This window comes from Nioella nitratireducens (assembly GCF_001879715.1).
GTDB classification, from domain to species: Bacteria; Pseudomonadota; Alphaproteobacteria; order Rhodobacterales; family Rhodobacteraceae; genus Nioella; species Nioella nitratireducens.
On the sequence record NZ_MNBW01000008.1, the window covers coordinates 112854 to 169431 of the forward strand.

The following is a 56578-nucleotide window of genomic DNA, read 5'->3' on the forward strand; positions in this document are numbered from 1 at the left end:
TGACCGGGCCAATATGCCCGGATCGCAGCGCGAGGTGCAGAATGCCGAGGAAGAGGGCGTCGAATTCGTCTGGCTGACCGCGCCCCAGGGCTTTGCGGGCGAGCCTGTGACAGGCGTCATGGTGCAGAAAATGCGGCTGGGTCAGCCCGATGCCACGGGGCGCCAAAGCCCCGAGGTGATCGAGGGGGCGGACTACGTGGAAGAGGCTGATCTGGTGATCAAGGCGCTGGGCTTCGAGCCCGAGGAACTGCCTGCACTGTGGGACACGCCGGAACTGGAAGTGACCCGCTGGGGCACGGTCAAGGCCGACTTCCAGACCCATGAGACCAACCTGCCGGGTGTCTATGCCGTGGGCGACATTCAGCGCGGCGCGAGCCTGGTGGTCTGGGCGATCCGGGACGGGCGGGAAGCGGCGGACGACATCCTGTCGAAACTGGCCGCGCGCACCAGCGTCGCAGCGGAATAAGAGCGAAAAACAGGGGGTGCCCTGCGTGCACCCCCTGTACACCCCCCGTACACCCCCTGTGCAGACAAATTGCATATTTCCAGAACCGCCGGCCGGCGCCGTGTTTTAAATAGGGAAGGACAGTTGACATGTTTCGCTTGACCAATCGTTACCTCGCCGCAGGCGCGTTAACCGGTTTCGCCGCCGCTGCGAGCCTTTCCGCTGCCCCGGCTGCTGCTCAGCAATCCAACATCGTGACGCCGCCGCCGGGCTGCACCGCCTTTCTGACGGTGCAATCGCGCAGCTGCACGGTGTCGCATATGTGGACCTGCGAGGGCGACCCCGAGGGCACGCATTGGCGTATGACCATGGATCAGGACGGGCCGTTCTACCTGTCGTTCACCGATTCCGAGTTTCGCTGGCTGCTGTCCTATGAATTGCGCTCGGGCGCGCAGAACGTGCTGATCGAGCCCGAGGATGACCCGGCCTCGATCTCGGAACTGTTCGCGACCGGCACCGATTCGATGGTTTTTTCCACGATCCACGAAAGCGCCTCGGGCCAACGTACCCAGCGCGATTACACCGGGTTTGACCGGCTGACCGGGGAAACCGTGGTGGTTGATGGCCATACGTTGAACCGGACGGAATTCTCTTACGAATACGATCTGGGCGACGGGCCGCGGCGGGTGCAGGGCCACCAATATGTGACCGAGGAGTGGAACGTCTTTTTCGGCGGCCAAGAGGTGACGACCCTGCCCAACGGGGAGTCGGAGGAAGACGACTATTCCCCGATGGATTTCGCGGAACCGGGCGAGCCGGGCTTTCTGAGTGCGACGCCGCTTTATGATTGCGGAGAGATGATGTCGTGATCCGTGCCGGTCTGGCATATGTCGCGCGGGGGCTGTCCCATGGCGCGTGATCTGGTGATCACCCCGGTGCTGGACGCGCCGGACCTGCGCCTGTGGGAGCATCGCGCCGAGTCGCGGGATGCGGTCATGGTGCTGTCGGGTGTGGGGACCGAGGCCGATGTGCCGCCGGGCCACGAATTCGCGCGCTCGGCCAGCGGCAACGGCACGCGCAACGTTTTGTTCGTGTCCGATCCGAACCGGACGTGGCTGAACGGCCCCGGCCTGATCGAGACCATCGTGGAGCGCTTCGAAGAGTTCGTGGCGCGCTGCGGCTCGCCCCGCACCATCGCGCTGGGCCATTCGATGGGCGGATTCGCGGCGCTGGTTCTGTCGGGGTTCACCCGGCTGGATTGCGCGCTGGCACTGGCACCGCAGTATTCGATCGACCCGCAGGTGGTGCCGGATGAGCATCGCTGGATGGAGCACCGCGAGAAGATCACCGAGGTTCGTATCCGCACGGCGGCGGAGCACATGAACGAGACGACGGATTATGTTATCGTGCACGGACGCCACCCGCGCGAAGCGGTGCAGCGCGACAAGTTTCCGCTGGGCGACAATATCCGCCACTTCATCCTGCCGCGCACGCATCACGACGTGCCGCAAAAGCTGAAGATGGCGGGGGTGCTTGCACCCTTCATGAAGGCGGTGATCGACGGGCGCGTGCGCCGCGCGCGTCTGATCCTGCAAGAGAATTTCGGGGCGGAATTGCGCCGTCCGCAAGAGACAGGTGGGGGGGCCAGCGCATGACCTTGCCCACCACCCCCCGTCATCCCGGCTGGGCCAAGACGCCCGCCCGGTCCGTAGAAGGAGAGCCTCAATGACCAACTATGATGCAAACTGGGTCGCCGCCGAAGAGGCCAAGCGCAGTTGGATGGCCGAGAACGGCATGTATATCGAGGAGGAAGAGCATTCCTCTTGCGGTGTGGGCCTGGTGGTGTCGCTGGACGGCAAGCCGAGCCGACAGGTTGTCGAGGCGGGGATCGACGCGCTGAAGGCGATCTGGCACCGGGGCGCGGTGGATGCCGATGGCAAGACCGGCGATGGTGCGGGCATTCACGTGCAGATCCCGGTGCCGTTCTTCTATGACCAGATCCGCCGCACCGGGCACGAGCCGGACATCGACAACCTGATCGCCGTGGGGCAGGTGTTCCTGCCGCGCAGCGATTTCGGGGCGCAGGAAACCTGTCGGACCATCGTGGAATCGGAAGTTCTGCGGATGGGCTACTACATCTATGGCTGGCGCCATGTGCCGGTGGATATCAGTTGCCTGGGCGAAAAGGCCAATGCGACGCGGCCCGAGATCGAACAGATCCTGATTTCCAACTCCAAGGGGGTGGACGAGGAAACGTTCGAACGCGAGCTTTACGTGATCCGCCGCCGGATCGAAAAGGCCGCCGCCGCCGCTGGCGTCAAGGAATTGTACCTTGCCAGCCTGTCCTGCCGGTCGATCATCTACAAGGGCATGATGCTGGCCGAACAGGTGAGCGAGTTTTACCCGGACCTTCAGGACGAGCGTTTTGAAAGCGCCTTTGCGATCTATCACCAGCGCTATTCCACCAACACCTTCCCGCAGTGGTGGCTGGCGCAGCCGTTCCGCATGTTGGCCCATAACGGCGAGATCAACACGCTGAAGGGCAACCTGAACTGGATGAAGAGCCACGAGATCCGCATGGCGTCGACCTATTTCGGCGATCTGGGCGAAGACATCAAACCGATCGTGCCGGGGGGGTCGTCGGACTCGGCGGCGCTGGATGCGGTGTTCGAGGTTCTGGTGCGCGCGGGGCGCAATGCGCCGATGGCCAAGACGATGCTGGTGCCCGAGGCGTGGTCGAAATCCTCGACCGAACTGCCGCAGGCGTGGCAGGACATGTATTCCTATTGCAACAGCGTGATGGAGCCGTGGGACGGCCCCGCCGCGCTGGCGATGACCGATGGCCGCTGGGTCTGCGCCGGTCTTGATCGGAACGGCCTGCGCCCGATGCGGTATGTCGTGACGGGGGACGGGCTGCTGATCGCGGGGTCCGAAGCGGGCATGGTGCCGGTCAACGAGGCCAGCATCATCGAGAAAGGCGCGCTTGGCCCCGGCCAGATGATTGCCGTCGATATGGCCGAGGCCAAGCTCTACCACGATACCGAGATCAAGGATGCGCTGGCCGCCGCCCGTCCGTTCGGTGATTGGGTCGGCAAGATAACCGATCTGGGCGAAGAGACCGAGGGCCTGACCGAAGCGCCGCAATTTCAGGGCGCCGAGCTGCGCAAGCGGCAGATCGCGGCGGGCTACAGCATGGAAGAGCTGGAGCAGATCCTTGCGCCGATGGCCGAGGACGGAAAAGAGGCGCTGGCCTCGATGGGTGACGACACGCCGTCTGCGGTGCTGTCGAAAACCTATCGTCCGCTCAGCCACTTCTTCCGCCAGAACTTCAGCCAAGTGACCAACCCGCCGATCGACAGCTTGCGGGAATACCGGGTGATGAGCCTGAAAACGCGGTTCGGCAACCTCAAGAACGTGTTGGACGAGGACAGCAGCCAGACCGAGATTCTGGTGCTGGAAAGCCCCTTTGTCACCAATGCGCAATTTGACGCCATGCAGGAGCATTTCGGCGAGGCCGTGGTGACCATCGACTGCACCTTTGATGCGGGCGGAGAGCGCGGCACCTTGCGCGAGTCGCTGAATCGTATCCGCACCGAGGCCGAAGATGCCGTGCGGTCGGGCGCAAGCCATATCGTGCTGACCGACCGGGATCAGGGTGAAGAGCGTGTGCAAATGCCGATGATCCTTGCCACCAGTGCGGTGCATAGCTGGCTGACGCGGCAGGGTTTGCGCACCTTCTGTTCGATCAACGTGCGCTCGGCCGAATGCATCGACCCGCATTACTTCGCGGTTCTGATCGGCGCGGGGGCGACCACCGTGAACGCCTATCTGGCGCAAGACAGCCTTGCCGACCGGATCGAGCGTGGGCTGCTGGATTGCAGCCTGACCGAGGCCATGGAGCGCTATCGCAAGGCCATTGACCAAGGTCTGCTCAAGATCATGGCCAAGATGGGGATTTCGGTCATTTCGTCCTATCGGGGCGGTCTGAACTTTGAAGCCGTGGGCCTGTCGCGCGCAATGGTGGCGGAATTCTTCCCGGGCATGATTTCCCGAATTTCCGGCATCGGCGTCAGCGGGCTGCAAAAGAAGGTCGAAGAGGTGCACGCCCAAGGCTGGCTGAGTCAGACCGACATTCTGCCCATCGGCGGCTTTTACAAGGCGCGCCGGTCGGGTGAAAAGCACGCGTGGGAAGCGCAGACCATGCACATGTTGCAGATGGCCTGTAACACCGCGTCTTACGAGATGTGGAAGCAGTATTCGGCCAAGATGCGGTCGAACCCGCCGATCCACCTGCGTGACCTTCTGGACATCAAGCCGCTTGGCAAGCCGGTGCCGATTGAAGAGGTCGAGTCGATCACTTCGATCCGCAAGCGGTTCGTGACGCCGGGCATGAGCCTTGGCGCGTTGTCGCCCGAGGCGCACCGGACGCTGTCGATTGCCATGAACCGGATCGGCGCCAAGTCGGATTCCGGCGAGGGTGGCGAAAGCCCGGACGATTTCACGCCGGAACCCAATGGCGACAACGCCAGCGCCAAGATCAAGCAGGTGGCGTCGGGCCGGTTCGGCGTGACGGCGGAATATCTGCTGGCCTGTGAAGAGCTGGAAATCAAGGTGGCCCAGGGCGCCAAGCCCGGCGAGGGTGGCCAGTTGCCCGGCATGAAGGTGACTGACCTGATTGCGAAGCTGCGCCACTCGACCAAGGGCGTGACGCTGATTTCGCCACCGCCGCACCACGATATCTATTCGATCGAGGATCTGGCGCAGCTGATCTACGATCTCAAGCAGATCAACCCGCGCTGCAAGGTAACGGTGAAACTGGTGGCGTCCTCGGGCGTTGGCACGATTGCCGCCGGCGTGGCCAAGGCCAAGGCGGATATCATCCTGATCTCGGGCCATAATGGCGGCACCGGGGCCAGCCCGGCGACCTCGATCAAGTTCGCTGGCCTGCCGTGGGAAATGGGTCTGACCGAGGCGCATCAGGTTCTGGCAATGAACAACCTGCGCAGCCGCGTGACCCTGCGCACCGACGGTGGGCTGCGCACCGGGCGCGATATCGTCATGGCCGCGATGATGGGGGCCGAGGAATACGGCATCGGCACGGCCGCGCTGATCGCCATGGGCTGCATCATGGTGCGCCAGTGCCAGTCCAACACCTGCCCGGTGGGCGTCTGCACGCAGGACGAAAGCCTGCGCGACAAGTTTACCGGCTCGGCGGACAAGGTTGTGAACCTGATCACCTTCTACGCGCAGGAAGTGCGGGAATTGCTGGCCAGCATCGGCGCGCGGTCGCTGGACGAGGTGACCGGGCGGGCCGACCTGCTGACTCAGGTCAGCCGGGGCGCGGCGAATCTCGATGACCTTGACCTGAACCCGCTGCTGATCACCGTGGATGGGGCGCAGGACATCGTCTATGACCGCTACAAGGCCCGCAACGCGGTGCCCGACACGCTGGATGCGCAGATCGTCAAGGATGCCCATCGGTTCCTTGAGGATGGCGAGAAAATGCAGCTTTCCTACGCGGTTCAGAACACGCTGCGCACCATCGGCACCCGGACGAGCAGCCATATCGTCAAGAATTTCGGGATGCGCAACGCGTTGCAGCCCGATCACCTGACGGTAAAGCTGGAAGGATCGGCCGGGCAGTCGCTGGGGGCCTTCGCGGCACCGGGGTTGAAGCTGGAAGTGTCGGGCGATGCCAATGACTATGTGGCCAAGGGCCTGTCGGGGGGCACTGTCGTGGTGCGGCCCGCGCAGGTCAGCCCGCTGAAGGCGGATGAGAACGTGATCATCGGCAACACGGTGCTCTATGGTGCGACCGACGGCTACCTCTTCGCCGCTGGCCGGGCCGGGGAGCGGTTTGGCGTTCGGAACTCTGGTGCCAAGGTGGTGATCGAGGGCTGCGGCTCCAACGGGTGTGAATACATGACCGGCGGTGTCGCGGTGATCCTTGGCGCGATCGGGGCGAATTTCGGGGCGGGGATGACGGGCGGCATGGCCTATCTGTATGACCCCGAGGGCGCGGCGCTGGAAAACATGAACCTGGAAACGCTGGTGACCTGCCCGGTCACGGTGGATCACTGGGAAGACCAGTTGCACGGGTTGATCGCACGCCACGCCGCCGAGACCGGATCGCGCAAGGCGGGGGAAATCCTGCAACATTGGGACGAGGAGAAGGGGAACTTCCTTCAGATTTGTCCGAAAGAGATGCTGAACAAGATTTCCCACCCGCTGGGGATCGAGGATCAGGCGGTTCCGGCGGAGTAAGCCAACGACAGGATCAAGGAAAGCGGGCCTTTCGGGGCCCGTTTTGCATTCTAGGGCGTTGGGGGGGTGAAACCCCACCCGACGCGGGGATCAGGCGTTGGTGAACTCTTCGTCGGCGTAGCCTTGCAGGTACAGCAGCGCGGTCAGGTCGCCGTGGTTCACCCGGATCTCGCATTCGGCCTGCACCGAGGGTTTCGCGTGCAGCGCCACGCCTGTGCCTGCGAGCCCCAGCATCCCCAAGTCGTTGGCCCCGTCGCCGACGGCGATCACGTCGGCATGGACGAGGCCAAGCCGCGCGGTGATGTCCTTCAGTGCCTGCACCTTGGCATCGCGGCCAAGGATGGGGCGCGCCACGTCGCCGGTCAGGGTGCCGTTTTCCGCCAGCAACGTGTTGGCGCGGTTTTCATCGAATCCCAGATCAGTGGCCACTTGCGCGGTGAAGGCGGTGAACCCGCCCGAGACCAGCGCGGCATAGGCGCCTTGCGCGTTCATCGTGGCCAGCAGGGTCTTGGCGCCGGGCATGTGGGTGATGCGGGTGGCCAGCACTTGCGCGATGACGGATTCGGGCAGTCCCTTGAGCAGACCGACGCGTTCGGTCAGCGCGCCCTCGAAATCGAGCTCGCCGTTCATGGCGCGGGCGGTGATGTCTTTCACCCGCTCGCCGACCCCGGCCTCGTCTGCCAGTTCGTCGATGCATTCCTGCTGGATCATGGTCGAGTCCATGTCGGCCAGAAGCATCTTCTTGCGGCGGCCCTTTGCGGGTTGGATCACCAGATCGACGCCCTCGGCTTGCAGGCTGTCCCACACGTCCCAGCGGTTCGAGGGGATTTGGGCGAGCGAAAATTCGGCAGCCACGTCGGGCGAAAGCCATTGGGCATCGCCGCCACCCCACGCGTTGCGCAGCGACTCGACCAGTGCGGGCGAAAGGCGCGGTGTGGCGGGGTTGGTGAGAAGCGTGGCGACGAACATGGGCAGGCCCCCGTGGTGAGCGTTTGCACGCGCATAAACCACGGAGGGCCGTCGATTGCCAGTGCCTCAGCCGGCGTCGGGCAGCGGCGGCAGGCTGCGCAGGTAGAGGATGATCGCGGCGAGGTCGTCATCGGTCATGTTGGCGAAGAAGCCGTAGGGCATCGGCGGCATCATCGGGCTGCCATCGGGGCGGGTGCCGGTGCGGATCATCTGGCCCAGCTCGGCGTCGGAATAGCCCGCCAGCCCATCCGCGCTGCTGGTCAGGTTTGGCGCGACGGACATGCCCCACGGACCGTGGAACTCGAACCCGCCGCGACCAAGGTCGGTGTCGATCATCGGGCCTTGCGGCCCCATTGGGGTGTGGCACTCCATGCAATGGGCGACGGGCCCGGCGAGGTATTCGCCATAGTCTACCGTCACCCCGTGGGGGATGTCGGCGACACTGTTCACCGGCGGCCCGTAGGCGGGTGGCAGAGGCATGGTGTAGGTCGATTCCCCCGGATCGTTTTCGACGGCGGGCACCGTGCGCAGATAGGCAACGATGGCCGCCACGTCGGTATCCGAGAGGTGGCGGTAAAAGGTGAACGGCATCGGCGGCCCGATCAGCGACCCGTCAGGTCGGATGCCCTCGCGGATGGCGCGGGCCAGTTCGGCGTCGGACCAGTCGGCGACTTCGCCGCCCGGGGTGATATTGCCCGAGATGGCGGTGAACATGTCGTTTTGCTCGACCAGGCGCCCGGCCAGCGCCTGCGAGTCGATAAAGCCTTCGGGGCCCATAGGTGTATGGCAGTTGCCGCAGCCCATCGGCCCGGTGACGAGGTATTCGCCACGGGCCAAGAGATCGGCGCTTTGGGCCGCGAGCGATGTGGTGGTGCAGAAAAGGGCGGCAAGCGCCGCGGTTGAGAGTCGTGTCATGGTCATTCCCCCCATGTTCTGTGGCCCATCGGCAGGTTCGCGTGGGTTCACCGGGCCAAGGATACCACGGATCAGCGATTCCATCGAGGACGTCGGATGACTGGGCGGGGGGCCGGGTTTCCGATGGTGGACAGGGGCGCCGCAGATTTTCGGGATTGCGACGGTTTGGTGTTATTTTCCGACTTGTGCGGCGTGGGGACTGGCCGTATCTCCATCCGTGGGACACCCCTCCCCAACGAGGGGCGCTTATCTGGAAGGATACCAGCGATGGTAACGAACACCCCGGCAACGCGGCCGGCCAACCCGCGTTTTTCCTCTGGCCCCTGTGCCAAACCCCCCACCTGGACTGTTGATGCATTGAAGGACGCGCCCCTGGGCCGCAGCCACCGTGCCGCGATCGGCAAGGACAAGCTGAAGGCCGCGATTGAAGGCACGCGAGAGATCCTCGGTATTCCCGCAGACTACAAGATCGGCATCGTGCCCGCGTCCGACACCGGCGCCGTGGAAATGGCGCTGTGGTCGCTGCTGGGTGAACGCAAGGCGACCATGGTGGCCTGGGAGAGCTTTGGCGCCGGTTGGGTCACGGATGTGGTCAAGCAACTTAAAATCGACGCCGAGGTAAAGACCGCCGACTATGGCCAGATCGTCGATATGGCGGCGCTGGATTATGACACCGACGTGGTGTTCACCTGGAACGGCACGACCTCTGGTGTGCGTGTGCCGACCGGCGACGTGATCCCGGCGGACCGCGATGGTCTGACGATCTGTGATGCGACCTCTGCTGCATTTGCGCAGGATCTGCCGTGGGACAAGCTGGATGTGACCACCTTCAGCTGGCAAAAGGTGATGGGCGGCGAAGCGGCGCATGGGATGCTGATCCTGTCCCCCCGCGCGGTTGAGCGACTGGAAAATTACACCCCCGCATGGCCGTTGCCCAAGATCTTCCGCCTGACCAAGGGCGGCAAGCTGATTGACGGGATTTTCACCGGTGCGACGATCAACACGCCGTCGATGCTGTGCGTGGAAGATTACCTGTTCGCGCTGGAGTGGGCGCGTCAGATCGGCGGGCTGGACGCGTTGAAAGCGCGGGCCGATGCCAATGCGCAGGCGATCTGGGATTTCTGCGACCAGCATGACTGGATCGCGAACCTTGCCGAAGATCCGGCGACGCGGTCGAACACCTCGGTGTGCGTGAAATTCACCGATGATCGCATCGCAGATGGCGCTGTCTTCGCCAAGGCCGTGGCCAAGCGGCTGGAGGCCGAAGGTATCGCGCTGGATATCGGGGCCTACCGGGATGCCCCCGCCGGGCTGCGCATCTGGTGCGGCGCGACGTTGGAAACCTCGGATATCGAGGCGCTGCTGCCGTGGCTGGAATGGGCCTTTGAGGCCGAGATCGCCGCACAGGCCGAAGCCGCCTGATCAAGATTGCCCCCCCCGCGCAAGCGGGGGCCTTCCCCAGATTTCTCCGGTCCATGAGATCCCCGTTTTCATGGGGATGACACCGGATCGGACCCTCAACCAAGGACCAAACACCATGGCCCCCAAAGTTCTCGTATCCGACAAACTGTCTGAAACCGCCGTCCAGATCTTCCGCGATCGCGGCATCGAGGTCGATTTCGAACCCGGCCTCGGCAAGGACAAGGACGCGCTGCTTGCCAAGATCGGTGAGTATGACGGTCTTGCCATCCGCTCGGCCACCAAGGTGACCGAAAAACTGCTCGAAGCGGCCACCAACCTCAAGGTGATCGGACGCGCCGGGATCGGCACCGACAATGTCGACAAGGCCGCCGCGTCCAAGAAAGGCGTGATCGTGATGAACACCCCCTTCGGGAACATGATCACCACGGCCGAGCACGCCATTGCGATGATGTTCGCCGTGGCGCGCCAAATCCCCGAGGCCAGCGCCTCGACCCATGCGGGCAAGTGGGAAAAATCCAGGTTCATGGGGGTCGAATTGACCGGCAAGACGCTGGGTGTGATCGGCGCGGGCAATATCGGCGGCATCGTTTGTGACCGGGCCCGTGGCCTGAAGATGAAGGTCGTCGCCTACGACCCCTTCCTGTCGGAAGAGAAGGCCGACAAGATGGGCGTGGAAAAGGTAGAGCTGGACGAGCTGCTTCGCCGGGCCGATTTCATCACCCTGCACGTGCCGCTGACCGACCAGACGCGGAACATCCTGTCCAAGGAGAACCTCGAAATGACCAAGAAGGGCGTGCGTATCATCAACTGCGCGCGCGGCGGTCTGGTGGATGAGGTTGCGCTGGCCGAACTGCTGAAATCCGGTCACGTGGCCGGTGCGGCGTTTGACGTATTCGCGGAAGAGCCCGCGACGCAAAACCCGCTGTTTGACCTGCCCAACGTGGTCTGCACCCCGCACCTGGGCGCGGCAACGACCGAGGCACAGGAAAACGTGGCGTTGCAGGTGGCCGAGCAGATGGCCGATTACCTGCTGACCGGTGCGGTGCAAAACGCGCTGAACATGCCGTCGGTGACGGCAGAAGAGGCCAAGGTCATGGGGCCGTGGCTGCAACTGGCCCAGCATCTTGGCAGCTTCGTGGGCCAGTTGACCACCGAGGCCATCGACGAAATCCGCATCACCTATAACGGGGTCGCCAAGGATCTGAACCTTGAGGCGCTGAACTGTGGCGTGATCGCGGGGATCATGAAGGCGGTGAACCCGGATGTGAACATGGTGTCGGCGCCGGTCATCGCGCGCGAGCGTGGGATCGAGATTTCCACCACCACGCAGGACAAGTCCGGGGCCTTCGAGGGCTATATCCGGCTGGAAGTGGTCACGCCGGAACGCACCCGTTCGATCGCGGGCACCGTGTTCTCGGACGGCAAGCCGCGCTTCATCCAGATCAAGGGCATCAATATCGACGCCGAGGTGGGGGCGCATATGCTCTACACCACGAATGACGATATTCCGGGCATTATCGGGACGCTTGGCCAGACCATGGGTGAAAACGGCGTGAACATCGCCAACTTTACCCTCGGGCGGTCGGGTGCCGGGCGCGAGGCCATCGCGCTGCTGTACCTGGATGCACAGCCCCCTGCGGATGTGCTGGAAAAGCTGCGCCAGACCGGCATGTTCCGCCAAGTTGCGCCGATGCAGTTCGACGCCGCCTGACTCCTTTGAAAGCCCCGGCTATCCGCGCCGGGGCTTTTGGCCAGTTCCCATCCCCGGCGCGCCCGTTGTTCGGACAGATTTCCTATCTGACCAGGCGCGAAGCCCGAAAATAGCGGTTCTGTCCTGGCGCATTGCGGCGCCGACAGAAGGGTGATGGGATCAAACACCGACCGTTTCGGGCTTGCAGGCCCATGCGGTTTCCGCTCAACCTATTGGGATGACGCGTGACGACCCGTTCATTCTGGAAACCTTCCTGCCCTACCAACTGGCCGTGGTGGCCGAGAAGGTGAGTCAGGATTACGCCCGCCATTACCGGGATATGTTTGACCTCAGCCGGGCCGAATGGCGGGTTGTGGCGCATCTCAGCCAGCAACCTTCGGTCTCGGTGCGCGAAATCGCGGCGCGGGCGCATCTGGACAAGTCGAAGGTCAGCCGCGCGGTGGCACGCTTGGGTGCGGAAGGGTATGTGACAAAGCAGTCCTCGGCCACCGACCGGCGGCTGGTGGTTCTGGCGCTGACCGACAAGGGGCGCGACATGCTGGCGGCGCTGACCCCCATTGCGCGGGCCTATGAGGCCGAGGTGATGGACCGGTTGGGCGAAAGTGCCGAGAGTTTCCGCCATGCCGTAACGGCGTTGATGGCAGAGCCGGACGAACGGGGTTAGGCTATCCTTCAAGGGGAATTTGCATGTCGGCCCGCCCCATGGGGGGGGCCGCAACCAAGGAGGATTGAAAATGACCGATATCGTGATCCTGTCCGGGGCTCGGACGGCGATTGGCACCTTTGGCGGCGCGCTCGCCGCAACGCCGCCGATCGAGCTGGGCACCGTTGCCGCCAAGGCCGCACTGGAGCGGGCGGGCGTCGATGGCAAGCAGGTCGGCCATGTGGCTTTTGGCCATGTGATCAATACCGAACCTCGGGATATGTACCTGTCCCGCGTCGCCGCGATGCAGGCGGGAATTCCCGACAGCACCCCCGCGATGAACGTGAACCGGCTGTGCGGCTCGGGTGCTCAGGCCGTGGTGTCGGTGGTTCAAAGCCTGATGCTTGGAGACGCCGAGTTCGGCCTGGCCGGCGGGGCCGAGACCATGAGCCGCTCGCCTTACATCCTGCCCGCTGCACGCTGGGGCCAGAAGATGGGCGATGCCAGTTCGCAAGACATGATGCTGGGGGCGCTGTCGTGCCCGTTCGGCACCGGTCATATGGGGGTGACGGCCGAAAACGTGGCGTCCGAGCATGACATCAGCCGCGAAGCGCAGGATGCCTTCGCCATGGAAAGCCAGGAGCGGGCCGCCAAGGCCATCGCCGAGGGCCGCTTTGCCGAGCAGATCGCGCCGGTGCAGGTCAAGGTAAAACGCGACATGGTGGATTTCGTCACGGACGAGCACCCCAAGCAGACCAGCCTTGAAAAGCTGGCCGGGCTGCGGCCGGTGTTTCAGAAGGATGGCAGCGTGACGGCGGGCAATGCCTCGGGCATCAATGACGGGGCCGGAGCGATTGTCATGGCGCGCGCCGAAGCGGCCGAGGCGGCGGGGTTGAAACCGCGTGCGCGGGTGCTGGGCTATGCCCATGCCGGTGTGCGCCCCGAGGTGATGGGCATCGGCCCGGTGCCTGCGGTGGAAGACCTGCTCAGGCGCACTGGCCTGTCGGTTACCGATTTCGACGTGATCGAGTCGAACGAAGCCTTTGCCGCGCAGGCGTTGGCGGTGAACAAGGGGTTGGGCCTCGACCCCGCCAAGGTGAACCCGAATGGCGGCGCGATTGCGCTGGGCCACCCCGTGGGGGCCACCGGCGCAATCCTCGTGGTCAAGGCGATGTACGAATTGGAGCGGATTGGCGGGTCCAAGGCGCTGATTACCATGTGCATCGGCGGCGGGCAGGGTATCGCGCTGGCCATTGAACGGCTCTAACCCGCCCGTTGGTGACTGAAAAACCCCCGGTGCCAGTGCGGCAACGGGGGTTTTTGGGTCCGGCGAGACAGGGGAGAGACACCGCCCCGCCGGACGGGATCGCGCAAATCCGTTAGTCGTTTTCAGCCGACTCTGCCGCGATGCGGGCAAAGATCTGCTGTGCTACGGGGTTTTCGCCACGACCTTGGGACGAGATCACCTCGGTGCCCGAATTTTGCAGGAAGGCGACCATCTGCGGGTCTTGGTCTTCCACGGCCTGACGCAGGCGGGCGTTGTAGGCGACCGAGGGGTCGGTGGGGTTGCCGCCGCCGTTCATGATGAAGGCGATGGTCTGGTGGTCGTTGCGCTGAATGGCGTCTTCCAGGCGGATCAGTTCGGCGGTGGTGTATTGGCCGGGCTGAACGCCAACCGACTGGGCCAGTTGCTCGGAGGCAAAGGCGGGGGCTGCGAGGGATGCGACGACTGCGGTTGCAAGAACGATGGATTTCATGGGTCTTTCCTTTCGGTGCGATTGTGGTGGCGGGCGTTTCGTCCGCCGATGACAATCAACCTAAGCGCTGAGTTTCCGTGTTTCACCCAACGAAAGCGGGAAAATAGCGTGATAATGGTGCGAAAATGCACAGTTGAGGCTGCGAGCGGGACAAGAGCGTCACGCCTGATTACGGCTGCGTGATTTCAAGAAACACCGAGGCCGCCCGACCCGTTGAATCAATGACGGTGAGGTCTACGAACCCGGCAGAGGGCGTGCCAAGGTCAACATCGCGAGTCTGTGCGGCCACCTCGACAGGTCGTCCGTTCCACAGCCATGTATAGGGCGGTGTCCCCCGCTCCACCCGCGCCATCAGGGGCAGGTCGGGCTGCTGCGCCAGAACCGCGCCATCGGGGGGAAAGGCGATCTCGGGGGCGTCCGGATCGGTGCCCACGGAATCGCGCGCCGCGAAATGCTGGAGCGGCAGAGGCAGGGCATCATGGCTGACCGTCAGAGCTGCTTCGGGCGGTGGCGGCAGCGGCGTCAGACGTGGAGCGACGCGGGAAAACGCCTCGAACAGCAGTGGCGCGGCGACATCGGCCCCGAAGGCGCCGGGAACCGAGGCGCCATCGGCCCGCCCCAGCCAGACCCCCACCACGTAGCGCCCATCATAGCCCAAGGCCCAAGCGTCGCGGTGGCCATAGCTGGTGCCGGTCTTGTAGGCCAAGCCGTTGCGCGGCGCATTGGGCGGCGGAACCATGTCGGACAGGATATCACCCACATACCATGCCGCGACGGGCGAGAGCACTTGCAGCGGGTCGGCGGCACCCCGGCCGGGGCGGTAGTGCAGTGGCACCAGCTCGCCGCCCGATGCCAGCGCCCCGTAAAGCCGCATCAGGTCTTCCATCGTTACGCCGACCCCGCCAAGGGCCACGGCAAGGCCGGGTTGGCCCGCTGGCAGTTCCGGCGACATACCCGCGCGGCGCATCCGGGTCATCAGCTCGGCGGGGCTGACCTCTTGCAACAGCGCCACGGCGGGGATGTTCAGCGATGCCTGAAGCGCGCGGCGCACCGACAATTCGCCATGAAACATCCGGTCGAAATTTTGCGGGGCGTAGGTGCCAAACCGGGTCGGGCGATCTTCGATCAGGCTTTCGGGGTGGATCAGGCCGGCCTCGAAGCCCAGCCCGTAGATCAGGGGTTTGAGCGTCGATCCCGGTGAGCGCAGGGCGCGGGTCATATCGACGAAGCCCTCGATCGCGGTGTTGTCGTAGCTGGCCGACCCGACAGAGGCCAGGACATCGCCGGTCTGGTGATCCATCACCATGACCGCCGCGTTCAACCGCGCGCCCTGACCGCGTACCGCCTCTTGTGCCAGCGCCTGCATCTGGCGTTGCAACAAGGCGTCGATGGTCAGAACGTGCCGGTCCGAGGGTGACTCCTCTACCATCCGGTCGGCCAGATGCGGAGCGAGCAGGGGGAAGTCATGCCGCTGGTCGGGCAGGGGCTCTTGCAGGGCCCAAGCCACCTCGTCTTGGGTCAGGACGCCGAAGGACAGCGCCCGGTCCAACACCCGGTCGCGTGCGACATGAGCGTTGTCTGGGTTGCGGTCGGGCCTGCGGGAAGTGGGGGCCTGCGGAATGGCGACCAGCAGGGCGGCCTCGGCGGTGGTCAATTGCGCCGGTTCCTGCCCGAACCACGTCAGGGTCGCGGCGCGCACACCCTCGATATTGCCGCCATAGGGCGCGAGATGCAGGTAGAGAGTCAGGATCTCTTCTTTGGACAGGTGCCGTTCCAGCGCCAAGGCCAACCGGACCTGGCGCAATTTGCCGCTCCATGTGCCGGTGCCGCTGTCTTCCAGCAAGCGCGCCACCTGCATGGTGATCGTAGAAGCGCCCGAGACGATGCGGCCATGGCTCAGCGCTTGCCACCCGGCACGCGCCATCGCCCGCCAATCGACGCCGGGATGGGTCCAGAAGCGGCGGTCCTCGAAATTCAGCAGCAAGGTAATGAATTCCGGGTCCACATCGGCAAGGCTGACCGGCATCCGCCAGCGCCCGTCCTCGACCGTGTAGGCGCGCAGAAGGGTGCCGTTGCGGTCCAGAACCTCGACCGAGGTGGCCGGGATAAGCGGTGGCAGCACCGTAGCGTCGATCCAGGCATCGACCCGGTCGCGCCCCAGCCCCACAAGGAACAAGAGCGCGGCAGCCCAGAGAAAACCCCTCGCTCGTGTCACTCGGTGACAACCACGTGGCCAGAGGCCGTCTGAGCCCGGAAGGCCGGGCGATACATATCCTCGACCGAGGCGGCGGGGTGGTGATAGCTGCCGGGTGTGACCGCGCGCACGATATAGCCAAGCCGCAGGGTCTGGTCGCCATAAAGGTTCACGGCGGCAAGGAAGCGATCCTGCCGGAACTCTGTATGTTCGGCCACATCGTTGAGGGCGAGGTCATTCAATGCTCCGATATCGCCGCCCCGCAACAGGTTGGGGTTGTCGATCTCGAACCCCGCCGGCAGTGGGTCAGACACCATCAGCCGAGCGTCGCGGTCGCTGAAGGGGGTGACGGTCAGAAGTGCCACCAGACGGGTGCCAACCGATACCTGTGATGGATCGGCGGGCAGGCCGTCGAGTGTCAGGTAGCGGCGGGTGATGCGATAGCCGTTGCCATCGGCCAGCGTTTCCCCCTCGGCCTGACCGTAGCGGGTGAGGGTCAGGGGCTCTGCGCGGTCGCCGGTATTGGTGAGGGTGCGGGTGGTCTGGTCGCCATCTTCCAGAACCTCCAGCAGCGGGCCATCCACAGGGGTGCCGTTCACGGTTAGCCCGGTCAACCCGCCCCGGTCGATCAGGGCATCGGCGGCAAGCAGGCTCCAGACCGCTTCCTGCGTCGAGACCTGCGTGTCGGGCGCGGGCAGGGACAGGGCAAGGTCGTCGAGCGGGATAGCTTCGGACCCGGCCATTGCCGCAAGTGTCAACAGCCCGGCTGCGTCGCGCCGCCGCGTGCCATAATCGCTGCGCCAGCCGGTGGATTCAGCGGTGATGCTGCGCGTCTGCATCAACCGATAGCCTTGGCGGAACATCGCGTCGGCGCGCGGCTGGTCGCCATACATCGCCAACGCCGCGCCCAGTTGGCCTAGTGCCAGCGGGGTGGCAAAGGCATCGGCCTTCACATCGGCATAGTAGCGCAGGTCGCCGATGGCGGCCGCGCCCTCTCGGGCCAGAACCATGAGCGCATAGGCGATGGATTCGCCCCCGTCTTCAAAGTCGGGCGCGGTGGCGACATGGTTTCGCAGATTGTCGATGGCCGAGCGGAAGGCGCGGTCGGGAACCGTGTATCCTTCGGCCCGCGCCCGCGACAGGAAGTCGGCCACATAGGCATCCAGCCAAGCGTCGCCGCCATAGGCCCCCCAGAGTCCAAAGCCCCCGTTTGCCGCCTGATTGACCAAGATCGCGTCGACGGCGGTTTGGATGCGGGCCGACAAGTCGCCGGCATGGTCGAGATCCAGCGCCTCGGCCACATCGGCCATGTAGAGCAGCGGCATCGCCTGACTGGTCAGTTGTTCGGTGCAGCCATAGGGGTAGCGGTCGAGCATGTGCAGCAGTCCGGGCGCGTCGAACCGGGCCAGAGGCCCGGCAGACAGAACGGCGCGGGCGGTGCCGTCGCGCAGCCCCTGCAACACGGTGGCGTCGAAGGCAAAGCCCTGACCCGCTGCCAGCGTGATGCGCGAGGTCGTGGCCACCACAGGGTCGTTCGATTGCACCACCAGCCGCAGGGTGCGCGACAGGCGCTGCCCATCCGGGGTGGTCAGCGTGACATTGACCTGCTGTTCGCCCAGTTGATCGCCCGCCACAAGGGACAGCCGCAACCGTTGAGTTTCCCTGTCCGCAAGCATGACAGAGGTCTGCGTGGCGTCGAGGGAGAGGCCACCCGAACTGGTGATCTCGATCGGCATCTGCCCGGTCGGTCCTTGGGCATGGGTCACCTCCAACAGCAGGCGGGCGGAATCACCGGGTGCCATAAAGCGCGGCATCGACGCGGTCACCACGACCGGGTCGCGCACCAGAACGTCGGTCTGGGCCTGACCGACCCCGGACTCGTTCCAAGCCACGGCCATGACGCGGACAGTGCCGTTAAAGCCGGGGATGTCGAAACTCACCCGCGCCAGCCCGTCCGCACCCACAATCACGGGGCCGGAGTGGAAGGCCACCAGTGCCTCGGTCGGAGGCGGGGCCTGCATCCGCACCCCGGCGGTGGCGTCCCCGCCCTGCCGGATCGTGCCGGGGTCACCGCCGCTGGCGATGAACCGTCCGTAGAGGTCGCGGATGCCGACGCCAAGGCGCCGCTGGCCGAAATAGTGCCCCATCGGATCGGGTGACTGAAAGCCGGTAAGGTTCAGGATGCCCACGTCCACCGCCGCGATGCTGGCATAGACGGTCTCGCCCGGTGCGGCGTTTTCCACGCGCAGGGCAACCTCCAGCGGACTACGGGGGGCAGAGGTTTCCGGAGCCTCCAACGCAACGTCAAGCGCATGAGAGGCCGGGTTGACGCTGGCATGGGCCAGCCCGAGGGAACGGGCGGGAGTCTGGGGCGGCAGGCCGTCAAGTGGCCGCAGCAGCGTCGCGGTCACATAGGCCCCAGTGCCCCAGTCCGCAGTGACCGCAAGCGGGAAGGTGTCGGGCGTGTCGCCGATGGTGACGAATTCCTGATGGATCAGCCGGTTCGACATGACCCGGATCAGGACCAGCCCGCCAGAGCGCGGCACGATGCGCAGCCGCGCCTCGTCGCCGACATCATAGCTGTCGGCATCGAGCGACAGGTCCAGCATATCCGGCGTGCCGGTGCTGTCGCCGGTTGCGTACCATCCGGCACTGAAGCCGACCGAACTGGCTGTGTAGTCACCCTCGGTGCTTTCCACCCGCAATTCGTACCGGCCCCAGTCGGCTGGGGCGGCGATGGTGGTGGGCGCTGTGCGAATCGTCGCGTCTCCGGTGGCGATGCGAGTCCGGGTGGTGACCGGTTCCCACGACCAACGGCCATTTTGCGAATACCATTGGTATCGGCGTTCGACGCGGTTGAGCGTCCAGCGGACCGGCAGGGCATCGGCCCCCACGGCGATCAGGTTGAACTGGGCCTCTGTCGCTTCGGGCAATGTTCCGTCAAACAGCGGGCGGATACCGATCAATGCCCCGGTCGGCGCGATGGCGCGGGTGATCTGGCGTTCCACCGGGCGGCCCGATCCTTCGGAAACGCGGGCGGTCACGGTCACCTCGCGCGGCAGCGGTGGGCCTGCGGGCTCGGGAAGGGCAAGGGTCAGCGTGGCGGCACCGGTGTCGTCCGTCCGCACCCCGGCGGGCAGGCTGTCATAGACCGGCTCTGGCCGGTCGTCATGGCGGCCAAAGCTGTAGCCGGGATAGGCCGCAAGGGTCGAGACCGGACGCAGTTGAAAAGAGCCTTCGATGGGCAGGTCGCCCGCGGGCGCGCCAAACAGGTAATCGGACTGCACGCCAAGCCGAAGCGGACGCGCCACCGACAAGGGGCCTTCGGGCAGGGTCAGGTCCACGTCGATGCGCTCGGGCAGGAAGTCTTCGACCAGCAGGGTCTGGCTGGCCAGCGGCGGTGCGTCGGTGTCGGTGTAGACCGCCAGACGCCACGTTCCGCGCGGCACGTTGCCCCCAAGCGGCATCTGCCAGACAAAGCCCCCGGCGCCGACCTCGTCCAGCACCATGCGGCTGTATTCCACACCGTCCGCGCGCGTCAGCACGGCGGTAAGCGGCAGGCCAGACAGGGCGACCGCCTCACCGTCGCGGGCGAGGGCCGTGGCGTGGATGGTTTCACCGGCGCGATAAGCGCCGCGTTCGGTGGTCAGGAACAGGTCGATCGGCGGCGCGGCGGGGCGGCCTTCGACCCCGCGATCGGACAGGTCGAACTCGGCCTCGCGCAGGCTGAGGAAGGCGAAATCATCGCCCTGCTCGACCGAGATCATCGCAGGCGCGGACCCGTTGCGCCCTGCCGCCAGATCGCCTGAGAAATCCACCCGCCCCTGCCGGTCGCTTTCCGCTTCGGCCAGAACACGGTTGGATTCCGAGACCAGACGCACCGTGGCGCCCTCGATCCCCGAGGTATCGGACAAGGCCCGCAGCACCACATGCACGCCATCGGCCCCGCTGAGGGCCGAAATCCCGATATCAGAGACGAAAAACCACTGCGTCGCAGGGGGAGCATCGCGGTTTGCGGGGCCGGGGACACGGGCCTCCAACGCGTAAAGACCGGGGTCGAGACTGGCCAGAACCTCGCCCATCGGCAGGCTGGTCGTAACGTCTCTGTTCAGCGAGTTAGAGACTGTTCCAGTGCCGTCCCAGACTGTTTCCGCCAATTCCGTTGAGAAGCGGTCGATTTCCCACTCGGCCAGCGGACGCCCGAAGTAATCCTCTTGCAGGCTGCGCAGGATATTGCGGTCGGATACGGCAAACAGCGTCAGGTCGACCGCGTCGGTATTCACCGTCACGATGGGCAACCCGCCCCCGGACACGCGCGGCAGCACATAGGCCCGGCCGGGGAAGCGCACGGCAGGCGTCCGGTCACGCACATAAAGACGCAGGGTCGCCGGGTGGCGCAGAACCTCGCCCGACGCGGCGGGCAGGCCCGCGCGCAGGGTGATCTCGTAGCGTTGGCCATGTTGCACGCCCGACACGCAGAACTGTTGCCCTTCGGCATCAACCGACAGGCCCGAGGTGCTGGTTTGCAGATAGTCGGAATAGGTCACACCCGGGGCCAGATCCTCGGACAGGATCGCGCAAAGACGCGGTTCGGCCGTGTCGCTTTCCACTCGGTTGCCGGTGACGCGGAAGCCATAAAGGCCAATGGCCCGGTCCAGTGCCTGCTGCAAGGCGGCGCTGTCGCCATTGGCAATCGCCAGCCGCAGCGCCGCAATCGTGTCGCGGCCTCGATCGTTTTCTTCGAGGGCGCGGGCCAGCAGGCTGGCGGCGCGCGACAACTCATCCCCCGGGGTGGCCCGCAGCGTGGCGTTGATCGCCGCGCGCAAGGCGGTGCGGTTCAGGTTGCGCTCTTCCGACCGGCTCTCGGGGTCGATGTCGAGGGCGAGGCGCCCATAGTCCATCCAATGGGCGGGATCGTCGGTGATCGTCGTGGCCGACCCATAAAGCCGCATGGCGCGCTGCAACGCGCCTTCGTCCAGGCGGGCCCGCGCCGCGTCAAGAATACGCTCTGCCGTCCATGTGCCGGCATAGTGCTGCTGAGCCAGCCCCTCGGCCTGCAAGCGCGCGTCGGTCAGGTCAGTGGCGCTCAGGAACGTCAGGTCGGCCAGCCGCGCCTCCAGCCGGGCCAGCACGGCGGGGTCGGTGTCATGCACGGTGGCCGACATCGCACCGTCATAGGATTCCATCGCCAGAACCTCGGATTTCGGAAAGCACGAGGCGTTGCGGCTGTTGAAGGTGAACGCATGACAGTCGGGGTCGGCCATGCAGGCGCGGCTACAGGCCGCGAATGTCGTGTCGTAGATCGGGCGCAGGTCCGCCCCCGGAAAATCGGTGTCCTGAGTGATGGAAAAGAATCGCTCGGCAACCGGCCCCTCTTGGGCCAGTGCGCCGAAGGGCAAAAGACAAAGGGCAACGACCACGGCCAAGACGCGCATCGGACACTCCTGATGTAAAAGATCTTCAATGAATAATTGACGCGATGGTGCCACGACTCTGGTCCACGAGTCCATGATCGCCCGCAACGGGGGCCATTAATCCAAAATCAACCAATCTACGTCCATTCTGGCCAGGACACCCGACCCAGACGGAGTAGGCAGGGCATGGACGGCGCCGGTTTCGATGATCGCTTGGCACAGGAACGGCGTGCGCGCCTGGCCGCGGAACGCCTGCTGGTTCAAAAACAAGAGGAGCTGTTTGCCGCCAACAAGAAGCTGGCATCGCAAGCGGAATCGCTCTCGGATCAGGTCATCGAACAGCGAGAGGAGAACGCCGAACTGGTCGGCGAAACCTCACGCGCGCGGGCCGATCTGGAAGTGGCGACGGAAAAGGCCGCGCGCGCCGAACGGCGGCTGTGGGATTCGCTCGATATCATCGAGGATGGCTTTGCCATTTATGACCGCGAGGGGCGGCTGGTGGCCGCAAACACGGCGTTTCTGGCAGTGTTCGAAGGCATGGTCGAGGTCAGCCCCGGTGCCAGCTATGAATCGATCCTGCGCCTTGCCGTCGATGAGGGGCTGTTGAACATCGAGGGGGCAAATCCCGACGACTGGGTCGCCGATATGGTTGCCCGATGGGGGGAAAGCCCGGTGCCCGCGCGCATCGTCAAGCTTTGGAACGGTGGTTACATCAAGCTGGTCGACAAGCGGGCGCCCGATGGCGACGTGGTCAGCCTGATGTTGAACATCACCGAAACCATCCGCCGCGAACGCGATCTTCTGGAGGCCCGCGATCAGGCCGAGGCTGCAAATCGCGCCAAGTCTGCCTTCCTTGCCAATATGAGCCACGAGATTCGCACGCCGATGAACGGGGTTGTCGCCATGGCCGACCTGTTGCGCGAAACCGGGCTGGACGAGGATCAGGCCCTGTTCGCCGATACGATCAAGAACTCGGGCGAGGCGCTGCTGGAAATCATCAATGACGTGCTCGACTATTCCAAGATCGAGGCCGAAAAGCTGGTGCTGCATGCAGAAAGCTTTGATCTGGAGGATCTGATCCGGGAAATCTTCCGCCTGCTGCGCCCCTCGGTGCAGGGGCGAAATGTTCAGTTGTTGCTGGACTACGATATTTTCCTGCCCGAAAATCTGGTGGGCGATCGGGGCCGGGTGCGGCAGGTGCTGACCAACCTGATCGGCAATGCGGTCAAGTTCACCGAGGCCGGTCATGTTCTGGTGTGGGTTCTGGGCGAGGATCAAAGCGACGGGTCGGTCACGCTGGTGGTGGCCGTGGAAGATACCGGCATCGGGATCGCCGCCGACAAGCAGGCGCATATCTTTGGTGAGTTCAATCAGGTCGAGGATCAGGCCAATCGGAAATACGAGGGCACAGGGCTGGGGCTTGCAATCTCGCAGCGCCTGATCGGGATGATGGGCGGAGAGATGTGGCTCGACTCGGAACTGGGGCAGGGTGCGACCTTTGCCTTTCGCCTGACCCTGCCAATGGCCGAGGGCGATCGCTCGCGCCCGGTGCCGCCATTGCCCAAGGCGCTGTCCCATGTCGGTCTGCTGGGGTCCGACACGATCAATCGCCGCATGGTGGAACGTCAACTCTACAAACTGAAGGCCGAGGTGCAGGTGGCGCCCTCGGTCGCGGGGCTGACCCGGCCAACCGACCTGATGATCGTGGTGGGCGTGGAAACCGATGCGCCACGGGCGGTGCCGGGCTGTCCGGTGATCCTGTGCGACGGCGCGTCGGTCAGGGCCGGGGGCCTGCCGCGCGTGTCGCTGGACTCTACCTTGCGCGGTTTCCGGCAGGATATTCTCGATGCGGTCGAGGGCTCCGTGCCCGCCACCCCGCCCGAACGTCCCGCGTCGGCGACGGTTCCGCGCAGGCTGCGGCTGCTGGCAGCTGAGGATAACAAGACCAACCAGATGATCTTTCGCAAGATGCTCAAGGCACTCGATATCGACCTGACGCTTGTTGGCGATGGGGCCGCGGCCCTTGCCGCCTATCGCGCTCTGCGGCCAGACCTGCTGTTTACCGATATTTCGATGCCCGGCATGGACGGACTGGACCTGACCCGCCAGATTCGCCGCCTGGAGGTATCACAGGGCGGCCCCCGCCTGCCGATCGTGGCCATGACGGCCCATGCGATGGACGATCACGAGGCCGAGATTTACGAGGCCGGGGTTGATTACTACCTGACCAAACCGCTCCGAAAGGCCGAGATCCTGGCCCGGATCGAGGCGCTGGCGCCAGAGGGTCTGGTGCCAGCCATGCCGCCTCAGAGTGTCCAGGAGGTCAGCGTTTCAGCGGGCTTGTAGGCCCCGACTTCGATCCCACGCCGGTTGGTGATTGGACCATGGGTATATTTAAGTGCCACCGGGTCGTCAGCTGCCAGAACGCCCATGCCGACCAGGATCTGGGTGATCGTGGCCTCGGACGCGCGGGTAGCGCCGTCTTCGATCTTTACCGCCACACCCATGCGTTTTTCCGGCACGATGGCGATGAACACCGCCTCGGCCCCGGTTTTCACGGTGACGCGGCCGTTCATGGCCCGCATCAGGTTTGTGCAGGCCCGGCCCTCGCCCGCGACCAGCACAGGGTGGGCGGCCATGGCGCGGGTCAACCGATGCATGGCCTGTTCGCGTTTGTCGCCGCCTTCGCCCGCCCCGGCGAACCGCGCCATGGCGCGCGCAAGGCCGGACAGGGAGCAGGCGAAATTCGGGGCCGAACAGCCGTCGATCCCGTAACCGGGGCTGGTTTCGCCGGTGGCGTCCTCAAAGGCATCGCGCACGGCCCTTTGCACCGGGTGGCCGATCTCGACATAATCCGGCCCCGCCCCGAGATGCTTGGTGAGCGTGAGAAAGCCGGAATGCTTGCCCGAGCAATTGTTGTGGATCTGGCAGGGCGAGCTGTCGGTCTTGATCAGCCCTTCGCGGGCCGGACGGTCGTCGGGCATCTGCGGCCCGCACCGCAGCGCGGCCTCGGGGTCCAGCCCAAGGCTGCCGATCCAGTCGGTCACCATGTCGGTATGCACCGCCGCCCCGTTGTGCGAGGCGCAGGACAGCGCCAGTTGAGCCTCGGTCAAGCCATGGGCATCGGCTGCGCCGCTTTCGATCAGGGGCAGGGCTTGCAGCATTTTGCACGAGGATCGCGGCAGGATCACCTTGTCGGGATCGCCCCAAGCGGCGACCGTCTCGCCATCGGCATCCCACACCACTGCGTGGCCGCGATGCTGGCTTTCGGCCAATGGTCCGCGCCAGACCTCCAGCAAGATTTCGGCTTCTCTCATCGTTTGTCCTCCCGGCTTTCAGGCCCCCGGCAATTTTCCGCCACCGGGGCTTTTCCCTTCAAGGATTTTCAGGTTAATCTCTGCGCGCAGTAACACGGGGTCGGGACCCGAACGCAAGACCTGACAATCAGGCAGGGGACCGGGATCTGAGGCAGAGACGGCTGGAGGCTGGATCAGAATGAAAAACTTGGTTGCAAGTACGGTGATTGCGCTGGCACTGGCCTCTCCGCTGTTCGCGCAGGACACCGAGGAATCCGGGAACCGTGTCAACGCCGAGACGGACTGGAGCGTGTTCGTCGAGGACGAGCCGACGCAATGCTGGGTCGTCTCCGCGCCACGCGAGACCGTGAACACCCGCGATGGCCGCGTCGTCGCCGTGCGCCGGTCAGAGATTTTGCTGTTTGTCAGCTATTGGCCTTCGGAAAACAGGATGGGCGAAGTTTCGTTCACCGGCGGCTATCCCTTTGCCGATGGCTCGACCGTTTCGCTGGAAATCGGCGATGCCACGTTCGAGCTGTTCACCGATGGCGAAATGGCATGGGCCGCGTCGGAACAGGATGATCAGCGCATCGTCACCGCGATGAAGCGGGGCACCGATGCCGTGCTGACCGCGCGGTCGAGCCGTGGCACCCAGACGGTGGATACGTTCTCGCTCTATGGCTTTACCGCTGCGGTCGAGGACGCGGAAACCCGCTGCGGCGGCTGAATTTCGTCCAGACATGGTTTGCCTTGAGGGGCGGATGCTTATATGTGTCCGCATCCCCATCGGAGTCGATTCATGTCCGCCAGCGCCCCCATCACGCAGGATGTCCTGACCATTCCGCGCAAATTGCCCCAAGGCCCCGCGAATATCGTCGGGCTGACGCGGGATGAATTGCGCGACGCCCTGATCGCTGCCGGAACGCCGGAAAAGCAGGCCAAGATGCGCGTGAACCAGATCTGGCAGTGGGTCTATCACTGGGGCGTGCGCGATTTCGACGCGATGACCAACCTGTCCAAGGGCTACCGCGCCGACCTGGCCGAGCATTTCGTGATCGAGGTGCCCGAGGTGGTCAGCCGCAATGTGTCCGCGGACGGAACGCGCAAATACCTGGTGCGGATCGCCGGCGGGCACGAGGTCGAGGTGGTCTATATCCCCGAAACCGACCGGGGGACGCTGTGCGTCTCCAGCCAGGTGGGCTGCACGCTGACCTGCTCCTTTTGCCACACCGGCACGCAGAAACTGGTGCGCAACCTGACCGCGGGCGAGATCGTGGGCCAGATCATGGTGGCCCGTGACGATCTGGACGAATGGCCCGAGCCGGGCGAAGGCACTGGCGAAAACGGGCCGCGCCTGCTGTCGAACGTCGTGCTGATGGGTATGGGCGAGCCGCTTTATAATTTTGACAACGTCCGCAATGCGATGAAGATCGCGATGGATGGCGAGGGCATTTCCCTCAGCCGTCGGCGGATCACGCTGTCGACCTCGGGCGTCGTGCCGGAAATCGCCAAGACCGCCGAGGAAATCGGCTGCATGTTGGCGGTGTCTTTCCACGCGACGACCGACGAGATTCGAAACAAACTGGTTCCGATCAACAAGCGCTGGCCGATCGCCGAGTTGCTGGATGCGCTGCGCGCCTATCCGAAACTCTCGAACTCTGAACGAATCACGTTCGAATACGTGATGCTGAAGGATGTGAACGACAGTGACGAGGACGCGCGGCGGCTGGTGAAGCTGATCAAGGGCATTCCTGCCAAGATCAACTTGATTCCATTCAACGAATGGCCCGGCGCCCCTTATGAGCGGTCTGACTGGGCGCGGATCGAGGCGTTTGCCGACATCATCTACAAGGCTGGTTATGCCAGCCCGATCCGCACCCCGCGCGGCGAAGATATCATGGCCGCCTGCGGGCAGTTGAAGTCGGCCACCGAACGGGCGCGCAAGTCGCGCGCCGACATCGCGGCCGAGGCCGGTTTGTCCAAGTAAACTTGGGAAATTATGCTGTCAGAATATGAAAAAGGCGGCCCCGAAGGACCGCCTTTTCCTAACTTGATCGTGCGAACCTTAGTTCGACGAAACAGCAGCGGCGATCAGGATGATTGCCAGAAGGGGAACCAGGACGCCACCGGCGGAGGACGAAGTGTCTTCCACGATTACGACGGGTTCCAGAACGGGCTCAACGTAGCCGCCAGCAAATGCGGAGGTGGCGGCAACGGACAGAACGGCTGCGAGTGCGAGTTTTTTCATTGTATCCTCCAAGATACGCCCCATAGTTCGCGCGGTATTACGCATGTCGGGGCACCCAAGACTGTACCTCGTAAGAAGGTTTAAACAGCAATGCCTTGCGATTGCAATGGCGGGAAATGGCTGCCCACCCCAACATCGCCGATTTGTGGTCAAATTAGCAACACTTGCGTGCCGACAGAGGCTAATTCGAACAGTTGCGCGATATGTTCATTGTAAAGCCCGATGCAGCCGTTCGAACTGCGCCGCCCGATCTTGCGCGTGTCGTGAGTGCCGTGAATCCGGTAATATTGCCAACTCAGATACAACGCATGGGTGCCAAGCGGGTTTTCCGGCCCCGGCGGCACGTAGTCGGGCCATTCGGGGTTGCGTTCCTGCATGGCGGGGGTCGGGCGCCAATCGGGGCCCTCGACCTTGCGCACCACGCTGGTGCGGCCCCGCCGCGTCAGGTCTTCGGTTGCCGGAACCGAGGTGGGATAGAGCCGATAGATCGTCTCTTCCTCGTTCCAGAAATGCAGCGCCCGCGAGGTGATATCGACCAAGATCGCACCGTTGTGCAGGTTGTCGAAATAGGGCTGCCATTCCAGCGTGCGAAAGCTGGAGATGTTGTGGCGCACGGACTGGCTGACGTCGCGTTCGATCTCGGTCGTGCCTTCGTTTACCGATGCATCCTGCGCGCGGGCAACGACCGGCGCGGCCAGGGTGGCCGCCGCGGCACCAATAAACAGGCGCCGGTTGAAGGGGGTGTCTTTCAGGTCGCTCATGTCCGACCTCCAAATGGGGGAAGTGTCCTTGGCGGACAAAATACCGGGAATCCACGTCAGCGTCCACTTGCGCGGCGGTCACAATGGGCGGATTTGCGCCAGTTGTGTTTGATTGGCCGGATGCGGGACGCTAAGGGTAAGCGCGATATTCAGGATTTCAGGCCAGACCTATTCCCATGCTGCGACGCTCCTTCCTGCTGACGACGGCCCTCGGCACCCTTGCCGCCTGCGCCGGGACGACCACGCCCCGCATCGGGCCGGATGGGCGGCCCTTGCCCACGGTCTATCGAATAAACCCCGGCGACACGGCGGAAATCCAGTTTCGCGTGCTCGACAGCGTAAACGCGCTGCGGCAGGGGGCGGGTGTGCCGCAACTGCAACTGAACGCTGAATTGACCGCCGCCGCAGAAACCCATTCGCGCGACATGTCGCTGCAAAACCGGCCTTGGCATTTCGGATCGGATGGTTCGTCGCCGATCGACCGGGCGCAGCGGGCCGGGTATCGGGGCCGGGTTCTGGGCGAAAATATCTCGGAAACCTACGAATCCGAGTTGGAAACCGTGGCCGCGTGGATGCAGCAGCCCGACACGCGCGACGTGATTACCGATGCCGATGCCCGCGATCTGGGCTTTGCCTTCTTCCAGGAACCGACTGGCAAGATCTGGTGGACCATGGTCACTGGCGATGGCGGCACGACGGGGCAGGGCCTGCCGGCCAACCGCACCGGCTGAGCCGAAAGCCCGGCCCGGTCAGGGCAGGATGTCGATCTGGGTGCCGTCGCGGACCATCGAATAGACGTCACGCATATCGCGGTTGGAAATCGCGATGCAGCCCGCTGTCCAGTCCTCCTGCCGCCGCCATTCGCGCGGGGTGCCGTGGATGAAGATATCGCCGCCGGGGCTTTGCCCCAGGTCCGCGGCAGCGGCCCGGTCCTCGGTGTTGGGATATGAAATTCCGATCGACAGGTAATACGCACTGTTGGGATTGCGCCGGTCGATGATGTAGCTGCCCTCGGGGGTGCGCCCGTCACCTTCGACCTGCTTGTGCCCCTCGGGGGCGAAGCCAAGCTCGATGTCGTAGCGTTCCAGAACCTCGGTGCCGTGCAGCAGGTAAAGCTGCCGGTCGGCCTTGCTAACCACGACGCGGGTCACTTCCGGTCCCGTATAGGTGGGTATCTCCGTGCTACAGCCCGCCGCCATCAGCAGCGCCAGCGCAACAATCGCAAGAAGGGGTCGCATGTCCTGTTCCGTGCCCGATGTGTTTTGACGGCCAGTCTAGCGCAAGCGGGCGCTGCCCGGTATCACCCTTTCGCGCGCTCGGCGGCAAAAAGCGCATCCAGCCCCGCCCGGTAGGTCGGGTAGCGCAGGCGCAGGCCAAGCTCGTCCTTCATGTGCCGATTATCCACCCGTTTCGATTCGGCGTAGAAGCTGCGGGCCATCGGCGTCATCTCGGCATCCTCGAACCGCACCGCCGGGGGCAGATCGACCCCCAACAACTCGGCGGCATAGGTCAGCACGTCTTGCGGCGGGGCGGGGTCGTCGTCGCAGATATTGTAGATCGCACCGGGGTTGGGCCGATTCATCGAGGCCAGCAGCGCTTGTGCGATATCCTCGACATGGATGCGGCTAAAGACCTGACCATCCTTTATAATTCGCCGCGCTGTGCCGTTCCGGACCTTTTCGAACGGCCCACGTCCGGGCCCGTAAATACCCGGAAGGCGCAGGATATGCAGCGGCAAGCCGTGGTCGCGCGCAAGGGCCTGCCATTCGCCTTCGGTCGTCACCCGCGCCCGCCCCCGGCGCGTCGCCGGGGTCAGCGGTGCACATTCGTCGACCCATTCGCCGTCATGGTCGCCATAAACACCGGTGGTGGACAGGTAGCCCACCCAGTCGAATCGCGAGGCAAGTTCTTCAAAATCGGATCGCAGGTGTTTCAGCACCGGGTCGGCCCCATCCTCGGGGCCAGCCGTGATCAGCACATGGGTCGCGCCTTCCAGATCGGCCCGCAAGTCGCTGCCGGGGAAAATGCGGGGTGTCACGCCCATTCGGGACAGTGCCTCGGCCTTGGCTTCGGACCGGGTGGTGCCCACAATGCTGCCCGGTGCCACCGGCTGCATCTCTTGCACCAACGCCTGCGCGGAATAGCCCGTGCCGAAGATCACCAGTTTCATCGCAATCTCTCCACCGCCCACCGGGCCGCATCGGCCACCGTGGCATCCTCATCTTCCACCAACGTCTGCGCGGCCCCGCTCAGCGCCGCATCGCCACTGTTGCCAATCGCGTAGAGCACGTTGCGCACGAAGCGCCCGCGCCCGATCCGCTTGATCGGCGACCCGCTGAACATGGCGCGAAACCCCGCATCATCAAGCCCCGCCAGTTCTGCGAGCTTCGGGCTCTGCAACTCTGGCCGCCCGGTATAGCGCATCTCGGTTGCGGCAACGGCAAACTTGTTCCACGGGCAAATGGCAAGGCAATCGTCGCAGCCATAGATACGGTTGCCCATCAGCGGGCGCAAATCCGGGTCCACCGGGCCATGATGTTCGATGGTCAGGTAGGAAATGCAGCGCCGCGCATCCAGTTGAAACGGTGCGGGAAACGCCTTGGTCGGGCAAATATCCAGACAGGCGGTGCAGTTGCCGCAATGATCGTGCTCGGGCGCGTCCGGTGCCAATTCGACCGTGGTGAAGATCGAGCCAAGGAAAAACCAGTTCCCCAGATCGCGCGCCAACAGGTTGGTGTGCTTGCCCTGCCAGCCAAGGCCCGACGCCTGCCCAAGTGGCTTTTCCATCACCGGCGCGGTGTCGACGAAGACCTTGATCTGTTCGCCCGGAGCCTGATCCAACAACCAACGGCCCACCCGCTTGAGCCGCTTTTTCACAAGGTCGTGGTAGTCGCGATTCTGCGCATAGACGCTGATCGTTGCGCAATCTCGTTGCTCCAGTGCCGCCAACGGATCGACTTCGGGCGTGTAGGGTTCGGCCAGCATGATGACCGACCGCGCCTCAGGCCAGAGCGCGGACGGGTCACCGCGCCACGCCATGCGCTCTGCCATCCAGCCCATCTGGCCATGCCGCCCCTGATCGACAAACTCCGCCAGCCGCCCGGCGGCCTCGGGGATCGCGTCGGGGCGACAGATCCGCATCTTGGCAAAGCCTTCATCGCGGGCCTTGGCGTCGAGGGCTGCTTTCAGATCGGTCAAAAGTCCAGGTTCGCGTAATGCGGCGGCTGGATGAATCCGGGGATCTGGTCGGCGAGGATCGAGCGGAACGCGGGCCGTGACTTGATCTTGGCATACCAGTCCTTGACCTGCGCGGATCGATTCCAGTCGACGTCCGAGATATAGTCGAGACAGGACAGATGCGCGGCGGCGGTGAAATCGGCCAGTGTCAGGCGATCCCCCGCCAACCAGCGACGATGGTCCAGCAGCCAGTTCATGTAATCGAGGTGAAACTTGATCTTCTGCGCGCCGGTCTTCACGGCCTTGCCGTCGGGGTAGCCGCCGCGCATCACCTTCTTGTTCACCCGCTCATAGACAAGGTTCGCCGTCACCTCGTGGTGAAACTTGTCGTCGAACCAGAAACACAGCCGCCGCACCTCGGCCCGGCCCTTGGGGTCGGTGGGCATCAGCGACGGTTCGGGATGGGTTTCTTCGATGTATTCGCAGATCGCCTGACTCTCGGTCAGGTGCAACCCGTCCATGCGCAGCACCGGCACCTTGGCCGCCGGGTTGCGGTGCAGGAATTCATTGGATGGTTCCCAATAGCGTTCATCCACCAACTCCACGTCGATCTTCTTCTCGGCCAGGACCAGCCGGACCTTGCGGCAAAAAGGGGACAGGGCGAAATGGTAGAGTCGCGTCATGGTCTGCTCTTGTTATGGGGTCGCGTATCTCTCTTTGCATCGCAGTCGGGACGATTTCAACGCGCAAAGCAAGTGTCACGTCCATCCGCGCGGATCGTGGCCGCTCCGTCGGCGATGCTCTCGGCCCGGTCCCGCAGCGCGGCAGTGGGTGACGAGGCCGAACGTTCGCGCGGATTGGGTAGCACCGCCGCCAGCCGCGCGGCCTGCGTCATATTCAGGTCGGCGGCGGACACGCCGAAATAATGCTGTGCTGCGGCCTCGGCCCCAAAGATGCCCTCGTCGAACTCAACGATGTTCAGGTAAACCTCCAACACCCGGCGCTTTGTCCAGATCACCTCCATTACCGGGGTCATCAGCCCTTCCAGCGCCTTTCGCGGCCAGGATCGGCCCTGCCAGAGAAAGGCGTTTTTCACCACCTGCTGGCTGATCGTCGATCCACCCCGGCGCATCCCCTCGGCAATCGCGGCGCGGATTGCGTCCATGTCAAACCCCGAATGCAGGCAGAAATTCGCATCTTCGGCGGCCACCACGGCCCGCGCGAGGTTGGGCGAAATCTCTTCCATCGGGCGCCAGACCTGCGTGATTGCCCCCAAGCGGCTGCGCTCGGCGATCATGTAGGGCGTGGTCGGCGGCGCCACGACGCCATAGAGCGCGATCCACCCCACGGCCAGAACCACAACGATCAGGACCCCCCGCAGCACCAGCCGCAGCGCGCGCCGCCAAAGCGTCCGTTTCTTCGCCTTGCGTTTGGTTTTCCGGGCCAATCGGCTCTCCTGCCTTCTTCTTGGGTCAAATACTCCCGCCGGAGGCGTCCCGCCCTCGCCGCCTGGTGCAGCAGGCCGGATCAGGTCAGCCCTTGTCCAGCACCTCGGCCACCAATTCCGGCGGGCGGCAGATCTTCGCGCGGTTGCCCGTTTCCACGATGGGCCGTTCCACCAGCACCGGGTGCGCCACCATCGCTTCAAGGATCGTGGCCTCGTCCGCGTCCTGCAATCCCAGCTCTGGCGCCGGGGCCTGCTTGACCCGCAGCGCCGCGCGCGCGGGAATGCCTGCCTTGGCGAACAGCGCCAGCAAGCCGTCGCGGGTCCACCCCGTCTTGAGGTAGTCCACCACCACGGGTTCCACCCCTGCATCGCGGATCAACGCCAGCGCCTGCCGCGATTTGCTGCATCTGGGGTTGTGGTAAATCTTGACGCTCATCGACCGGCCTCTTGCGTGGTTCGCCTTAGCCTAGGCCCAGACCAACCGATTGAAAACCTGTCATCAAAATGTGGCTTGAAGCCGAAAATTTCCGGTGTCACCCTGCAGCATGGAAAAACAAGATAAATTCACAACATGGCAAGAAAGTGCTGCACGGCTCGTGGCCGTTGCAGCGGGGCGCGACCCGGCGGATCTGGTTCTGCGCAATTTGAAACTCGTGAACGTCCAAAGCCGCGAGGTGCTGGACGGCTGGCAGGTGGCCGTTGCGGATGGCCGCTTCGCCTATGTCGGCCCCAATGCCACCCATTGCATCGGCGAGGGCACCGAGGTTGTCGATGGCGCCGGGCGCTACCTGATCCCGGGCCTCTGCGACGGGCATATGCACATCGAATCGGGGATGCTGACGCCCGCGGAATTCGCCCGCGCGGTCATTCCCCACGGCACCACCACCATGTTCACAGATCCGCATGAGATCGCCAACGTGATGGGGCTGGAAGGCGTGCGCCTGATGCATGACGAGGCGCTGTTGCAGCCGGTCAATATCTACACCCAGATGCCCTCCTGCGCGCCGTCTGCGCCGGGCTTGGAAACCACGGGCTATGAAATCGGGCCCGATGATGTCGCCGAAGCGATGACATGGCCCGGCATCATCGGGCTGGGCGAGATGATGAACTTCCCCGGTGTGATCAACGCCGATCCCCAGATGCTGGCCGAGATTGCCGCGACGCAGGCAGCGGGCAAGACCGTGGGCGGCCACTACGCCAGCCCCGACCGTGGCCCCGCCTTCCACGCCTATGCGGCGGGCGGGCCTGCGGACGATCACGAAGGCACCCGCGAAAGCGACGCGATTGACCGCGTGCGGCAGGGGATGCGATCCATGCTGCGGTTGGGCAGCGCCTGGTATGATGTGGAAAGCCAGATCACGGCGGTCACGGAAAAGGGCCTCGACCCGCGCAACTTCATCCTGTGCACCGACGATTGCCATTCCGGCACCCTTGTTCACGATGGCCACATGAACCGCGTGTTGCGCCATGCCATTGACTGCGGTTGCGATCCGTTGGTCGCGCTGCAGATGTGCACCGTGAACACCGCCACCCATTTCGGTCTGGAACGGGAACTCGGGTCCATCGCGCCGGGCCGCAGGGCTGACATGATCCTGACCTCGGACCTGAAGGCCCTGCCCATCGAGGTCGTCTTTGCCCGTGGTCAGCGGGTGGCCGAAAACGGCGACATCCTGGTCGAGTGCCCACATCTGGATTGGCCCGCCAAGGCGCGGAACACCGTGCATCTGGGCAAGGATCTGACGGCACAGGATTACGAGATCAAGGCGCCCGAGGGGGCGAACTCCGCCCATGTCAATGTGATCGGTGTTGTCGAAAACCAGGCGCCGACCGAGGCCCTGACCGCCGAACTGCCCGTCGTCGATGGTCTTGTTGAAGGGGATGGCGACGTGTGCCAGATCGCGCTGGTGGAACGTCACCGCGCCACCGGCGGCGTCACCAACGCCTTTGTTTCGGGCTTTGGCTATACCGGAAAGATGGCGATGGCCTCGACCGTCGCCCATGACAGCCACCACATGATCGTGGTCGGCACAGACCGGGACAACATGGCCAAGGCTGCCATGCGGCTGGCCGAGGTCGGCGGCGGCGTCACGGTCTTCAAGGATGGCGCGGAACTGGCGCTGGTGGAATTGCCCATTGCCGGGTTGATGAGCGATGCCCCCGCCGCCCTCGTGGCGGACAAGGCGCAACAGATGGGAGAGGCGATGAAGGCCTGCGGCTGCACGCTGAACAACGCCTATATGCAGCATTCCCTGCTGGCGCTGGTGGTGATCCCTAGCTTGCGGATTTCCGACCTTGGGCTGGTGGATGTGACCACCTTCGAACTGACCTCACTTTTCGTGGAGGGCGACCAATGACTCCTGTGATGAAGCACCTTCCCATCGAGGCTCCGGCCATGGCCGAGCCGCGCTACTTCTCTGACGCGGTCGAGGCGGTCGCGCATCTTCAGGCGCTTTATGCCGAGGCCACGGCCTTCCTTCAGGCCAGGTTTTCCGCCGTCGTGCGCGACGGTGCCCCGGACAAACGGTATCGCGCCTACTACCCCGAGGTTCGCATTACCACGTCCAGCTATGGCCATATCGACAGCCGCCTGTCCTTTGGCCATGTGGCCGAACCGGGCACCTACGCCACCACGGTCACGCGGCCCGACCTGTTTCAACACTACCTGACGCAGCAAATCCGCCTGTTGATCGAAAACCACAACGTGCCGGTCGGCATCGGTGTGTCGCAGACGCCGATCCCGGTGCATTTCGCGGTGCTGAACGACGCCGACCTGCAAATCCCGCAAGAGGGCGCGTTGGCCTTCCCCTTGCGCGACGTGTTCGACGTGCCGGATCTGGGCACCACCAATGACGACATCGTCAACGGCAAGGGCTTCAAGAACGAAGACGGCTCGGGCGCGCTTGCCCCCTTCACCGCGCAGCGGGTGGACTACTCTCTCGCGCGGTTGTCGCATTACACCGCGACAGGGCCCGAGCATTTCCAGAACCACGTTCTGTTCACCAACTACCAATTCTATGTCGAGGAATTCGTCGCCTATGCCCGGCAGGCGCTGGCCGATCCCGCCAGTGGCTATACCGCCCTTGTCGGACCCGGAAACGACGTGATCACTACGCCGGATCAAGACCTGAACACACCGGCAAAGCTGCCGCAGATGCCCACCTATCACCTGGTGCGTCCGGGCGGGGCCGGGATCACGTTGGTCAATATCGGTGTGGGGCCGTCCAACGCGAAAACCGCGACCGACCATATCGCGGTGCTGCGCCCGCATGTCTGGCTGATGGTCGGCCATTGCGCCGGGTTGCGAAATACGCAGGCGTTGGGCGATTTCGTGCTGGCCCATGCCTATCTGCGCGAAGATCACGTGCTGGACGACGACCTGCCGGTCTGGGTGCCGATCCCGGCGCTGGCCGAGGTGCAGATCGCACTGGAAGAGGCGGTGGAAAGCGTGGCGCAGGTCTCGGGCTATGACCTCAAGAAGATCATGCGAACCGGCACCGTGGCGACCATCGACAACCGCAACTGGGAACTGCGCGACCAGTCCGGCCCCGTGCAGCGCCTATCCCAATCCCGCGCCATCGCGCTGGACATGGAAAGCGCGACAATCGCTGCCAACGGCTTTCGCTTCCGGGTGCCCTATGGCACGCTTCTGTGCGTCTCCGACAAGCCCTTGCATGGCGAATTGAAACTGCCGGGAATGGCCAGCGCCTTCTATAAAACGCAGGTGTCGCGGCATTTGCAGATCGGCATTTCTGCAATGGAGGCTTTGCGCGAAATGCCACTTGAACGCCTCCATAGCCGCAAATTACGCAGTTTTGAGGAGACCGCATTCCTGTGACGTTGCGGAAAACGCACCAAAATCGCTGATTTTCAGTGAAAAGCAACACTAGTTATTGTGTGCCCCCGCAATATTCGGATAGCTTTGCCGCAACGAGCCCCTAGGGTTCGGGCAGTTAAGGAGAACAGAACATGGCACAAAAGCCCATGACCAAGACCCAGCTCGTCGCGGCGCTCGCCGAAGAGATGGGGTCCGACAAGAAATCCGCCTCGGCCGCGCTGGACGCTGTGTCCGCCGTGGTGTCCAAGGAAGTGGCCGCCGGTGGCGCCGTGACCTTGCCGGGCATTGGCAAAGTGTATTGCCGCGAACGGCCCGAGCGCATGGTTCGCAACCCAGCCACGGGTGAGCAAATCAAGAAAGAGGCCGACAAGGTGGTGAAGGTGACCATCGCCAAGGCTCTCAAGGACAGCGTCAACGGCTGATTGCCTCTGGACGCTTGACATGCGAAGGGTCGCCTCAGGGCGGCCCTTTTCTTTGGCAGGAGGCAACTGATGGATCTGCGCGCAATCGGAATGGGGCTGATCTTTGCGCTCATCTGGTCCTCTGCCTTCACTTCGGCCCATATCATCGTCGCCGCCGCGCCGCCTCTGACTGCGCTGGCGCTGCGCTTTGCGATCTCCGGCGTGATCGGTGTCGGGCTGGCCCGCCTGTTGGGGCAACGCTGGTCGCTCAGCCGCGCGCAATGGCGGTCGATCATCGTCTTTGGCATTTGCCAGAACGCGCTCTATCTCGGGCTCAACTTCATCGCGATGCAATGGATCGAGGCATCGCTGGCCGCGATCATCGCCTCGTCCATGCCGCTCATCGTTGCCGCCGCAAACTGGATTGTCTTCCGCGAGCGTCTGCCATGGCTTGGGGTGGTGGGCCTGATGGCGGGCTTCGGCGGTGTCGCCCTGATCATGGCGCAGCGTCTTGGCGGCGGGGTCGATCCGCTTGGTGTCGGCCTCTGTATCCTTGCTGCCATGGCGCTGGCCGTGGCCACCCTGACAGTGCGCGGCGCGGCCTCGGGCAAGGGCAGCGTGCTGATGATCGTCGGTCTGCAAATGCTGGTCGGCGGCGCGGTGCTGCTGCCCTTTGCGCTGATCTTCGAGACGTGGGATGTGGTCTGGTCGTGGCAACTGGTCGCCGCCTTCAGCTATACGGTTCTGGCCCCCGGCCTGCTGGCCACATGGATCTGGTTCCTGCTGGTGCAACGCATCGGCGCGACGCGCGGCGCGACCTTCCACTTCCTTAACCCCTTCTTCGGCGTGGCCATCGCGGCGGCCTTGTTGGGCGAACGGCTGGGGTGGGCCGATGTCATCGGCGTGACGATCATCGCAGCGGGTATTCTGGCGGTGCAACTGGCCCGCGCCGCGCGCTGACGCGACCGTGATGATGCCTCACGCAGGCGTCAGGTGACATTACAGCGCCCCCGCGCCAGAACGGGGGCCATGCTGGAACTCGTTTTTGCCTATGCCGCCGGGCTGCTGACCTTGATCAACCCCTGCGTCTTGCCGGTCCTGCCGATCGTGCTCGCCGGAAGCTTGCAGGCCAGCCGCTACGGCCCGCTGGCGCTGGCGGGCGGGATGAGCCTGTCTTTCGTCGCGCTTGGCCTGTCGGTCGCGGTGGCGGGCCGCGCCGTGGGCATCAACGCCGAGCAGATCGCGCAGGGCGGCGCCATGCTGATGATCGGCTTCGGCCTGATCCTGCTGGTGCCCCGCTTTTCCGCCCGTTTCGCCACCGCCACCGCGGGCATGTCCACCGGGGCCGATACCCGCATGTCCGCGCTGCCTCGCGCCGGTTGGCAGGGGCAGGCCATCGGCGGTGCCTTGCTTGGCGCGGTCTGGAGCCCGTGCGTCGGCCCCACACTCGGCGGCGCGATTTCCCTCGCCAGCCAAGGCGCGCAACTGGGCCGCGCGGGCGCCATCATGACCGCCTTCGCGCTTGGCGTCTCGACCCTGATCCTCGCGCTTGGCTATGGCGCGCGGTCGCTGCTGCTCCGCCACCGGGCGCTTATGCAACGGGTGGCCGAGCTTTCGCGCCCGCTGCTCGGGGCGGTATTTATCCTGGTCGGCACGGCGATCCTGCTGCGCTGGCACCATATTGTCGAAACCTGGCTGCTCGACGTTCTGCCCTATTGGTTGCAGGATCTGTCGGTCGCCGTTTGAAGGAGGAATGACATGAACAGACGCGACGTGATGATGCTTGCCGGGGCCGCCATGCTGGCAGCCGGAACCGCCTCGGCCGACACCCTGCAATACACGCCCGGTCTGGTGACCGAGCGTCTGGCGGCCGGTGAAACCGTGTTTCCCGACTTCTTCGCGCCGTGGTGCTCCACCTGCCGCGCACAGGAACGCCATATCGACGCGCTGCGGGCCGAAACCCCTGGTTACGATGCCTCGATGACCTTCATTCGCGTCGATTGGGACAGCTACGGCCAGTCCGCGTTGGCCCAAAGCTTGCAAATCCCCCGGCGCTCGACCCTCGTGGTGCTGCGCGGCGATCAGGAACTGGGCCGACTCGTCGCCGGAACCCGCCGGGCCGATATTCAGGCCCTGCTGGATTTGGGGTTGTCTTGACCCTTTAAACGCTGCCGGGGTCGTTGGTCGAGGTTACGCCCACATTGTCGATGCCCCAGCTTTCATCATAGACATCCTGGTTCAGGGTCGATCCGAAACCGATGGTCATCTGGTCGCCGGGATCGGCGGCTTCGACCCGAACCGAAAAGCTCTGATCGTCCCAGCCCGGATTATACCCCAAAGCCGTCCGGTCGCCGTTCGGTTCGACCGTTACCTCGTAGGCCCCGTTGTCGGTTGTCCAACTGCCGGTGGTGCCGTTGGTCCCCCATTGAAAGCTCTGGGTGGTGATCGGCTCGCCATTGACGAACATCACGAATTGTTCGCCGTCCCAACTGTCGATGGCATGAAGGTCGAACTCGACCACGGCATAATCGTAGCCTGCCAGCAGGTCATAGGTGCGGCTGACAATTTCCGCGCCGCCGCTGCCGCTATAAGGCCCGAGAATGCCGCCGAACCATCCATCCGAGGCATCCGTGATCGCGCCGACCCAACCGCCGGCCCCGTTCTCGAAATCGTCGAAATAGCCTTGTCGGGCAAAGCTGCTGTTTACCCCTGTTCCGCTGAGCGTCGCCTCGATATCGCCTGACGTGTTCTCGAGTCCGGTGGACACGACGCCAACCGTCGCCAGCCCAAGACCAACCACACCAGCGGTCAGCACCACGAAATCCGTGGTGACGGCCCCGCTTTCGGACTTCAGAAATACATTCAACATATGCCGATCCTCGCCGACCTAACCTTTGGGACAGGGTAGGGGCAAAGAAAGGTAGAATTAGGGACGATTCGTGCCGATCTGCCCCCGGTTTGCCCCAATCTGGCCACGATGCAGCATGACGTGGTCCAGCAGAACGCAGGCCGCCATCGCCTCGGCCACGGGCACCGCGCGGATGCCGACACAAGGATCGTGCCGTCCCTTGGTGATGATTTCCGTTTCTTCGCCCGACCGTGTGATGGTCTTGCGCGAGGTCAGGATCGAAGAGGTCGGCTTGACCGAGAACCGCACCACAACATCCTGCCCGGTGGAAATCCCGCCAAGAATGCCGCCCGCGTGATTCGAGCTATAGGTCGGCCCGTCCGGCCCCATGGTGATTTCATCGGCATTGGCGCTGCCGGTCAGCAGGGCTGCGTTCATGCCCTCGCCGATCTCGACGCCTTTGACCGCGTTGATCGACATCATCGCGGCGGCAAGGTCGGTGTCCAGCTTGCCATAGATCGGCGCGCCCAGCCCGGCGGGAACGCCGCGCACGGTCACTTCGATCACGGCGCCCACGCTGTCGCCCGATTTGCGCAGCGCGTCCAGGTAGGTCGCCCATGTCTCGGCTGCCTTGGCATCGGGCGTCCAGAACGGGTTTTGTTCGATCTGGTCCCAATCGAAATTATCGCGGTCGATGCCCTGCGGCCCCATCTGCACCATATACCCGGTGATCGTCAGCCCCGGCACCAACTGCGCCAGCGCCGCCCGCGCCACGCCGCCCGCCGCGACCCGCGCCGCGGTTTCGCGGGCGCTGGACCGCCCGCCGCCGCGATAGTCGCGGATGCCGTATTTCTGCCAGTAGGTGATGTCGGCGTGGCCGGGCCGGAACTTCTCGGCGATGTCGCCGTAATCCCTGGACCGCTGGTCGGTGTTGCGGATCATCAACTGGATCGGCGTGCCGGTCGATTGCCCCTCGAACACGCCTGACAGGATTTCCACCTGATCGGGCTCGCGCCGCTGCGTGGTGTATTTGTTCTGCCCCGGCTTTCGCTTGTCCAACCAATGCTGCAACGCCTCGGCCTCGATCGGAACGCCCGGCGGGCAGCCATCGACAGTCGCGCCAAGCGCGGGCCCGTGGCTCTCGCCCCAAGTGGTGACGCGGAAGAGATGACCGAAACTGTTCATGGACATGGGGCAAACTCCAGACTGGCGTGTTCCGGTTAGCCCGATGTGCGCCGGATTCCAACCTCCCAATCGCCGCGCCATGCGGCGGGCGTGGCCTCTCGGCCCGTCTTTGGCGGGAAATGCGGTGCACCCGGCGTCCCCCGGAAAATCGCCAAACCGGTGTACGGGGGGTGCACAAGGGGTGTACGGGGGGTGTACGGGCGGCGACAGGCCGAAATCGCCCCGCCCGCCCTTGCCGCGAGGCCCGTTCTACGATACCTGCCGGGGTACCTCGGGGTGGCCGCAAGGTCTGAGATGCATGACGCGAACCCGTTGAACCTGAACCGGTTAAGACCGGCGGAGGGAAGGTTTCGCGGCACGCCCGCCACTTCTCCACCGCCCGTCGCGTATTGGAGGATGTGAGAATGAAAACACCCATCATCGCCACGGGATTTGTCCTTGTTGCCAGCGCAGCAGCGGCACAGAATCCTGTATTGACAGTATACACTTACGACAGTTTCGTCTCGGAATGGGGCCCCGGCCCGGCCATCGAGGAGGCCTTCGAGGAAACCTGCGGCTGCGACCTGCAATTCGTCGGCGCAGGCGACGGCGCGGCGCTGCTGTCGCGCCTGTTTCTGGAAGGCGCGCAGACCGATGCGGACGTGGTCCTCGGGCTCGATACCAACCTGATCGCCCAGGCCCGTGAAATGGCCCTCGTCACCGATCACGGCCTCTCGGCTGAGGGTCTGACCCTTCCCATATCGTGGGATGACCCGCAGTTCCTCCCCTATGACTGGGGGTACTTCGCCTTCGTCCACCGCCGCACGCTGGAAAATGTACCCAGCAATTTCAGGGAGTTGGCGGATAGCGATCTGCGCATCGTGATCCAGGATCCACGCTCGTCCACCCCCGGTCTGGGCCTGTTGATGTGGGTCAAGGCCGCCTATGGCGACCAGGCCACGTCGATCTGGCAAGATCTGGCCGACAACATCGTCACCGTGACGCCCGGATGGTCCGAGGCCTATGGCCTGTATCTGGACGGCGAGGCCGACATGGTGCTGTCCTACACCACCTCGCCCGCCTATCATCTGATCGCCGAAGAGGATGACAGCCACACGGTCGCCGCCTTCGACGAAGGCCATTATTTGCAGGTCGAGGTCGCGGGCATTGTCAACACCACGGATCAACCGGATCTGGCGCATCGGTTCCTGGAGTTCATGCTGACCCCTGCCTTCCAGTCGGTCATTCCCACAACCAACTGGATGTATCCCGCCGCGCTGCCCGCCTCGGACTTGCCGGAAGGGTTCGAGACTCTGGTGATGCCGGACACGGCGCTGTTGTTCAGCCCGGAACAGTCACAGGCCATTCGGCCCGAAGCGTTGGAAGAATGGCGCGCCGCGCTCAGCCAGTAACGCCGTCCGAGGGGATGGGCGCGGCGGTGGCCGTGCTTGTCCTCTTGGCGGTGCTGGGCCCACTTTCGGCGGTTCTCTGGCGGGCCGAGGGCGTCACGGCGCTTGGCCCGCCAGATCTGTCGGCCATTCGCTTTACCATCTGGCAAGCGATTCTGTCGGCGCTGTTCAGCGTCGCGCTTGCCGTTCCCGTGGCCCGCGCCCTGGCGCGGCGGCGATTTGCCGGGCGGGCCACCCTGATCGAGCTGATGGGTGCCCCTTTCATCTTGCCCGTTATCGTGGCCGTTCTGGGCCTGTTGGCCATTTTCGGGCGCCGCGGTGTGTTAAACGCGGGGCTTGGGGCCGTGGGCCTGCCGGGGATAGAGATCTACGGGTTGCATGGGGTCGTGCTGGCGCATGTGTTTTTCAACCTGCCGCTGGCCGTGCGCCTGTTGCTGCAGGGCTGGCTGGCCATTCCGGCGGAACGGTTCCGGCTGGCTGCAACGCTTGGATTCACCTCGCGCGACATTGCCCGGCACATGGAATGGCCGATGTTGCGCACCGTCGCGCCGGGTGCGTTTCTGGTAATCTTCCTGATCTGCACCACCTCTTTCGCGGTGGCGTTGATCCTTGGTGGCGGACCACGCGCCACCACGGTGGAACTCGCGATCTACCAAGCCTTCCGCTACGAGTTCGACCTTGGGCGCGCGGCGTTGCTGGGTTTGGTGCAGGTGGCGATCTGTATCGTTGCCGGAGCGATGGTTTTGTGGGTGCGGGTGCCAGGCGGCATGGGCACCGGACTGGATCGACCGGTCGAGCGCTATGATGGGCAGGGGCGGCTGACCCGTTTTGTGGACGGGACCGCGATTGCCCTTGCGGCGCTGTTTCTGCTGCTGCCGATCCTTGCTGTCCTGCTCAAGGGCGCGGCCGGGCTTTGGGCGCTACCGGGAACGGTCTGGCAGGCTGCTCTGCGCTCGATCCTGCTGTCCTTGGCGACGGCCGGTGTCGCGGTGACCCTGTCCCTGCCGATGGCCATGCTGATCGCCAAGGGCCGCGTGAAGGGGCTGTTGGAAACCATCGGCGCCCTGACCATTGCGGTTTCGCCATTGGTCATCGGCACCGGTCTGTTCCTGATGTTGCGGCCCTACATGGCCCCGCAAAGCTCTGCCTTGCCGGTGACGGGGTTGGTGAACGCGCTGGCGGCGCTGCCCTTTCTGTTGCGGGCGTTGGTGCCTGCGATCGAAGAGGCCGAGGCGGGTTATGGCAGGCTGGCGGAGTCCCTCGGGATGAGTGGATGGCAGCGAATGCGGCACGTTCTGCTTCCACGCATTCGGCGGGCCCTTGGGTTCTCGGCGGGGTTGGCGGCGGCCATGTCGATGGGCGACCTTGGGGTCATCACCCTGTTCGCGGCCCCGCAACAGGGAACGTTGCCGTTGGAGATGTTTCGCCTGATGGGGTCGTTCCGCACCCATGATGCGCAGGCGGCGGCGGTTCTGCTCTTGGCGCTGAGCCTTGGGCTGTTCTGGATTTTTGACCGAGGAGGCCGCGTGAATGCTGCGACTTGAAACTGTCAGCAGGAGCTTCGACGGCTTTCGCCTGCACGCGGACCTGGCGGTGGCGCGGGGCGCGCGGCTGGCGGTGCTTGGCCCGTCAGGCGGGGGCAAGACGACGCTGCTGAACATGATTGCCGGGTTCCTGCGGCCCGATTCGGGCAAGGTCTGGATCGACGGACAGGACGTGACGGATTGGCCGGTGCCGGACCGGCCGCTGAGCCTGCTTTTTCAGGAGGGCAACCTGTTTCCGCATCTGTCGGCCTTTGACAACGTGGCGCTTGGGGTGGTGCCAAGCCTGCGGTTGCATGAGGCGGATCGTGCGGCGGTCGCCCAGGCATTGCAGCAGGTCGGCCTGTCGGGCTTGGCGGATCGCACGCCCGGTGATCTGTCCGGCGGTCAACGCTCGCGGGTGGCACTGGCGCGGATGCTGTTGCGGGACAAGCCGCTGGCGCTGTTGGATGAGCCCTTTGCCGCGCTCGACCCCGGATTGCGACGCGAGATGCTGGCATTGGTCGGCGAGTTGTGCGCTGCCCAAGGGTTGACGCTGGTCATGGTCAGCCACGAACTGCGCGACGCCGAGCGGCTGTGCACCGATCTGTGCCTGCTGGAGGACGGGGCCGTCACGCTGAATGGCGCACTTGCCCCGATGTTGGAGGCACCGCCCCCGGCCCTGACCCCGTGGCTGTAGACAAAAGAAAAACGCGCCCCGAGAGGCGCGTTTTCCAATGTCAGACGGCTGACAGGTTTAGCTGTCTTTCGCGGCCCGCTTGACCGGCGCCCACAGGCGCTTGTTGGTGAGGTAGAGCAGCGAGGCGAGGATGATCAGCAGCAGAACGGCGGTGAAGCCCATCTGCTTGCGCGCCATCATATGCGGCTCTGCAGCCCACATCAGGAAGGCGGCAACGTCCTCGGCCATGTGATGAACGTCGTTGGGCGAGCCATCGGCAAATTCCACCTGACCATCGTAGAGCGGCGGGGGCATGCCGATCATGCCGCCGGCGAACACGTGGTTCTCGTAGAGGGTGGAGCCAGCCATGGTCGTTTCTTCGCCGGTGTAGCCGTTCAGCAGCGAGACGATGTATTCCGGGCCGCCGATGCCGAACAGGAACTGGTTGATCCCCAGACCATAAGGCCCATGGAACCCGGCGCGCGACTTGGCCATCAGGCTGAGGTCGGGTGCACCGGCGGCGGTGTTGTGCGGAAAGTTATCGTTCGGCGTGGCGGTGCGGTAGTCGCGCAGGTCCTCGTCCCAGACTTCGATGAAGTTCTGGTCGATATAGGCACGGACCTGATCCTCGGGGATGCCGGGGCCGTCCTCGTTCGAGAGGGTGCGGATCGGCACATAGCGCAGACCGTGGCAGGCCGAGCAGACCTCGGTGTAGACCTGAAGGCCGCGTTGCAGCTGGTTCTGGTCAAAGGCGCCAAAGGGACCATCGAAGGAGAAGGGAATGTTCTCGACATGGCCACCTTCGCCAGCCGCCAGAGCCGGAGAGCCAGCAAGAGCAACGGCCGTCAGCGCGGTGAGTGCAAGTTTCCTGAGCATGTGATGTCAGTCCTTTTCTTTACTCGGCCGGGGTCGACGCAGCGGCGCCTTCGGACCCGGACTTGCCGTAGTGCTCTTTGAAATCTTCCTCGATGGTGGCTGGCTGCGGCAGCGGCTTTTCGAAGATGCCAAGCAGCGGCATGATCACCAGGAAGTAGGCGAACCAGTAGGCTGCTGCGATCAGCGACACCCAGGAGGTGAAGTCGGTCGGGGTTTGCGCACCTACCCACATCAGCACCATGAAATCGACGGCGAGCAGCCAGAACCACCACTTGAACAGCGGGCGGTAACGGCCAGACCGAACGGACGAGGTGTCAAGCCACGGCACGAGGGCCATCACCACGATGGCGCCGAACATGGCGATCACACCGAAGAACTTGGCGTCAACGATGCCACCGGTCAGGAAGCTGGCAAGTTGCACAACCCACACGTCGTTGGTGAAGGCCCGCAGAATCGCATAGAACGGCAGGAAGTACCATTCCGGAACGATGTGCGCAGGCGTCGCCAGCGGGTTGGCCTCGATGTAGTTATCGGGGTGGCCGAGGTAGTTCGGCATGAAGCCGACAACCGCGAAGAACCCGACCAGAACCACGGCCAGTGCGAAGAAATCCTTGATCACGAAGTAGGGCCAGAACGGCAGCGTGTCGGCGTCGGCATCCTTGCGCGAGGTGCGGCGCACTTCAACACCCGTTGGGTTGTTGTTGCCGGTGGTGTGGAAGGCCCAAATGTGGACGATCACGAGACCGGCAATGACGAAGGGCAGCAGGTAGTGCAGCGACAGAAAGCGGTTCAGCGTGGCATTGTCCACGGCGGGTCCGCCAAGCAGCCAGGTCTGGATTGCTTCCCCGATGAACGGGATCGCGCCGAACAGGCCGGTGATCACGGTCGCACCCCAGAAGGACATCTGCCCCCAAGGCAGAACGTAGCCCATGAAGGCTGTGCCCATCATCAGGACGTAGATCAGCATGCCGATGATCCAGGTCACTTCCCGCGGCGCCTTGTAGGAGCCGTAGTAGAGACCACGGAAGATATGCAAATAGACAGCGGTGAAGAACAGCGATGCGCCGTTGGCGTGGATGTAGCGCAGTGCCCACCCGCCGTTCACATCACGCATGATGTGCTCGACCGACGCGAAAGCGAGGTTCACGTTGGGGGTGTAATGCATCACCAGAACGATGCCGGTGACGATCTGCAACGCGAGGCAGAAAGCAAGGACGATGCCCCAGATCCACATCCAGTTCAGGTTCTTCGGCGTGGGGATCATCAGAGTGTCATAGAGAAGGCCGACGACGGGCAGGCGGCTGTGCAGCCACTTCTCGGCGTTCGACTTCGGCTCGTAGTGGTCGTGGGGAATGCCGGACATTTCTCGCTCCCTTAACCCAGAAGAATGGTGGTGGCGTCGGCGAATTCCGCCGGCGGGATGTGCAGGTTCTGGGGGGCGGGTCCGCGACGGATCCGGCCTGCGGTATCGTAGTGAGAGCCGTGGCAGGGGCAGAACCAGCCACCGAAGTCACCGGCGCCATCCCCCAGCGGCACACAGCCGAGGTGGGTACAGACGCCGCGCATCAGCAGCCATTCGCCGGTGTTGTTGCCCTCGAAATCGACCATGGTGCGGTTTTCGTCCGTTGCCGGTGCCGCTGCGTCGAGATTCTCGTTGCGCGCATTGTCGTCTACCAGTTCCGTGAGTTCGACGGCACGGCCCATTTCGATCTCGTCCGCCGTGCGGCGGCGGATGAAGATGGGTTTGCCAAGGAACAGGACGGTCAGCTGCGTGCCTTCCGAAAGCGTGGACACATCCACGCGCATCGTCGAGGCGGCCTGAACGTCAGCCGACGGATTCATCTGGTTGATCAGCGGCCAGACTGCAGCACCAGTGGCGACGATGCCCATGCCACCGGTGGCATAGTACAGAAAGTCGCGGCGGGTGCTGGGATGATCTTCTGCGTGTGACACCGAAAGCGTCTCCCTCATCAACGGCCCATGTCCCCGGGCCAGAAAAGCTAGCGAGGCCGCGGACCTCGTCGCAGCCAATATGGCGCCTTCTACAAGCGCAAGGGCCTTGACGTCCAGCGGACAAACGCGCGCAGACGGCCCGAATTGTCGCATCGGTGCAAAAACATGGGGTCAATCTGGCCGTGGTGTCGAAATGCCGGGATCTGCCCTATATTGACGTGGCAAACCACTCTTTCTCGAAAGGGAACCGTATGGCGCGGATAATCGCACGCATCGCGGCCCGCCTGCGCAGGGGGAATGGCTTCCTTGGCCTCTTGTCCCTTGCGGTGGTCTTGATGACCGCTCCGGTCGCTGACGCGCAGGACTCCGACCTAAGCGTTTACACCGGCGCGCAGATGGCCCCCGACAGCCGGATCGACTTTACCGACAGCCTCGGGGCATCGACCGGTTTCACGGCGGGGTGGGATGGGAACAGCGCCGAATGGCCGCCGTATTTCGGGGTCCGCTACACCCGATGGGTGGATGATCGCTTTGGCTGGGGTCTGGAATTCACCCATGCCAAGGTTTACGCCGATTCGACGACGCTGGCGGTCAACGGGTTTTCCCGGTTGGAAATGACCGACGGCCTGAACCTGCTGACCCTGAACGGATTGCGGCGCTGGCCGAATGACTCTCGCTGGACGCCCTATGTCGGCCTTGGCGTCGGTGTGGCCGTGCCCCATGTCGAAGTGATCACACCGCTTGGTAACCGGACTTTCGAGTATCAATATACCGGGCCTGCCCTGCGGCTGATCGCCGGTGTGTCCTACGAAATCGACGACAGGTGGTCAGTGTTCGCCGAATATAACGGCAGCTATTCCAGCCATGACATCGCATTGACAGCTGGCGGAAGGATGCAGACGGAAATCACGACACATGCCATCAATATCGGCGTGACCTACCGGTTCTGAGGGTCAAAGCGCGCGCTCCATCGCTTGGTGTGGAATGCCGGCATCGTCGAAGACAGGGCCATGGGCCACGAACCCGAGCACCTCGTAAAACCCGAGCGCGTGGGTCTGCGCATCCAGCACGGCGTGATGAAACCCTGCCTGCCGGGCATGGTCCAGCACCGTTTCCATGATCTGCCGTCCCAACCCGGTGCCGCGGTGCCCGGGCAGAACGGCAACGCGCTGGATCTTGGCGGTGTTCCCCTTGGGCAGCAGCCGCGCGACCCCTGCCGGTCCTGTCTGGTCGATGGCCAGAAAATGCAGGCAGGTGTCATCGAGACCGTCCCATTCCTCGGCCTCGCTGACGTTCTGCTCGCCCATGAACACCGCTTTGCGCAGCGCAAAGCACGCGGCGCGGTCCTCGGCGGTTTTGGCCAGCCTGATCTGCATCACAGCGGGAGGGTTGCCCGCATCGCGGCACGGTCGGCGAACTTGGCCTCCCAGGCGGTCAGCGAATCGCGCCCGGTCCGCCAGTCTTTGTCCGGGTGGCGGAAATCGAGATAACCAAGCGCGCAGCCGATGGCGATATGACCCATGTCAACGGGACCGTGCAGATGGCTCATCCATCGGGCTTCCAGTGCATCCAGCGCGTGTGTGACCTTGGCCCATTGGGCGTCGAGCCACGGCTGATACCGAAACTCTTCCGGTCGCACGCGTTTCTCGTAGACCGAAATGACGGCCGCATCCATGATTCCGTCTGCCGTGGCCTCCAGCGTCAAGGTTTCCCAGATGTGGGACTCGGGGTAGAGATCGGCCGCTGCGCGGGCATTGAGGTAACGGCAGATCACGCGGCTGTCGTAGATCGCGGGACCGTCGTCGCGCATCAGCGCCGGGATCTTGCCGACCGGGTTGGCGGCGGCGACCTCGGGCGCGGTGGCCATGGGGGTTGTCGTTACCTCTTGCAGGGCAACGTCGTCTTGACCGGTTTCGAGCAAAACCACCCGCACCTTGCGAACGAAGGGCGAGGCGGGCGAAGACAGCAATGTGATCATCTGAGGTTTTTCACTTTCAGTCGGGTCAGGGCAATGGCGTCGATGGACAGTCCGCGTCCGGTGGTGTTGAGGCGAAACGCGCGGCGCCAGCGGAAACTGGCATTCGCTTGTCCATCATCGGTGCGCAGGGTCGCGCCGTCCGGGGTGGCATCCATGATGTCTTCCAGGCGTTGATCGAGTTGGCGGTGCGACGTGGCCCGCGCCAGCGCATAGCCTGCAAGCGCGATGGTGCCATATTTAAGGGCAAGGCCGGCAAGCGGCGGAAGGGGCAGGGGCATGGGATCTCTCCTCTTTCCTGACCTTATAGGTAGGATGCGGGATGCGCCCTGTCTATTGCCCTTGGGAGACACCCATCATCAGGGCCGCCAAAAGGGCCGTTTCCTGCCCGATGCCCGACTCCGCCAGATGGCCCGCCGCTGCATGGCGCGCGTCGGGGCTTTTGTTCTGGGCCAGTTTCCAAGTGCCGTCCACCTCCTGCACCTCGAAGCGGAACGGACGGATCATGCGCATCAGCCGCGCCTGCGTATCCTCGGGCGTCTTGTCCAGCGTCCACGGTGTTTTGGGCAGTAGGCGGTCCTCGAAACTTGCCGTCAGACGGTCGAGCGAGGCGCGCAAGGCGTCGTCCGGCAAGGGGTGCAACAGGCCCCTCAGGTGAACGGCGACATAGTTCCAAGTCGGCACCTGCGCCGGGTCGCCATACCAATCTGGCGAGATGTATCCGTCTGGCCCGCCCACGGCGATCACGGCGGGCATGGGCCCGGTCACCGCGCGGGCGATCGGGTTGGACCGGACAAGGTGCAGGTCGGCCTCTCTGCCCGCGGCATCCAGCACGAAGGGAACATGAGACACCAGCGGGGCCGGATCGCCATTCACCGACAGCATCCCGAATCCACGGTCCTGCGCATAGGCAATGTGCAAGTCGCGCGGTTCCTTGCGGTAGATCGGGTTCGGGTGCATCGGACGGGATCCTGGGTGGTTTGGTCGTTTTCGCAACTTGTGCATGATGGTCCAGCTTGTAAAAGTGTCCATGTTCTCAGGGCGGGGCGAAATTCCCCACCGGCGGTATGTGGGCAACAGATCCACGAGCCCGCGAGCGCCCCCGGCCTGACCGGGGGGTCAGCAGATCTGGTGAGAGGCCAGAGCCGACGGTCACAGTCCGGATGGAAGAGAACGAGCAGTGAGCGTGTCCCGTCGGGCGCGGTCCCTGCCCGTGATCGCCTTGGGTGACGTGTCACCGGCCCGGCTGGCAACGAAAATTGGAAACCGGTTTTCGTGTCTGTCAGCGGCCATCCAAAGTGAAAGGAGATCGCGAAATGACACACACCCGATATGCGTTCGTGAAGGCCAACTGGCACTCAGAGATCGTGGATCAGGCCCTTGCCGGCTTTGCCCAAGTCATTCCCGCCGAACAGGTGGATGTCTTCGACGTGCCCGGCGCGTTCGAGATGCCACTGCTGGCGCGCGACCTTGCCGCGACCGGGCGCTATGGCGCCGTTGCCTGTGCGGCACTGGTCGTCGATGGCGGCATTTACCGGCATGACTTTGTCGCGCAGGCGGTCGTTGACGGGTTGATGCGTGCCGGAATGGACACCGGCGTGCCGATTCTTTCGGTGTCGCTGACCCCGCACCATTTCCAGGAAACCGACCATCACATCGGCATTTTCAAAGAGCATTTCCTACAAAAGGGCCGCGAAGCCGCCGAAGCCGCCCTTGGCATTTTGCGCACCCGTGCGTCGCTGGTGCAGGACGTCGCCGCCTGAGCAATACGAGGCGCGCGGCGCAAAGTGACGTCGCGCCCTTTTCCGGCCCCCTTGTGGCCGTTTGTCGCCGAGCGCATGGTGATCGGGCATTCCCCAGCCCGAGACCCATTTCATGTGGAACGGCATCGCCCTTCGCCTTTTGTCCGTCGGCTTCTTCGCCGCGATGTCTGCCACCGTGCATGGCTTGTCCCAGACCATTCCGGTTGGGCAGATCATCTTCTGGCGGTCCTTCGTCGCGATCCTTCCGATCGTGATCTACATGGTGTGGAGCGGTCGCTTTCCGAACGCATTGCGCACGCACCGGGTCAAGGGGCACGCCGTGCGCGGGATCTTCGGCGGCATCTCGATGACACTGTCCTTCATATCGCTCAGCTACCTGCCGGTTGCCAATGCCACTGCCTTGGCCTTTCTAGGACCGCTGATCTCGCTGCCAGCCGCCGCGATCCTGTTGGGAGAGCAAATCACCCGGCGCATCCTGTGGGCCGCGCTAGTGGGCTTCGGCGGGGTGATCCTGATGCTGGCCAGTTCGCTGGTCCGCCCCGAGGCCGGGACCGGGCAATTGATCGGGATCGGGGCCGGTCTGGCCTTTGCCGCGACCATGGGGCTGGTGCGCGTGCAGGTTCGCAACCTGACGCGCACGGAAAGCCCGGTGACCATCGCGTTCTGGTTTTCGGTCGTGTGTTCGGGGATCGGCGCTGCCAGCTATGTGCTGGGATGGGTGCCGATGACCTTGGCCGTGGCCGGGCCGCTGATCTTTGCCGGACTTCTCGGCGGTGTGGCACAGATCCTTGCGACCGAGGCCGCCGCGCGCGTTCCCGTCTCGCAGCTTGCCCCGTTCGACTATACCGGGATGATCTGGGCGCTTGGGTTCGACGTGCTGTTGTTCAGTGTCTTTCCTGACTGGATCAGCCTGATCGGCATGGCCGCGATCGTTCTGGCCGGGGTGATCACGGTCGTGACCCCGAGATCCCAACGCCCTGCCGCCGCCCCGCCCGCCCCGCGCCAGCCGTGGCACTGAGCACCGCGCGCCCTTGTGGATTGCCAATCCGGTGCACGGAGGTCATTCATATCGCAACACCGCAGAGTTCGCCGAGGTTCCGTGCAGACCCTCAAGATTTCAAATCGTGATGCCAGAACCCTCTGGCTGGACGCCCACGGCCTGGCCAACGCGCCACCCGGTGTGCTCGATACAGATGCGATGATACGGTCTTTGGGGTTCGTGCAACTGGATACGATCCAGATCGTCTCGCGCGCGCATCACCATATCCTCTGGAGCCGGAACCAAAAGTATCGTGAGCCGGTGCTGGACAAGGTGTTTGCCAGGAAGCGGCAGCTCTTTGAGCATTTCACGCATGACGCGTCGATCCTGCCGATGGCGTTCCTGCCGATGTGGCAGCGGCAATTCCGCAGGATGAAAGAAAGGGCGGCGCGCTCGTCTTGGTATGGTGGCGGGCTGGAGGCCGGGTTGCTGGAGACAGTCAAACGCCGCATCGCCGATGAAGGCCCGCTATCGACCCGCGATTTCGATACCCAGATCGACGGCCCGCGCGCAATGTGGCAACGACCGCCGCACAAGAAGGCACTGGATTACCTGTGGTATGCAGGCGAGCTTGCCACCAGCCACCGCGATGGATTCACCAAGTACTACGATCTTGCCGAAAGGGTCTTTGCGCCCGACCTGCTGGCCCGCCGGATCCCTGATCGAGAGCAGGTCGATTGGCTGTGCCGCGGGGCGCTGGATCGGTTGGGGTTCGGAACATCGGGCGAGATCCGAAAATTCTGGGATGCCACGGACCCGCGCGACGTGGCGGCGTGGCTGGAGCGGGACGGCGCATCGCTGGTCCCGGTCGAGATCGAGGGCGCCGACGGCGGCTGGACCAAGGCTTGGGCCTGCCCGGATATCGAAGCCCGCCTGCAAACTCTGCCGAAGCCAAGCGGGCGTCTGCGCATTCTCAACCCGTTCGACCCGGCGATTCGGGATCGTGTGCGGCTGAAGCGGCTTTTCGGCTTTGACTATACCGTCGAAATGTTTGTCCCCGCCGCGAAACGGCAATGGGGCTACTACGTTTTTCCGCTGCTTGAGGGCACCCGTTTCGTCGGAAGGATCGAGGTCAAGGCAGATCGGTCAGTGGGCAAGCTGAGCGTTCTCAATCACTGGCGGGAACCGGGGGTTGCCCTGTCCCGCGCCCGCGCCGACCGGTTGGATGCGGAACTGTTGCGTTTTGGGCGATTGGCCGGGGCAGACAGCGTGCAGTGGCTCTGCTCGAAAGCGCCGCGCGCGCCCGAATGAGCGCGCGCGGGCGGGTCATTCGACGGTCAGTCGGTGCTTTCCAACCCCTCGGGTTGCCCCACCACCACGACGCGCAACCCCTCGGGGTCCATCAGTCGGGCGGCAACGCGGCGCACGTCATCTTGGGTCACCGCGTTCACCCGGTCGTTTCGGGTGTTGATATAGCTGATCGGCATGTGGTCGGCCTGCATCCCGGCAAGGATCGCCGCGAGGTTTTCATTCCCGGTGAACCGCAAGGGATAGGCGCCGGTGAGGTAGGTCTTGGCGGCCTCCAGCTCTTCTTCCGCTACGCCGTTTTCGGCCACATCGGCCCATTGCTGGCGCAGCACCTCGACCGCCTGTGCCACCAGATCGTTCGAGGACGAGAACTGCCCCATCATCATCGGGCCATGGTCGAACAACACGAGAAAGGTCGAGATGCCGTAGGTCAGCCCGCGATCCACGCGGATTTCCTGCATCAGGCGCGACCGGAAATTGCCCCCACCCAGAACCTGATTCAGCACATAGGCTGCAAAGAAATCGGGGTCATCGCGCTCGATCCCCTCGTGACCGAAAAGCGCTGTCGATTGCGGAGTCGGATAGTCGATCACAGTCGTGCCGCCGCTCAGGGTATAGGGCGCATCCGCAGGCTGGGGCGCGCCTGTTTCGGGCAGGTCGCCCAACAACCGGTCGAGCAGCACGCCCAACTCATCCGGGGTGATGTCGCCCGAAACGCCGACCGACACCCGGTCTCGTGCCAGGGCACCCCGATGGGCGGCGATCAGGTCATCGCGGGTCAGGGCGTTGACGCTGTCCGGCGTTCCCTCTTCGGCCGAGCCATAGGGATGGTCGCCAAACGCCTGTGCATAGAACGCGGCACTGGCCAGTTCCGCCGGGTCGTGCTGGTTGGAGTCGATAATCGACAGAACCTGCCCGCGCACCCGGTCGATGGCGGTCTGGTCGAAACGCGGGTTCACCAACGCCTCGTGCAACAGGTCCACCGCCTGATCGCGATTCTCGGTCAACATCTGGGCAGTGATCGCGATGGAATCGCGATAGGCGCTGAACCCGAAATAGGCGGCCAGCGCTTCCGACCGGGCCGCGAACTCGGAATTGTTCATGTCACCCGCGCCTTCCTCCAGCAGGCCGGTCATCAGGTAGGTGGCGCCGCGATGATCCGGCGCATCGAGCGACGTGCCGCCTTGAAAGCGAATGTCCAGGGCGACGAAGGGCAGGGAATGATCCTCGACCAGCCAGGCGTTAATGCCGCCGGGCGAGGTGACCTCCTGAATATCCACCTGCGCAATGGCGGGCGCGGCGGTCAACACGGCAAGGGCCGTCAGGATAACGCGGAACATGGTCACTCTCCTTACAGGCCGGGGGCGTTGAGGTAACCGGTCACCGAGTGGGTCTCGGTGAACAGGTCGTTGGCGGCCTGCATGACCTCTTCCATGGTGATCGAGTCGATGATGTCGGGCCAAGCTTCGATATCTTCGACCGTCAGACCAGAGGCGAGGCCGGTGCCATACATCCGCGCCAAGGCGCTGACATCGTCCTGCGAATAGATCATGTCGGCGCGCCACTGGAACTTGATGCGTTCGAAGCGTTCGGGGTCAATGCCGTCCTCAAGAAACTGCGCAACAACGCGGTCGAGATCGGCTTCGGCCTCGTCCAGCGAAACGCCGGGAACGGGCACGTTGTAGAGCGTGAAAACCGTGTCATCGAGATTGGTGCCGTTGTAGCCGGCCGCAGCGTAGAGCGAGCGCTCTTCCTCGACCTGAAGGGTGCGGGGCAGCACGGCGGTGGGGCCGGAACCGAGGATATTTGACAAGAGCGTCAGCGCCGCCGCCTGACGCTGATCTCCGGGGTCGCGTTCGGGGGCCAGATACTGGCGCACCACGTAAGGATCGGACACGCGTGGATCTTCGTAGGACACGGTGCGGTCGGCGATCTGCGGCGGCTCGGACGGGCGAACGCGGGCGCCGACGCCCGAGGGTTCCAGCGGGCCGTAATATTGCTCGGCCAAGGTGCGCACTTCGTCAGGTGTCACATCGCCCGCAACCACCAAGATGGCGTTATCGGGGGCATAATTGTGATGGTAGAAGTTGAACACGTCAGGGCGGTCCAGCGTCTCGATCTCGTGCCGCCAACCCGCGATCGGGATGCGGTAGGGATGGGCAAGGTAAAGTGCGGCGCGCATCTGTTCGGTGAAAAGAGCACCTGCGTTGGAATCGGTGCGTTGCGCGCGCTCTTCCAGAATGACGCTACGTTCGGTCGCGATATCCTCGTCCGTCAGCAGCAGGTTGCGCATCCGGTCGGCTTCCATTTCCATCATCAGGCCAAGCCGGTCGGAGGCGACGCGCTGGAAATAGGCGGTGTAATCCCAACTGGTAAAGGCGTTGTCAGAGCCGCCATTGGCCTCGACGATCTGGCTGAACTCACCATTGTCGAGCGTATCAGTGGCCTTGAACATCAGGTGTTCAAGGAAGTGCGCGATGCCGGATCGGCCGGGCGGTTCATCGGCGGCCCCGACGCGATACCAGACCATGTGAACCACGACCGGGGCGCGGTGATCTTCGATCACGACGGCCTGCATGCCGTTGTCGAGGGTGAATTGGGTGACATCGGCGGCCATCGCCTGCGGGGCCATCGGAACAATGGCCAGACAGGCGGCCAGCGCAAATCGCAGCATTCGCAACCTCTTGTGAAAAAACGCGTCTCCATCAACAGATACGGGCTTTGCGGCCCGTATCAAGCTTGGTGACAAGGATGTGAGCGGGAACACGCGGCGCGGTCGGCGATCAATTGCGCGTTGCGCTGCCTTCCGGTGGAGCGGCTGGGGTCCAGATGCCGGCGGCGCGAAGACGCTCAAGCTCGGCATAGCGGTCGAGCGACATTTCGCGGTAGGCGCGGTGATAGGTGTTCACGGCCGCGATCCGTTCGAGAACGCGGCCCCGGTTGTGGCTGCGGAAATCGAGGTCTTCTGCGGCCAGCGTCTGGCGGATGTCCTGAGCCACGCCGAAGCGGGTGGCATAGCTGACAAGGCCCTGACCGCCAGACGGCGCACGGTTCACATTGCCTCCAAGCGCCGCTGCAACGTCGGCCTCAGGGTCGGGATCGGCGAGGTTGCCACCGCCCAAGGTCGGTGCCGGAAGCTGCTGCATGTCGGCAGGCATTTCCAGCGGCCGCGTTGGCAGGACGCCAAACTCATCCGGGCCCTGGC

General features: G+C 64.1%; 51 protein-coding genes and 2 riboswitches (2 of these 53 only partly in view). Of the genes, 25 read left to right on the top strand and 26 right to left on the bottom strand.

Going from position 1 to position 56578, the window contains the following annotated elements:
• From BKY27_RS09780 to gltB, 4 genes are all read left to right on the top strand, one after another.
• Positions 1-466, top strand: the final stretch of a protein-coding gene (locus BKY27_RS09780) for an NAD(P)-dependent oxidoreductase (RefSeq protein WP_071674289.1). Its footprint begins 968 nt before the window's first position; 466 of the gene's 1434 nt are visible here — the last part of the coding sequence; the start codon falls outside the window, past its left edge; the stop codon is at positions 464-466.
• A gap of 128 nt (positions 467-594) precedes the next feature.
• Entirely contained in the window at positions 595-1314 is a 720-nt protein-coding gene (locus BKY27_RS09785) for a hypothetical protein (RefSeq protein ID WP_071674290.1), read from the top strand.
• A gap of 39 nt (positions 1315-1353) precedes the next feature.
• Positions 1354-2100, top strand: coding sequence for an alpha/beta fold hydrolase (locus tag BKY27_RS09790; protein ID WP_071674291.1), 747 nt, complete (start codon positions 1354-1356; stop codon positions 2098-2100).
• 70 nt (positions 2101-2170) lie between these two features.
• The gene (gene gltB, locus BKY27_RS09795) at positions 2171-6709 is read left to right on the top strand and encodes a glutamate synthase large subunit (RefSeq protein ID WP_071674292.1); all 4539 of its coding nucleotides are present in this window, start codon (positions 2171-2173) and stop codon (positions 6707-6709) included.
• Positions 6710-6799: 90 nt separating this feature from the next.
• Here gltB and serB read toward each other — a convergent pair whose 3' ends face one another.
• Together serB and BKY27_RS09805 are read right to left on the bottom strand one after the other, a co-directional pair.
• Positions 6800-7678, bottom strand: coding sequence for a phosphoserine phosphatase SerB (serB, locus tag BKY27_RS09800; protein WP_071674293.1), 879 nt, complete (start codon positions 7676-7678; stop codon positions 6800-6802).
• 66 nt (positions 7679-7744) lie between these two features.
• Entirely contained in the window at positions 7745-8593 is an 849-nt protein-coding gene (locus BKY27_RS09805) for a c-type cytochrome (RefSeq protein WP_071674390.1), read from the bottom strand.
• A gap of 267 nt (positions 8594-8860) precedes the next feature.
• On the opposite strand from BKY27_RS09805, the gene BKY27_RS09810 reads away from it, so the two are divergent.
• The 4 genes from BKY27_RS09810 to BKY27_RS09825 all read left to right on the top strand — a co-directional run bounded on the left by BKY27_RS09810 (position 8861) and on the right by BKY27_RS09825 (position 13636).
• Positions 8861-10015: a phosphoserine transaminase gene (locus BKY27_RS09810; protein ID WP_071674294.1), complete on the top strand. Its 1155-nt coding sequence runs from the start codon at positions 8861-8863 to the stop codon at positions 10013-10015.
• A 115-nt stretch (positions 10016-10130) separates the two neighbouring features.
• A complete protein-coding gene (serA, locus tag BKY27_RS09815; protein WP_071674295.1) occupies positions 10131-11726 on the top strand; it encodes a phosphoglycerate dehydrogenase in 1596 nt (531 codons plus the stop codon).
• 217 nt (positions 11727-11943) lie between these two features.
• Positions 11944-12390 carry a MarR family winged helix-turn-helix transcriptional regulator gene (locus tag BKY27_RS09820; protein ID WP_071674296.1) on the top strand — a complete coding sequence of 149 codons (447 nt, stop codon included), beginning with the start codon at positions 11944-11946 and terminating at the stop codon, positions 12388-12390.
• Between the two features lie 70 nt (positions 12391-12460).
• Positions 12461-13636 (top strand): acetyl-CoA C-acyltransferase family protein, encoded by a 1176-nt coding sequence (locus BKY27_RS09825; protein WP_071674297.1) that lies wholly within the window; start codon positions 12461-12463, stop codon positions 13634-13636.
• A gap of 112 nt (positions 13637-13748) precedes the next feature.
• Here BKY27_RS09825 and BKY27_RS09830 read toward each other — a convergent pair whose 3' ends face one another.
• The 3 genes from BKY27_RS09830 to BKY27_RS09840 all read right to left on the bottom strand — a co-directional run bounded on the left by BKY27_RS09830 (position 13749) and on the right by BKY27_RS09840 (position 21755).
• Positions 13749-14126 (bottom strand): hypothetical protein, encoded by a 378-nt coding sequence (locus tag BKY27_RS09830; protein ID WP_071674298.1) that lies wholly within the window; start codon positions 14124-14126, stop codon positions 13749-13751.
• A 169-nt stretch (positions 14127-14295) separates the two neighbouring features.
• On the bottom strand, positions 14296-16341 hold the full coding sequence (gene pbpC, locus BKY27_RS09835) for a penicillin-binding protein 1C (RefSeq protein WP_071674299.1): 2046 nt from the start codon (positions 16339-16341) through the stop codon (positions 14296-14298).
• Positions 16338-21755 (bottom strand): alpha-2-macroglobulin family protein, encoded by a 5418-nt coding sequence (locus tag BKY27_RS09840; RefSeq protein WP_071674300.1) that lies wholly within the window; start codon positions 21753-21755, stop codon positions 16338-16340. The genes pbpC and BKY27_RS09840 overlap by 4 nt, the downstream gene beginning before the upstream one ends.
• Before the next feature lie 165 nt (positions 21756-21920).
• Between BKY27_RS09840 and BKY27_RS09845 the strand changes: the two genes are divergently transcribed.
• Positions 21921-24080, top strand: a complete 2160-nt coding sequence (locus BKY27_RS09845; protein WP_071674301.1) for an ATP-binding protein — start codon at positions 21921-21923, stop codon at positions 24078-24080.
• On the opposite strand, the gene BKY27_RS09850 is transcribed toward BKY27_RS09845, so the two are convergent.
• Positions 24041-25051 carry an asparaginase gene (locus tag BKY27_RS09850; protein ID WP_071674302.1) on the bottom strand — a complete coding sequence of 337 codons (1011 nt, stop codon included), beginning with the start codon at positions 25049-25051 and terminating at the stop codon, positions 24041-24043. The genes BKY27_RS09845 and BKY27_RS09850 overlap by 40 nt on opposite strands.
• 178 nt (positions 25052-25229) lie before the next feature.
• Between BKY27_RS09850 and BKY27_RS09855 the strand changes: the two genes are divergently transcribed.
• Complete coding sequence (locus BKY27_RS09855; protein ID WP_071674303.1) at positions 25230-25757, top strand: invasion associated locus B family protein; 528 nt, start codon at positions 25230-25232, stop codon at positions 25755-25757.
• Between the two features lie 72 nt (positions 25758-25829).
• Positions 25830-27017 (top strand): 23S rRNA (adenine(2503)-C(2))-methyltransferase RlmN, encoded by a 1188-nt coding sequence (gene rlmN, locus BKY27_RS09860; protein WP_071674304.1) that lies wholly within the window; start codon positions 25830-25832, stop codon positions 27015-27017.
• A gap of 78 nt (positions 27018-27095) precedes the next feature.
• Here the strand turns inward: rlmN and BKY27_RS09865 are convergent, their stop codons facing one another.
• Both BKY27_RS09865 and BKY27_RS09870 read right to left on the bottom strand, forming a co-directional pair.
• Positions 27096-27278 carry a hypothetical protein gene (locus tag BKY27_RS09865; RefSeq protein ID WP_071674305.1) on the bottom strand — a complete coding sequence of 61 codons (183 nt, stop codon included), beginning with the start codon at positions 27276-27278 and terminating at the stop codon, positions 27096-27098.
• Positions 27279-27427: 149 nt separating this feature from the next.
• Positions 27428-28039, bottom strand: a complete 612-nt coding sequence (locus BKY27_RS09870) for a L,D-transpeptidase (protein ID WP_071674306.1) — start codon at positions 28037-28039, stop codon at positions 27428-27430.
• A gap of 176 nt (positions 28040-28215) precedes the next feature.
• Between BKY27_RS09870 and dalA the strand changes: the two genes are divergently transcribed.
• Positions 28216-28770: a divisome-associated lipoprotein DalA gene (gene dalA / locus BKY27_RS09875; protein ID WP_071674307.1), complete on the top strand. Its 555-nt coding sequence runs from the start codon at positions 28216-28218 to the stop codon at positions 28768-28770.
• An 18-nt stretch (positions 28771-28788) separates the two neighbouring features.
• Here the strand turns inward: dalA and BKY27_RS09880 are convergent, their stop codons facing one another.
• The 6 genes from BKY27_RS09880 to arsC all read right to left on the bottom strand — a co-directional run bounded on the left by BKY27_RS09880 (position 28789) and on the right by arsC (position 33099).
• Positions 28789-29277, bottom strand: coding sequence for a L,D-transpeptidase family protein (locus tag BKY27_RS09880; protein WP_071674308.1), 489 nt, complete (start codon positions 29275-29277; stop codon positions 28789-28791).
• Positions 29278-29339: 62 nt separating this feature from the next.
• Positions 29340-30209, bottom strand: coding sequence for an SDR family oxidoreductase (locus tag BKY27_RS09885; RefSeq protein WP_071674309.1), 870 nt, complete (start codon positions 30207-30209; stop codon positions 29340-29342).
• Complete coding sequence (gene queG / locus BKY27_RS09890) at positions 30206-31237, bottom strand: tRNA epoxyqueuosine(34) reductase QueG (protein WP_071674310.1); 1032 nt, start codon at positions 31235-31237, stop codon at positions 30206-30208. Before queG ends, BKY27_RS09885 begins: the two co-directional genes overlap by 4 nt.
• Positions 31234-31899, bottom strand: a complete 666-nt coding sequence (gene fzlA / locus BKY27_RS09895) for an FtsZ-binding protein FzlA (RefSeq protein ID WP_071674311.1) — start codon at positions 31897-31899, stop codon at positions 31234-31236. Before fzlA ends, queG begins: the two co-directional genes overlap by 4 nt.
• Positions 31900-31955: 56 nt before the next feature.
• Complete coding sequence (gene mtgA / locus BKY27_RS09900; RefSeq protein WP_071674312.1) at positions 31956-32663, bottom strand: monofunctional biosynthetic peptidoglycan transglycosylase; 708 nt, start codon at positions 32661-32663, stop codon at positions 31956-31958.
• 85 nt (positions 32664-32748) lie between these two features.
• A complete protein-coding gene (arsC, locus tag BKY27_RS09905; RefSeq protein ID WP_071674313.1) occupies positions 32749-33099 on the bottom strand; it encodes an arsenate reductase (glutaredoxin) in 351 nt (116 codons plus the stop codon).
• 109 nt (positions 33100-33208) lie between these two features.
• Between arsC and ade the strand changes: the two genes are divergently transcribed.
• From ade to BKY27_RS09935, 6 genes are all read left to right on the top strand, one after another.
• The gene (ade, locus tag BKY27_RS09910; RefSeq protein WP_071674314.1) at positions 33209-35017 is read left to right on the top strand and encodes an adenine deaminase; all 1809 of its coding nucleotides are present in this window, start codon (positions 33209-33211) and stop codon (positions 35015-35017) included.
• 8 nt (positions 35018-35025) lie between these two features.
• Entirely contained in the window at positions 35026-36498 is a 1473-nt protein-coding gene (locus tag BKY27_RS09915) for an AMP nucleosidase (RefSeq protein ID WP_071674315.1), read from the top strand.
• 131 nt (positions 36499-36629) lie between these two features.
• Positions 36630-36920: an HU family DNA-binding protein gene (locus tag BKY27_RS09920; RefSeq protein ID WP_071674316.1), complete on the top strand. Its 291-nt coding sequence runs from the start codon at positions 36630-36632 to the stop codon at positions 36918-36920.
• Between the two features lie 69 nt (positions 36921-36989).
• Positions 36990-37859 carry a DMT family transporter gene (locus BKY27_RS09925; protein WP_071674317.1) on the top strand — a complete coding sequence of 290 codons (870 nt, stop codon included), beginning with the start codon at positions 36990-36992 and terminating at the stop codon, positions 37857-37859.
• A gap of 69 nt (positions 37860-37928) precedes the next feature.
• The gene (locus tag BKY27_RS09930; protein WP_324609992.1) at positions 37929-38645 is read left to right on the top strand and encodes a cytochrome c biogenesis CcdA family protein; all 717 of its coding nucleotides are present in this window, start codon (positions 37929-37931) and stop codon (positions 38643-38645) included.
• A 12-nt stretch (positions 38646-38657) separates the two neighbouring features.
• Positions 38658-39056, top strand: a complete 399-nt coding sequence (locus tag BKY27_RS09935) for a thioredoxin family protein (protein WP_071674318.1) — start codon at positions 38658-38660, stop codon at positions 39054-39056.
• A 4-nt stretch (positions 39057-39060) separates the two neighbouring features.
• Here the strand turns inward: BKY27_RS09935 and BKY27_RS20575 are convergent, their stop codons facing one another.
• Together BKY27_RS20575 and aroC are read right to left on the bottom strand one after the other, a co-directional pair.
• The gene (locus tag BKY27_RS20575; protein ID WP_071674319.1) at positions 39061-39768 is read right to left on the bottom strand and encodes a hypothetical protein; all 708 of its coding nucleotides are present in this window, start codon (positions 39766-39768) and stop codon (positions 39061-39063) included.
• Between the two features lie 57 nt (positions 39769-39825).
• Positions 39826-40938: a chorismate synthase gene (gene aroC / locus BKY27_RS09945; RefSeq protein ID WP_071674320.1), complete on the bottom strand. Its 1113-nt coding sequence runs from the start codon at positions 40936-40938 to the stop codon at positions 39826-39828.
• 256 nt (positions 40939-41194) lie between these two features.
• Positions 41195-41294, top strand: a riboswitch (TPP riboswitch).
• A 42-nt stretch (positions 41295-41336) separates the two neighbouring features.
• Between aroC and thiB the strand changes: the two genes are divergently transcribed.
• From thiB to BKY27_RS09960, 3 genes are read left to right on the top strand one after another with little or no spacing between them, the layout of a single operon-like run.
• On the top strand, positions 41337-42323 hold the full coding sequence (gene thiB / locus BKY27_RS09950) for a thiamine ABC transporter substrate binding subunit (RefSeq protein WP_071674321.1): 987 nt from the start codon (positions 41337-41339) through the stop codon (positions 42321-42323).
• Complete coding sequence (locus BKY27_RS09955; RefSeq protein WP_071674322.1) at positions 42299-43864, top strand: ABC transporter permease subunit; 1566 nt, start codon at positions 42299-42301, stop codon at positions 43862-43864. Before thiB ends, BKY27_RS09955 begins: the two co-directional genes overlap by 25 nt.
• Positions 43851-44540, top strand: coding sequence for a thiamine ABC transporter ATP-binding protein (locus BKY27_RS09960; RefSeq protein WP_071674323.1), 690 nt, complete (start codon positions 43851-43853; stop codon positions 44538-44540). Before BKY27_RS09955 ends, BKY27_RS09960 begins: the two co-directional genes overlap by 14 nt.
• Before the next feature lie 57 nt (positions 44541-44597).
• Here the strand turns inward: BKY27_RS09960 and BKY27_RS09965 are convergent, their stop codons facing one another.
• Genes BKY27_RS09965 through petA form a run of 3 tightly spaced genes read right to left on the bottom strand, consistent with a single transcriptional unit; the run spans position 44598 to position 47348 of the window.
• A complete protein-coding gene (locus BKY27_RS09965; RefSeq protein ID WP_071674324.1) occupies positions 44598-45395 on the bottom strand; it encodes a cytochrome c1 in 798 nt (265 codons plus the stop codon).
• A gap of 19 nt (positions 45396-45414) precedes the next feature.
• Positions 45415-46758 carry a cytochrome b gene (petB, locus tag BKY27_RS09970; RefSeq protein WP_071674325.1) on the bottom strand — a complete coding sequence of 448 codons (1344 nt, stop codon included), beginning with the start codon at positions 46756-46758 and terminating at the stop codon, positions 45415-45417.
• A gap of 11 nt (positions 46759-46769) precedes the next feature.
• On the bottom strand, positions 46770-47348 hold the full coding sequence (gene petA / locus BKY27_RS09975) for a ubiquinol-cytochrome c reductase iron-sulfur subunit (RefSeq protein ID WP_071674392.1): 579 nt from the start codon (positions 47346-47348) through the stop codon (positions 46770-46772).
• Between the two features lie 155 nt (positions 47349-47503).
• Here petA and BKY27_RS09980 point away from each other — a divergent pair, with 155 nt between their 5' ends.
• Positions 47504-48298: an outer membrane beta-barrel protein gene (locus BKY27_RS09980; protein WP_233491813.1), complete on the top strand. Its 795-nt coding sequence runs from the start codon at positions 47504-47506 to the stop codon at positions 48296-48298.
• Positions 48299-48301: 3 nt separating this feature from the next.
• On the opposite strand, the gene BKY27_RS09985 is transcribed toward BKY27_RS09980, so the two are convergent.
• From BKY27_RS09985 to BKY27_RS10000, 4 genes are read right to left on the bottom strand one after another with little or no spacing between them, the layout of a single operon-like run.
• The gene (locus BKY27_RS09985) at positions 48302-48724 is read right to left on the bottom strand and encodes a GNAT family N-acetyltransferase (protein ID WP_071674326.1); all 423 of its coding nucleotides are present in this window, start codon (positions 48722-48724) and stop codon (positions 48302-48304) included.
• Complete coding sequence (locus tag BKY27_RS09990; RefSeq protein ID WP_071674394.1) at positions 48724-49323, bottom strand: glutathione S-transferase; 600 nt, start codon at positions 49321-49323, stop codon at positions 48724-48726. The genes BKY27_RS09985 and BKY27_RS09990 overlap by 1 nt, the downstream gene beginning before the upstream one ends.
• Positions 49323-49604, bottom strand: coding sequence for a hypothetical protein (locus BKY27_RS09995; protein ID WP_071674327.1), 282 nt, complete (start codon positions 49602-49604; stop codon positions 49323-49325). The genes BKY27_RS09990 and BKY27_RS09995 overlap by 1 nt, the downstream gene beginning before the upstream one ends.
• A gap of 52 nt (positions 49605-49656) precedes the next feature.
• Positions 49657-50283 carry an FMN-binding negative transcriptional regulator gene (locus BKY27_RS10000; RefSeq protein WP_071674328.1) on the bottom strand — a complete coding sequence of 209 codons (627 nt, stop codon included), beginning with the start codon at positions 50281-50283 and terminating at the stop codon, positions 49657-49659.
• A 68-nt stretch (positions 50284-50351) separates the two neighbouring features.
• Positions 50352-50502, top strand: a riboswitch (FMN riboswitch).
• Between the two features lie 137 nt (positions 50503-50639).
• Between BKY27_RS10000 and BKY27_RS10005 the strand changes: the two genes are divergently transcribed.
• The 3 genes from BKY27_RS10005 to BKY27_RS10015 all read left to right on the top strand — a co-directional run bounded on the left by BKY27_RS10005 (position 50640) and on the right by BKY27_RS10015 (position 53376).
• On the top strand, positions 50640-51086 hold the full coding sequence (locus tag BKY27_RS10005) for a 6,7-dimethyl-8-ribityllumazine synthase (RefSeq protein ID WP_071674329.1): 447 nt from the start codon (positions 50640-50642) through the stop codon (positions 51084-51086).
• 112 nt (positions 51087-51198) lie between these two features.
• Positions 51199-52104 carry a DMT family transporter gene (locus BKY27_RS10010; protein ID WP_071674330.1) on the top strand — a complete coding sequence of 302 codons (906 nt, stop codon included), beginning with the start codon at positions 51199-51201 and terminating at the stop codon, positions 52102-52104.
• An 81-nt stretch (positions 52105-52185) separates the two neighbouring features.
• Positions 52186-53376, top strand: coding sequence for a winged helix-turn-helix domain-containing protein (locus BKY27_RS10015; RefSeq protein ID WP_071674331.1), 1191 nt, complete (start codon positions 52186-52188; stop codon positions 53374-53376).
• Between the two features lie 26 nt (positions 53377-53402).
• Here the strand turns inward: BKY27_RS10015 and BKY27_RS10020 are convergent, their stop codons facing one another.
• From BKY27_RS10020 to BKY27_RS10030, 3 genes are all read right to left on the bottom strand, one after another.
• On the bottom strand, positions 53403-54713 hold the full coding sequence (locus tag BKY27_RS10020; protein WP_084667925.1) for a M16 family metallopeptidase: 1311 nt from the start codon (positions 54711-54713) through the stop codon (positions 53403-53405).
• 11 nt (positions 54714-54724) lie between these two features.
• Positions 54725-56047 (bottom strand): M16 family metallopeptidase, encoded by a 1323-nt coding sequence (locus BKY27_RS10025; RefSeq protein WP_071674333.1) that lies wholly within the window; start codon positions 56045-56047, stop codon positions 54725-54727.
• Positions 56048-56156: 109 nt separating this feature from the next.
• Positions 56157-56578, bottom strand: the 3' portion of a protein-coding gene (locus tag BKY27_RS10030) for a DUF3035 domain-containing protein (protein ID WP_071674334.1). It continues 100 nt past the right edge of the window; only the last 422 of its 522 coding nucleotides appear in the window; the start codon falls outside the window, past its right edge; it ends in the stop codon at positions 56157-56159.

What these genes read in the sequence shown, in the direction of transcription:
- BKY27_RS09995 (WP_071674327.1), bottom strand. Translation starts at nt 49,604, where the DNA reads ATGCCCCTGCCCCTTCCGCCGCTTGCCGGCCTTGCCCTTAAATATGGC.
- BKY27_RS09865 (WP_071674305.1), bottom strand. Translation starts at nt 27,278, where the DNA reads ATGAAAAAACTCGCACTCGCAGCCGTTCTGTCCGTTGCCGCCACCTCC.
- rlmN (WP_071674304.1), top strand. Translation starts at nt 25,830, where the DNA reads ATGTCCGCCAGCGCCCCCATCACGCAGGATGTCCTGACCATTCCGCGC.
- BKY27_RS09935 (WP_071674318.1), top strand. Translation starts at nt 38,658, where the DNA reads ATGAACAGACGCGACGTGATGATGCTTGCCGGGGCCGCCATGCTGGCA.
- BKY27_RS20575 (WP_071674319.1), bottom strand. Translation starts at nt 39,768, where the DNA reads ATGTTGAATGTATTTCTGAAGTCCGAAAGCGGGGCCGTCACCACGGAT.
- fzlA (WP_071674311.1), bottom strand. Translation starts at nt 31,899, where the DNA reads ATGACGCGACTCTACCATTTCGCCCTGTCCCCTTTTTGCCGCAAGGTC.
- BKY27_RS09785 (WP_071674290.1), top strand. Translation starts at nt 595, where the DNA reads ATGTTTCGCTTGACCAATCGTTACCTCGCCGCAGGCGCGTTAACCGGT.
- BKY27_RS09925 (WP_071674317.1), top strand. Translation starts at nt 36,990, where the DNA reads ATGGATCTGCGCGCAATCGGAATGGGGCTGATCTTTGCGCTCATCTGG.
- BKY27_RS09920 (WP_071674316.1), top strand. Translation starts at nt 36,630, where the DNA reads ATGGCACAAAAGCCCATGACCAAGACCCAGCTCGTCGCGGCGCTCGCC.
- BKY27_RS09855 (WP_071674303.1), top strand. Translation starts at nt 25,230, where the DNA reads ATGAAAAACTTGGTTGCAAGTACGGTGATTGCGCTGGCACTGGCCTCT.
- BKY27_RS09870 (WP_071674306.1), bottom strand. Translation starts at nt 28,039, where the DNA reads ATGAGCGACCTGAAAGACACCCCCTTCAACCGGCGCCTGTTTATTGGT.
- BKY27_RS09830 (WP_071674298.1), bottom strand. Translation starts at nt 14,126, where the DNA reads ATGAAATCCATCGTTCTTGCAACCGCAGTCGTCGCATCCCTCGCAGCC.
- BKY27_RS09880 (WP_071674308.1), bottom strand. Translation starts at nt 29,277, where the DNA reads ATGCGACCCCTTCTTGCGATTGTTGCGCTGGCGCTGCTGATGGCGGCG.
- ade (WP_071674314.1), top strand. Translation starts at nt 33,209, where the DNA reads ATGGAAAAACAAGATAAATTCACAACATGGCAAGAAAGTGCTGCACGG.
- petB (WP_071674325.1), bottom strand. Translation starts at nt 46,758, where the DNA reads ATGTCCGGCATTCCCCACGACCACTACGAGCCGAAGTCGAACGCCGAG.
- BKY27_RS09805 (WP_071674390.1), bottom strand. Translation starts at nt 8,593, where the DNA reads ATGACACGACTCTCAACCGCGGCGCTTGCCGCCCTTTTCTGCACCACC.
- gltB (WP_071674292.1), top strand. Translation starts at nt 2,171, where the DNA reads ATGACCAACTATGATGCAAACTGGGTCGCCGCCGAAGAGGCCAAGCGC.
- BKY27_RS09845 (WP_071674301.1), top strand. Translation starts at nt 21,921, where the DNA reads ATGGACGGCGCCGGTTTCGATGATCGCTTGGCACAGGAACGGCGTGCG.
- BKY27_RS09955 (WP_071674322.1), top strand. Translation starts at nt 42,299, where the DNA reads ATGGCGCGCCGCGCTCAGCCAGTAACGCCGTCCGAGGGGATGGGCGCG.
- BKY27_RS09850 (WP_071674302.1), bottom strand. Translation starts at nt 25,051, where the DNA reads ATGAGAGAAGCCGAAATCTTGCTGGAGGTCTGGCGCGGACCATTGGCC.
- BKY27_RS09790 (WP_071674291.1), top strand. Translation starts at nt 1,354, where the DNA reads ATGGCGCGTGATCTGGTGATCACCCCGGTGCTGGACGCGCCGGACCTG.
- dalA (WP_071674307.1), top strand. Translation starts at nt 28,216, where the DNA reads ATGCTGCGACGCTCCTTCCTGCTGACGACGGCCCTCGGCACCCTTGCC.
- BKY27_RS09885 (WP_071674309.1), bottom strand. Translation starts at nt 30,209, where the DNA reads ATGAAACTGGTGATCTTCGGCACGGGCTATTCCGCGCAGGCGTTGGTG.
- BKY27_RS10020 (WP_084667925.1), bottom strand. Translation starts at nt 54,713, where the DNA reads ATGTTCCGCGTTATCCTGACGGCCCTTGCCGTGTTGACCGCCGCGCCC.
- BKY27_RS09965 (WP_071674324.1), bottom strand. Translation starts at nt 45,395, where the DNA reads ATGCTCAGGAAACTTGCACTCACCGCGCTGACGGCCGTTGCTCTTGCT.
- arsC (WP_071674313.1), bottom strand. Translation starts at nt 33,099, where the DNA reads ATGAGCGTCAAGATTTACCACAACCCCAGATGCAGCAAATCGCGGCAG.
- BKY27_RS10010 (WP_071674330.1), top strand. Translation starts at nt 51,199, where the DNA reads ATGTGGAACGGCATCGCCCTTCGCCTTTTGTCCGTCGGCTTCTTCGCC.
- BKY27_RS09820 (WP_071674296.1), top strand. Translation starts at nt 11,944, where the DNA reads ATGACGCGTGACGACCCGTTCATTCTGGAAACCTTCCTGCCCTACCAA.
- BKY27_RS09810 (WP_071674294.1), top strand. Translation starts at nt 8,861, where the DNA reads ATGGTAACGAACACCCCGGCAACGCGGCCGGCCAACCCGCGTTTTTCC.
- BKY27_RS09930 (WP_324609992.1), top strand. Translation starts at nt 37,929, where the DNA reads ATGCTGGAACTCGTTTTTGCCTATGCCGCCGGGCTGCTGACCTTGATC.
- BKY27_RS10000 (WP_071674328.1), bottom strand. Translation starts at nt 50,283, where the DNA reads ATGCACCCGAACCCGATCTACCGCAAGGAACCGCGCGACTTGCACATT.
- BKY27_RS10005 (WP_071674329.1), top strand. Translation starts at nt 50,640, where the DNA reads ATGACACACACCCGATATGCGTTCGTGAAGGCCAACTGGCACTCAGAG.
- BKY27_RS09825 (WP_071674297.1), top strand. Translation starts at nt 12,461, where the DNA reads ATGACCGATATCGTGATCCTGTCCGGGGCTCGGACGGCGATTGGCACC.
- serB (WP_071674293.1), bottom strand. Translation starts at nt 7,678, where the DNA reads ATGTTCGTCGCCACGCTTCTCACCAACCCCGCCACACCGCGCCTTTCG.
- BKY27_RS10025 (WP_071674333.1), bottom strand. Translation starts at nt 56,047, where the DNA reads ATGCTGCGATTTGCGCTGGCCGCCTGTCTGGCCATTGTTCCGATGGCC.
- BKY27_RS09915 (WP_071674315.1), top strand. Translation starts at nt 35,026, where the DNA reads ATGAAGCACCTTCCCATCGAGGCTCCGGCCATGGCCGAGCCGCGCTAC.
- BKY27_RS09840 (WP_071674300.1), bottom strand. Translation starts at nt 21,755, where the DNA reads ATGCGCGTCTTGGCCGTGGTCGTTGCCCTTTGTCTTTTGCCCTTCGGC.
- aroC (WP_071674320.1), bottom strand. Translation starts at nt 40,938, where the DNA reads ATGTCCATGAACAGTTTCGGTCATCTCTTCCGCGTCACCACTTGGGGC.
- thiB (WP_071674321.1), top strand. Translation starts at nt 41,337, where the DNA reads ATGAAAACACCCATCATCGCCACGGGATTTGTCCTTGTTGCCAGCGCA.
- BKY27_RS09985 (WP_071674326.1), bottom strand. Translation starts at nt 48,724, where the DNA reads ATGCAGATCAGGCTGGCCAAAACCGCCGAGGACCGCGCCGCGTGCTTT.
- serA (WP_071674295.1), top strand. Translation starts at nt 10,131, where the DNA reads ATGGCCCCCAAAGTTCTCGTATCCGACAAACTGTCTGAAACCGCCGTC.
- BKY27_RS09960 (WP_071674323.1), top strand. Translation starts at nt 43,851, where the DNA reads ATGCTGCGACTTGAAACTGTCAGCAGGAGCTTCGACGGCTTTCGCCTG.